At 56.7% G+C, this 57,457-nt stretch carries 54 protein-coding genes, 1 tRNA gene and 1 other RNA gene (2 of these 56 only partly in view); 13 read left to right on the forward strand and 43 right to left on the reverse strand.

The annotated features are described in order from the left end of the window. From CRO87_RS06050 to xerD, 10 genes are all read right to left on the reverse strand, one after another. Positions 1–2,908: the 5' portion of an efflux RND transporter permease subunit gene (locus CRO87_RS06050; RefSeq protein ID WP_097162040.1), read on the reverse strand. The gene continues 173 nt to the left of window position 1, outside the view; only the first 2,908 of its 3,081 coding nucleotides appear in the window; its start codon is at positions 2,906–2,908; the stop codon falls past the left edge of the window. Then, on the reverse strand, positions 2,908–4,038 hold the full coding sequence (locus tag CRO87_RS06055) for an efflux RND transporter periplasmic adaptor subunit (protein ID WP_097162041.1): 1,131 nt from the start codon (positions 4,036–4,038) through the stop codon (positions 2,908–2,910). Before CRO87_RS06055 ends, CRO87_RS06050 begins: the two co-directional genes overlap by 1 nt. A gap of 111 nt (positions 4,039–4,149) precedes the next feature. Next, a complete protein-coding gene (locus tag CRO87_RS06060; RefSeq protein ID WP_176504264.1) occupies positions 4,150–4,392 on the reverse strand; it encodes a polymyxin B resistance protein pmrD in 243 nt (80 codons plus the stop codon). A gap of 194 nt (positions 4,393–4,586) precedes the next feature. After that, a tRNA-Gly gene (locus tag CRO87_RS06065) sits at positions 4,587–4,660 on the reverse strand. A gap of 91 nt (positions 4,661–4,751) precedes the next feature. After that, positions 4,752–5,456 (reverse strand): amidase activator ActS, encoded by a 705-nt coding sequence (gene actS, locus CRO87_RS06070; RefSeq protein ID WP_097162277.1) that lies wholly within the window; start codon positions 5,454–5,456, stop codon positions 4,752–4,754. 175 nt (positions 5,457–5,631) lie between these two features. After that, positions 5,632–7,149, reverse strand: coding sequence for a lysine--tRNA ligase (gene lysS / locus CRO87_RS06075; protein ID WP_097162043.1), 1,518 nt, complete (start codon positions 7,147–7,149; stop codon positions 5,632–5,634). A gap of 9 nt (positions 7,150–7,158) precedes the next feature. After that, positions 7,159–8,257, reverse strand: a protein-coding gene (prfB, locus tag CRO87_RS06080; protein WP_097162044.1) for a peptide chain release factor 2 whose coding sequence is annotated in 2 segments (ribosomal slippage) — positions 7,159–8,181 and positions 8,183–8,257 — 1,098 coding nt in all. Because the reading frame shifts where the segments join, the coding sequence is not laid out codon by codon here. Positions 8,258–8,348: 91 nt separating this feature from the next. Beyond that, on the reverse strand, positions 8,349–10,082 hold the full coding sequence (recJ, locus tag CRO87_RS06085) for a single-stranded-DNA-specific exonuclease RecJ (RefSeq protein WP_097162045.1): 1,734 nt from the start codon (positions 10,080–10,082) through the stop codon (positions 8,349–8,351). A 5-nt stretch (positions 10,083–10,087) separates the two neighbouring features. Next, entirely contained in the window at positions 10,088–10,801 is a 714-nt protein-coding gene (dsbC, locus tag CRO87_RS06090; protein WP_097162046.1) for a bifunctional protein-disulfide isomerase/oxidoreductase DsbC, read from the reverse strand. A 28-nt stretch (positions 10,802–10,829) separates the two neighbouring features. After that, a complete protein-coding gene (gene xerD / locus CRO87_RS06095; RefSeq protein ID WP_097162047.1) occupies positions 10,830–11,726 on the reverse strand; it encodes a site-specific tyrosine recombinase XerD in 897 nt (298 codons plus the stop codon). A 100-nt stretch (positions 11,727–11,826) separates the two neighbouring features. Between xerD and fldB the strand changes: the two genes are divergently transcribed. Beyond that, complete coding sequence (gene fldB, locus CRO87_RS06100) at positions 11,827–12,348, forward strand: flavodoxin FldB (protein ID WP_097162048.1); 522 nt, start codon at positions 11,827–11,829, stop codon at positions 12,346–12,348. 8 nt (positions 12,349–12,356) lie between these two features. Here the strand turns inward: fldB and CRO87_RS06105 are convergent, their stop codons facing one another. Both CRO87_RS06105 and sdhE read right to left on the reverse strand, forming a co-directional pair. Next, a complete protein-coding gene (locus CRO87_RS06105; protein ID WP_097162049.1) occupies positions 12,357–12,767 on the reverse strand; it encodes a protein YgfX in 411 nt (136 codons plus the stop codon). Next, positions 12,748–13,014, reverse strand: a complete 267-nt coding sequence (sdhE, locus tag CRO87_RS06110) for an FAD assembly factor SdhE (protein ID WP_097162050.1) — start codon at positions 13,012–13,014, stop codon at positions 12,748–12,750. The genes CRO87_RS06105 and sdhE overlap by 20 nt, the downstream gene beginning before the upstream one ends. Before the next feature lie 247 nt (positions 13,015–13,261). Between sdhE and ygfZ the strand changes: the two genes are divergently transcribed. The 5 genes from ygfZ to CRO87_RS06135 all read left to right on the forward strand — a co-directional run bounded on the left by ygfZ (position 13,262) and on the right by CRO87_RS06135 (position 17,445). Further along, a complete protein-coding gene (gene ygfZ, locus CRO87_RS06115; RefSeq protein WP_097162051.1) occupies positions 13,262–14,245 on the forward strand; it encodes a tRNA-modifying protein YgfZ in 984 nt (327 codons plus the stop codon). Between the two features lie 70 nt (positions 14,246–14,315). Further along, positions 14,316–15,140 carry an AraC family transcriptional regulator gene (locus CRO87_RS06120; RefSeq protein WP_097162052.1) on the forward strand — a complete coding sequence of 275 codons (825 nt, stop codon included), beginning with the start codon at positions 14,316–14,318 and terminating at the stop codon, positions 15,138–15,140. A gap of 149 nt (positions 15,141–15,289) precedes the next feature. After that, positions 15,290–15,958 carry an AzlC family ABC transporter permease gene (locus CRO87_RS06125; RefSeq protein WP_097162053.1) on the forward strand — a complete coding sequence of 223 codons (669 nt, stop codon included), beginning with the start codon at positions 15,290–15,292 and terminating at the stop codon, positions 15,956–15,958. Beyond that, positions 15,955–16,269: an AzlD domain-containing protein gene (locus CRO87_RS06130; RefSeq protein WP_097162054.1), complete on the forward strand. Its 315-nt coding sequence runs from the start codon at positions 15,955–15,957 to the stop codon at positions 16,267–16,269. Before CRO87_RS06125 ends, CRO87_RS06130 begins: the two co-directional genes overlap by 4 nt. 18 nt (positions 16,270–16,287) lie before the next feature. Continuing rightward, a complete protein-coding gene (locus CRO87_RS06135) occupies positions 16,288–17,445 on the forward strand; it encodes a hypothetical protein (protein ID WP_217992663.1) in 1,158 nt (385 codons plus the stop codon). Positions 17,446–17,591: 146 nt separating this feature from the next. Here the strand turns inward: CRO87_RS06135 and CRO87_RS06140 are convergent, their stop codons facing one another. After that, positions 17,592–18,251: a hemolysin III family protein gene (locus tag CRO87_RS06140; protein WP_097162055.1), complete on the reverse strand. Its 660-nt coding sequence runs from the start codon at positions 18,249–18,251 to the stop codon at positions 17,592–17,594. 158 nt (positions 18,252–18,409) lie between these two features. Beyond that, complete coding sequence (yqfB, locus tag CRO87_RS06145; protein ID WP_097162056.1) at positions 18,410–18,721, reverse strand: N(4)-acetylcytidine aminohydrolase; 312 nt, start codon at positions 18,719–18,721, stop codon at positions 18,410–18,412. Between the two features lie 50 nt (positions 18,722–18,771). On the opposite strand from yqfB, the gene CRO87_RS06150 reads away from it, so the two are divergent. After that, positions 18,772–19,500, forward strand: coding sequence for a MurR/RpiR family transcriptional regulator (locus CRO87_RS06150; RefSeq protein ID WP_097162279.1), 729 nt, complete (start codon positions 18,772–18,774; stop codon positions 19,498–19,500). Positions 19,501–19,619: 119 nt separating this feature from the next. Continuing rightward, the gene (locus CRO87_RS06155) at positions 19,620–21,053 is read left to right on the forward strand and encodes a 6-phospho-beta-glucosidase (protein WP_097162057.1); all 1,434 of its coding nucleotides are present in this window, start codon (positions 19,620–19,622) and stop codon (positions 21,051–21,053) included. Positions 21,054–21,265: 212 nt separating this feature from the next. On the opposite strand, the gene CRO87_RS06160 is transcribed toward CRO87_RS06155, so the two are convergent. The 8 genes from CRO87_RS06160 to CRO87_RS06195 form a co-directional block, all read right to left on the reverse strand. After that, positions 21,266–22,009 carry an SDR family oxidoreductase gene (locus tag CRO87_RS06160; protein ID WP_097162058.1) on the reverse strand — a complete coding sequence of 248 codons (744 nt, stop codon included), beginning with the start codon at positions 22,007–22,009 and terminating at the stop codon, positions 21,266–21,268. Between the two features lie 59 nt (positions 22,010–22,068). Beyond that, entirely contained in the window at positions 22,069–24,942 is a 2,874-nt protein-coding gene (gcvP, locus tag CRO87_RS06165) for an aminomethyl-transferring glycine dehydrogenase (RefSeq protein WP_097162059.1), read from the reverse strand. A gap of 113 nt (positions 24,943–25,055) precedes the next feature. Then, positions 25,056–25,445 (reverse strand): glycine cleavage system protein GcvH, encoded by a 390-nt coding sequence (gene gcvH, locus CRO87_RS06170; RefSeq protein WP_097162060.1) that lies wholly within the window; start codon positions 25,443–25,445, stop codon positions 25,056–25,058. A gap of 27 nt (positions 25,446–25,472) precedes the next feature. Next, positions 25,473–26,567, reverse strand: a complete 1,095-nt coding sequence (gene gcvT / locus CRO87_RS06175; protein WP_097162280.1) for a glycine cleavage system aminomethyltransferase GcvT — start codon at positions 26,565–26,567, stop codon at positions 25,473–25,475. A gap of 419 nt (positions 26,568–26,986) precedes the next feature. After that, complete coding sequence (gene ubiI, locus CRO87_RS06180; protein WP_097162061.1) at positions 26,987–28,189, reverse strand: FAD-dependent 2-octaprenylphenol hydroxylase; 1,203 nt, start codon at positions 28,187–28,189, stop codon at positions 26,987–26,989. 10 nt (positions 28,190–28,199) lie between these two features. After that, positions 28,200–29,366: a 2-octaprenyl-6-methoxyphenyl hydroxylase gene (gene ubiH, locus CRO87_RS06185; RefSeq protein WP_097162062.1), complete on the reverse strand. Its 1,167-nt coding sequence runs from the start codon at positions 29,364–29,366 to the stop codon at positions 28,200–28,202. After that, on the reverse strand, positions 29,363–30,676 hold the full coding sequence (gene pepP, locus CRO87_RS06190) for a Xaa-Pro aminopeptidase (protein ID WP_097162063.1): 1,314 nt from the start codon (positions 30,674–30,676) through the stop codon (positions 29,363–29,365). Before pepP ends, ubiH begins: the two co-directional genes overlap by 4 nt. Before the next feature lie 26 nt (positions 30,677–30,702). Further along, entirely contained in the window at positions 30,703–31,281 is a 579-nt protein-coding gene (locus CRO87_RS06195; RefSeq protein ID WP_141398674.1) for a YecA family protein, read from the reverse strand. A gap of 166 nt (positions 31,282–31,447) precedes the next feature. Here CRO87_RS06195 and zapA point away from each other — a divergent pair, with 166 nt between their 5' ends. The 3 genes from zapA to CRO87_RS06215 all read left to right on the forward strand — a co-directional run bounded on the left by zapA (position 31,448) and on the right by CRO87_RS06215 (position 32,617). Beyond that, positions 31,448–31,777, forward strand: coding sequence for a cell division protein ZapA (gene zapA / locus CRO87_RS06205; RefSeq protein WP_097162066.1), 330 nt, complete (start codon positions 31,448–31,450; stop codon positions 31,775–31,777). Positions 31,778–31,818: 41 nt separating this feature from the next. Continuing rightward, positions 31,819–32,002, forward strand: a non-coding RNA gene (ssrS, locus tag CRO87_RS06210) — 6S RNA. Positions 32,003–32,020: 18 nt separating this feature from the next. Continuing rightward, positions 32,021–32,617 (forward strand): 5-formyltetrahydrofolate cyclo-ligase, encoded by a 597-nt coding sequence (locus tag CRO87_RS06215; RefSeq protein WP_097162067.1) that lies wholly within the window; start codon positions 32,021–32,023, stop codon positions 32,615–32,617. A 38-nt stretch (positions 32,618–32,655) separates the two neighbouring features. Here CRO87_RS06215 and serA read toward each other — a convergent pair whose 3' ends face one another. Next, a complete protein-coding gene (serA, locus tag CRO87_RS06220) occupies positions 32,656–33,888 on the reverse strand; it encodes a phosphoglycerate dehydrogenase (RefSeq protein ID WP_097162068.1) in 1,233 nt (410 codons plus the stop codon). A gap of 266 nt (positions 33,889–34,154) precedes the next feature. Then, entirely contained in the window at positions 34,155–34,814 is a 660-nt protein-coding gene (rpiA, locus tag CRO87_RS06225) for a ribose-5-phosphate isomerase RpiA (RefSeq protein ID WP_097162069.1), read from the reverse strand. 159 nt (positions 34,815–34,973) lie between these two features. Between rpiA and argP the strand changes: the two genes are divergently transcribed. Further along, positions 34,974–35,867, forward strand: coding sequence for a DNA-binding transcriptional regulator ArgP (gene argP / locus CRO87_RS06230; protein ID WP_097162070.1), 894 nt, complete (start codon positions 34,974–34,976; stop codon positions 35,865–35,867). Between the two features lie 55 nt (positions 35,868–35,922). On the opposite strand, the gene CRO87_RS06235 is transcribed toward argP, so the two are convergent. The 7 genes from CRO87_RS06235 to tkt form a co-directional block, all read right to left on the reverse strand. Continuing rightward, complete coding sequence (locus CRO87_RS06235; protein ID WP_097162071.1) at positions 35,923–36,678, reverse strand: oxidative stress defense protein; 756 nt, start codon at positions 36,676–36,678, stop codon at positions 35,923–35,925. Positions 36,679–36,767: 89 nt separating this feature from the next. Continuing rightward, complete coding sequence (gene argO, locus CRO87_RS06240; RefSeq protein ID WP_097162072.1) at positions 36,768–37,403, reverse strand: arginine exporter ArgO; 636 nt, start codon at positions 37,401–37,403, stop codon at positions 36,768–36,770. Positions 37,404–37,575: 172 nt separating this feature from the next. Continuing rightward, the gene (locus CRO87_RS06245) at positions 37,576–38,439 is read right to left on the reverse strand and encodes a small-conductance mechanosensitive channel MscS (RefSeq protein ID WP_097162073.1); all 864 of its coding nucleotides are present in this window, start codon (positions 38,437–38,439) and stop codon (positions 37,576–37,578) included. Between the two features lie 190 nt (positions 38,440–38,629). Then, a complete protein-coding gene (fbaA, locus tag CRO87_RS06250; RefSeq protein ID WP_097162074.1) occupies positions 38,630–39,709 on the reverse strand; it encodes a class II fructose-bisphosphate aldolase in 1,080 nt (359 codons plus the stop codon). Positions 39,710–39,796: 87 nt separating this feature from the next. Then, complete coding sequence (pgk, locus tag CRO87_RS06255) at positions 39,797–40,960, reverse strand: phosphoglycerate kinase (RefSeq protein ID WP_097162075.1); 1,164 nt, start codon at positions 40,958–40,960, stop codon at positions 39,797–39,799. Positions 40,961–41,007: 47 nt separating this feature from the next. Continuing rightward, entirely contained in the window at positions 41,008–42,027 is a 1,020-nt protein-coding gene (epd, locus tag CRO87_RS06260) for an erythrose-4-phosphate dehydrogenase (protein WP_097162076.1), read from the reverse strand. 385 nt (positions 42,028–42,412) lie between these two features. Then, a complete protein-coding gene (gene tkt, locus CRO87_RS06265; protein ID WP_097162077.1) occupies positions 42,413–44,404 on the reverse strand; it encodes a transketolase in 1,992 nt (663 codons plus the stop codon). Between the two features lie 279 nt (positions 44,405–44,683). On the opposite strand from tkt, the gene CRO87_RS06275 reads away from it, so the two are divergent. Next, positions 44,684–45,442 (forward strand): M48 family metallopeptidase, encoded by a 759-nt coding sequence (locus CRO87_RS06275; RefSeq protein WP_097162281.1) that lies wholly within the window; start codon positions 44,684–44,686, stop codon positions 45,440–45,442. A 55-nt stretch (positions 45,443–45,497) separates the two neighbouring features. Here the strand turns inward: CRO87_RS06275 and CRO87_RS06280 are convergent, their stop codons facing one another. The 12 genes from CRO87_RS06280 to CRO87_RS06335 form a co-directional block, all read right to left on the reverse strand. Then, positions 45,498–47,138: a thiamine pyrophosphate-binding protein gene (locus tag CRO87_RS06280; RefSeq protein ID WP_097162079.1), complete on the reverse strand. Its 1,641-nt coding sequence runs from the start codon at positions 47,136–47,138 to the stop codon at positions 45,498–45,500. Positions 47,139–47,151: 13 nt separating this feature from the next. Beyond that, the gene (locus CRO87_RS06285) at positions 47,152–48,621 is read right to left on the reverse strand and encodes an aldehyde dehydrogenase (RefSeq protein ID WP_097162080.1); all 1,470 of its coding nucleotides are present in this window, start codon (positions 48,619–48,621) and stop codon (positions 47,152–47,154) included. A gap of 9 nt (positions 48,622–48,630) precedes the next feature. After that, the gene (locus CRO87_RS06290) at positions 48,631–49,401 is read right to left on the reverse strand and encodes an aspartate dehydrogenase (protein ID WP_097162081.1); all 771 of its coding nucleotides are present in this window, start codon (positions 49,399–49,401) and stop codon (positions 48,631–48,633) included. A 9-nt stretch (positions 49,402–49,410) separates the two neighbouring features. Next, positions 49,411–50,205: an SDR family oxidoreductase gene (locus CRO87_RS06295; RefSeq protein WP_097162082.1), complete on the reverse strand. Its 795-nt coding sequence runs from the start codon at positions 50,203–50,205 to the stop codon at positions 49,411–49,413. After that, the gene (locus CRO87_RS06300; protein WP_097162083.1) at positions 50,189–50,959 is read right to left on the reverse strand and encodes an alpha/beta fold hydrolase; all 771 of its coding nucleotides are present in this window, start codon (positions 50,957–50,959) and stop codon (positions 50,189–50,191) included. The genes CRO87_RS06295 and CRO87_RS06300 overlap by 17 nt, the downstream gene beginning before the upstream one ends. A gap of 9 nt (positions 50,960–50,968) precedes the next feature. After that, positions 50,969–51,499 carry a cupin domain-containing protein gene (locus tag CRO87_RS06305; protein ID WP_097162084.1) on the reverse strand — a complete coding sequence of 177 codons (531 nt, stop codon included), beginning with the start codon at positions 51,497–51,499 and terminating at the stop codon, positions 50,969–50,971. 10 nt (positions 51,500–51,509) lie between these two features. Continuing rightward, positions 51,510–52,766, reverse strand: a complete 1,257-nt coding sequence (locus CRO87_RS06310) for an MFS transporter (RefSeq protein ID WP_097162085.1) — start codon at positions 52,764–52,766, stop codon at positions 51,510–51,512. 25 nt (positions 52,767–52,791) lie between these two features. Next, the gene (locus CRO87_RS06315) at positions 52,792–53,979 is read right to left on the reverse strand and encodes an NAD(P)/FAD-dependent oxidoreductase (protein ID WP_097162086.1); all 1,188 of its coding nucleotides are present in this window, start codon (positions 53,977–53,979) and stop codon (positions 52,792–52,794) included. Continuing rightward, positions 53,976–54,902 carry a VOC family protein gene (locus CRO87_RS06320; protein ID WP_097162087.1) on the reverse strand — a complete coding sequence of 309 codons (927 nt, stop codon included), beginning with the start codon at positions 54,900–54,902 and terminating at the stop codon, positions 53,976–53,978. The genes CRO87_RS06315 and CRO87_RS06320 overlap by 4 nt, the downstream gene beginning before the upstream one ends. A gap of 78 nt (positions 54,903–54,980) precedes the next feature. Then, positions 54,981–55,769, reverse strand: a complete 789-nt coding sequence (locus CRO87_RS06325; protein WP_097162088.1) for an IclR family transcriptional regulator — start codon at positions 55,767–55,769, stop codon at positions 54,981–54,983. A 14-nt stretch (positions 55,770–55,783) separates the two neighbouring features. Further along, entirely contained in the window at positions 55,784–56,533 is a 750-nt protein-coding gene (locus CRO87_RS06330) for an SDR family oxidoreductase (protein WP_097162089.1), read from the reverse strand. After that, positions 56,533–57,457 carry the 3' portion of an aromatic ring-hydroxylating dioxygenase subunit alpha gene (locus CRO87_RS06335; RefSeq protein ID WP_097162090.1) on the reverse strand. 98 nt of this gene lie beyond the right edge of the window, so the window shows 925 of its 1,023 coding nt (coding positions 99–1,023); the start codon falls outside the window, past its right edge; the stop codon is at positions 56,533–56,535. The genes CRO87_RS06330 and CRO87_RS06335 overlap by 1 nt, the downstream gene beginning before the upstream one ends.

A 57,457-nucleotide genomic window follows, 5' to 3' on the forward strand; every position in this document is an offset into this window, starting at 1 on the left:
CAATGGGTAACGCCCCCATCATGGCGCAAAACGTTGTCATCATGATCGGACGGAATCGCTGCTGGCAGGCCTGAACGATCGCATCATGGGCAGATAAATTAAGCTGCCGCTGCGCCACCAGTGCAAAATCTATCATCATGATGGCATTCTTTTTCACGATACCTATCAGCAGCAGAATGCCTATCATGGCGATAAAGGTGAGATCCAGACCGCAGAGCCGCAGCGCCAGCAGTGCCCCTACCGCCGCCGAAGGCAGGCCAAGCAGGATGGTCAGCGGATGGACCCAGCTTTCATACAGCACGCCGAGGATCACATAGACAACCGCCAGCGCCATGACGATAAGCCAAATTTGGCTGCTCTGAGACTGCTGATACAGCGCCGCCTGCCCGGCATAGCTGCCAAAAACCGACGCGGGCATCTGTAAGTCATTCTCAACTTTTGCTATTGCCGCGGTGGCATCCGACAGGGATTTACCGGGAGCCAGATCGAACGAGACGGTAATTGCCGGTAGCTGCCCCTGATGGTTAACCGCCGTAATCCCCTGCGCGCGCGAAATATGGGTGAAGGTCGTCACCGGCAGCAGCGCGTTGGAAGACGAACGCACGTAGATCTTCGATAGGGCGCTCTCGTTTTGGCGGAACGGCTGATTCACTTCCATGATCACTTGATAGCTATCTTCCGGGGCATAGATCGTCGAAACCTGCTGGGTGCCGTACGCCGCATACAGGTTGCTGCGGATCTGATCGATATCGACACCGAGGATCGACGCTTTATTACGATCGATCTGCAGGTCAGCCTCCAGCCCGTTAAGCTGCGAGTCACTGTTGACCCCCACAAAAACGCCGGTTTTTTTCATCCTGTCCATCAGCCTGTTAGCCCAGTCATTAAGCCCCAGGCCATCACCGCTGTTTACCGACTGCAGCGTGTACTGATAGCTACTTTTCGACGAACGACCGCCGATTTTCAGGTTCTGTACCGGACTAAAGAAGACGGTGATCCCTGGCAGATAGCGCGTTTCGGCGCGCATTTGCTGAACCACCTGCGCCATAGCCGGGCGCTGAGAGAGATCTTTTAGCGTCAGCACTACCTGTGTTGTGTCGTGGTCAACCTTAGTGATCATATCCGCCACTGTCGGGTCGGCCAGCAGAGTTTTACCAATCTGCTGTGCCACGGCGAGGCGTCCCTCATAGGACATGTCCTGCGGAGTATCGATATTTGCGGTAATTTGCCCGATATCCTCCTGCGGGAAGACGCTTTTCGGCGCGCTCCAGTAGAGGAAAATAGTGAATAGCACCGTGGCCAGCGCGGTGAGTACCATCCATATCTTGTGGGCGATAACCACATTCAGCACGTGCACGTAGCCCCTGAGCACAGCTTCAAACCCGCGTTCGAAATGACGGCTCCACGCTGGCTGCGGTTTCTCAACCTTATGCTCTTTAATCAGTAACGAGACCAGCAGCGGGACCAGCGTTAGCGAGGCCACCGCCGAAACGAGGATAGCCAGCGAGACCACCCAAGCAAATTCATGGAACAGCAGCCCCAGCGTTCCCGGCATCAGGAAAATCGGCAAAAACACCGCAATAAGCGAGAGGGATATGGAGATAACCGTAAACGCCACTTCGCGTACGCCCATCAGCGCAGCCTGCCAAATGGTCTCACCCTGCTCACGATAGCGCATGATATTTTCCAGCACGACAATCGCATCATCCACTACCAGCCCGACGGCGATGGTCAGCCCCATCAGTGAAATGCTATCGAGGCTCATACCCATCATGTACATCAGCGCAAAAGCGCCAAGCAGCGATACCGGCACGCTGAGCGCTGGAATAAGCGTGGCGCGAAGCTGGCGCAGGAACAGCAGGATAACGAGGATAACCAGCGCGATGGTCAACAGCAGCGTAATGTTAACATCATGAATCGCCTGACGAATCGACTGCGATCGGTCGTTAAGCAGCTGCATATGAACCGACGGCGGCATCTGCGACTGCAGTCGCGGCATCAGCGCCTTGATGGCATCGATAGTCGAGACAATATTCGCCCCAGGCTGGCGGCTGATGCTCAATACAATAGCCGTGTGGCCGTTCACCGAGCTGTAGCTGAGAGTATTTTCAATGCTGTCCTGCACGCTGGCGACGTCCGACAGGCGTACCGGTTGGCCGTTGCGGGTAGCAATAATCACCTGCGCAAAATCGGCTGCATTGCGCAGATCGCCTCGGGTTTGCAGCATCATCATCTGCCGCTTGCCGTCCAGTTCACCGATCGGCGAGTTCGTGTTCGCCGATTTCAGCGCCGCCTGTACATCGGTCAGCGTCAGATCCATCGCAGCCAGTCGGTCAGGGTCCACTTCCGCCCTCACGGCATACTTTTTCTGCCCGTTGACGGTGACTTCCGCCACGCCTTTGATCGTCGATAGCGCAGGAGAAATGAGATTATCGGTGAAGCGGTTGAGATCCGACAGCGTCATCGACGGCGAATCAATGGCAATGACGGCAATGGGTGCATCTGCCGGGTTAACCTTGCGAAACGAAGGCGGCGTGGTCATCTCCGACGGCAGTTTTTTCATCGTCTGATACAGCGCTGCCTGTACGTCGACCGCCGCTGAATCAATATTCACCGAAGGGTCGAACTCCATCACGATAGTGGTCGCGCCCTGCAGGCTGGTTGAAGTCAACGTTGATACGCCAGCAATGGTGGAGAGATTTTTTTCCAGGGGCGTCGCCACTGACGACGCCATGGTTTCAGGACTCGCACCGGAGAGCGAGGCGTTCACTTTGATCGTTGGCATATCAAACGTGGGCAACGCTGCGACCGGCAGCTTCGTCCAGCAGATGGCGCCGGTGACCATCACCACCAGCCACATCAGCATCACGGCAATCGGCCGCGAAAGGCACAATTCGGCAAATTTCATCAATTCTGCCCCGCCGTTGGCGCATGGCTTGCCAGAGCGACGGTCATCCCCGGACGCAACGCGTTACCGCCCTCAACCACCACATGGGTACCCTGGGCTAAGCCATCAACGATCGCCATCCCCTGCTGCATACGCAGTAGGGTGATCGCCTGCGTGAAGACCTGTCTGGTGCTACCTACGAGATACACGAAATGGCCGTCGGGGCCGTTCTGCACAGCCTGTGCTGGCAGTACCACCACATTCTGCGTTCCGGCATCAACGCTGATGTCTTCAAAGGCGCCTGGCCACAGCAGATATTCGGCGTTGGAAAAATGCGCCTTGAAAGTCATCGTGCCGCTATCTGTACTGACGGTGTTATTAATAAAATCGAGCTGGCCCTCAACCGCCTCACCTTTCGCATTTTTTACCCACACCTTGACCGGGCCTGAACTCTGCGCAGCCAGAACGGCATTGAGATTCGTTTCGGGTAAGGTAAAGGAGACACCAATGGGGTCGAACTGATTAATGCTCACCATCGGCGATGCGCTGCCGGGTTGCACCAGACTGCCAATATGAACGTTCACCGCCCCTGCTTTGCCGCTGATGGGAGCATAGATTTTGGTATAGCCCAGCTGTGCCTGCGCTGTTTCGATATCCTGCTGGGCGGCGCTGCTCTGTGCGGCATACTGCTGCTGGGCACTTTTTAAAGTATCCCAGTCGGAGGCTGAAATGTAGTTCTTCGCCCTCAGACTGCGACCGCGAGCCAAATCACTCTGTGCTTTACCGAGCAGCGAGTGCGATTCCGCCAGGGTCGCCACCGCGCGACGAAGGGAGGCCTGCTGCGTGCTGTCGTCCAACGTGAACAATAGCTGGCCCTGCTTGACGAAATCCCCTTCTTTGAACGCCACCGATTTTACCGTGCCGATCACCTGAGACTGGATATCCACCTGATTGAGTGACACCACGTGCCCCTGGGTAGACAACTGCAGCGGCACCGACTTTATCCGTGCCTGGCTCAGGCTTACAAGCGGAAGCTCCGCTTTATGCACTGGTGCGGCATCGCTACTTTGGTGGAAGATTAAGGAGGTGAAGAGACCAGCACCCAATATCAGACCGATGACAACTGCTGGCCTTGAGCGAAGTAATTTCATGGTAATTCACTGTCTAAGAGAAATGAAGACAGTCTACGCGCGGCAACGCTACAGGAAGCGATTATGCAGATGACAATCCTGTCATCTGCGGGTGGGATGGGGCCACTCGCCTCAGCGCTGTATGCTCTCCCAGTTATCCTTGCAGTATGCTTGGGCCGAAAGAATCTTTGCTTTCTGGCCAGGATGCTTATTCACCAGATACTCAGCGTTGCGCACGGGATAGAGCGTATCGCCTTTCTGTATTCGGTGCTCGCAGTATACTTCAGCCAGCATTTTAATTTTGCCCGACACCAGCACCAGCACATAACCGCGAGTGGCAGAAAAGTAAATAAAATCAACAATGGTCCATTCCACAACGTAACTCAACTCTTTCATGAGTGGTTAGGCTAGACTAGTCCAATTGTTACAATTTGTCACAACCGCTCATCGAAAATCTCGCATAAAGATCTCGATTAAGCACAGTGTTGGCTACAGTGAGTAAAACTATCGGAAGGCTTTACGCCATGCCCATTAGGATTCAGTAGGTTAGTAGAATTTAAGAATGGTCATGGAGCGGGTGAAGGGAATCGAACCCTCGTATAGAGCTTGGGAAGCTCTCGTTCTACCATTGAACTACACCCGCTTAGGATGGCCTTCGAGAAGGTGAAGGCATTATAAACCTAACGCCTTCACTGACAAGCCTTTGCCTGATTAAGTGGTGATATTCTGTGCACTTAACATTTCGGTTTGCTGCCCTGCGGTGGCAGGTAACGCAGCGGGTCGATAGCCGTAGCACGGTAGCGGATCTGGAAATGCAGCTTCACTGCATCGGTATCGCTGCTGCCCATTGTCGCGATCTGCTGGCCGATTTTCACCGACTGGCCGTTGTTGACCATCATTTTATCGTTGTGTGCATAAGCGGTAATGTAATCTTCGCTGTGCTTAATCATGATCAGGTTACCGTAGCCACGCAGCTGATTACCCACGTAGACCACTTTCCCTGCCCCTGATGCGTATACCGGCTGACCTCGCGAGCCTGCGATATCAATGCCCTTATTGCCACCATCTGCGGTGGAATAAGGTAAAACGACTTTTCCGCTCGTCGGCCAGCGCCAGCAGCGTTGCCCCACCGGTGGCCAGGAGGATTGCGGCACAGCAGAAGATGGCGTTACTTTTGCCGTTTTACCGCCAGAGGATTTTTTCGCACCGGAGCTGACGTTGACCTTTAATTGTTGGCCGATTTCGATAGTGTACGGCGGCGAAATACCGTTCATACGAGCCAGATCGCGCACGCTGGTACCGGTCATGCGAGAAATTTTTGACAGCGTGTCCCCACGTTTGACGGTATAGGTGCCATCAGAGCCTGATTTATTACCGGAACAGCCAGCCAGAACCAGCCCGATGAACAGGCACAGAATGAGGCGTAAAGGGTGTTTTATCAGGCGTCCTGCACTCACAGAAAATCCTCGGTGTCGGTAAAAACGGATGACATATGATACCAGCCCTGCCCGCTATGCCAATGTTTAGCATGCTTTAACTGTGCATTGGGGCTGTCACGCTCATAAAAAAAGCCCGGCAGCGAGTGCTAGCCGGGCTTTCGTTATGCGAGATGACTTACTTCGTCGGGCGCATTGCCGGGAACAGGATCACGTCGCGGATGGTGTGGCTGTTGGTGAACAGCATAACCATACGGTCGATACCGATGCCCAGACCCGCCGTTGGTGGCAGGCCGTGCTCCAGCGCGGTGACGTAGTCTTCGTCAAAGAACATCGCTTCGTCATCGCCAGCCGCTTTCGCGTCAACCTGATCCTGGAAGCGCTGCGCCTGGTCTTCTGCATCGTTCAGCTCGCTGAAGCCGTTGCCGATTTCACGGCCACCGATGAAGAATTCGAAGCGGTCAGTGATTTCCGGGTTCTCGTCATTACGACGCGCCAGCGGAGACACTTCTGCCGGGTATTCGGTGATGAAGGTTGGCTGAATCAGGTGCGCTTCCGCCACTTCTTCGAAGATCTCGGTCACGGTACGGCCCAGACCCCAGCTCTTCTCAACCTTGATACCAATCTCAGCGGCAATAGCTTTCGCTGCGTCGAAGTTGTCCAGATCCGCCATGTTGGTTTCAGGACGATACTTTTTGATCGCCTCGCGCATGGTGAGCTTCTCAAACGGCTTACCGAAGTCAAACGTCTGTTCGCCGTAAGGCACTTCGGTTTTGCCGAGAATGTTCTGCGCCAGGGTACGGAACAGGGATTCGGTCAGTTCGATCAGATCTTTGTAATCCGCATACGCCATATAGAGTTCCATCATGGTGAACTCAGGGTTATGGCGAACGGAGATACCTTCGTTACGGAAGTTACGGTTGATTTCGAACACACGTTCGAAGCCACCGACCACCAGACGCTTCAGGTACAGTTCCGGCGCGATACGCAGGTACATGTCGAGATCCAGCGCGTTATGATGAGTGATGAACGGACGCGCTGATGCGCCACCCGGGATCACCTGCATCATTGGGGTTTCCACTTCCATAAAGTCGCGGCCAACCATGAACTGGCGGATACCGGCGAGGATCTGGGAACGCACCAGGAAGGTTTTGCGGGACTCATCGTTAGAGATGAGATCGAGGTAACGCTGACGGTAGCGCGCTTCCTGATCCTGCAGGCCGTGATATTTGTCCGGCAGCGGGCGCAGGGCTTTGGTCAGCAGACGCAGTTCGGTGCAGTGGATAGAGAGTTCGCCGGTCTTGGTTTTGAACAGCTTCCCTTTTGCGCCGAGGATATCGCCGAGGTCCCATTTCTTGAACTGCTCGTTATAAACGCCTTCCGGCAGATCGTCACGGGCAACGTACAGCTGAATGCGGCCGCCAACGTCCTGCAGCGTCACGAAAGAGGCTTTACCCATGATACGACGGGTCATCATACGGCCAGCCACGGTGACTTCAACGTTCAGCGCTTCGAGCTCTTCATTTTCTTTCGCGCCAAATTCGGCATGCAGCTGGTCGGAGGTATGATCGCGACGGAAATCGTTCGGGAAAGCGATGCCCTGCTCACGCAGCGCGACAAGCTTCTCACGACGAGATTTCAGTTCGTTATTAAGATCGACGACTTCGTCAGCACCCGGTGCTTGTTGTTCAGACATTTTGGTTCCTCATAACCCTGCTTTCAAACTTGCTTCGATAAACTGGTCCAGGCTGCCGTCCAGTACTGCCTGCGTGTTGCGGGTTTCAACCCCGGTGCGCAGATCCTTGATACGGGAATCGTCCAGGACGTATGAACGAATCTGGCTGCCCCAGCCGATATCCGATTTGTTTTCTTCCGCCGCCTGCTTCTCAGCATTTTTCTTCTGCATTTCCAGCTCGTACAGCTTAGCTTTCATCTGCTTCATCGCCTGATCTTTGTTCTTATGCTGCGAACGGTCGTTCTGGCACTGAGTAACGGTGTTGGTCGGAATGTGAGTAATACGTACCGCAGATTCTGTACGGTTAACGTGCTGACCACCGGCACCGGAGGCGCGGTACACGTCGATACGCAGATCTGCCGGGTTAATTTCGATGTCGATATCGTCATCCACTTCTGGGTAAACAAAAGCGGAGCTGAAGGACGTATGACGGCGACCGCCGGAGTCGAACGGACTCTTACGCACCAGACGGTGAACGCCAGTTTCGGTACGTAACCAGCCAAAGGCATATTCGCCCTGAATGCGGATCGTCACGGATTTAATCCCTGCGACTTCGCCTTCGGACTCTTCGATAATTTCAGTTTTGAAACCGCGAGCTTCTGCCCAGCGCAGATACATACGCATCAGCATGCTGGCCCAGTCCTGCGCTTCAGTACCGCCGGAGCCTGCCTGGATATCCAGGTAGCAATCGGCGTTGTCGTACTCGCCGGAGAACATGCGACGGAACTCCAGCTGAGCCAGTTTCTCGTCAAGCACGTCCAGTTCGGCAACGGCTTCGTTGAAGGTTTCTTCGTCGTCGGCTTCAACGGCCAGTTCCAGCAGGCCGGAAACATCTTCCAGACCCTGGGCCATCTGGTCGAGCGTATCGACGATGGCTTCGAGCGCAGAACGCTCTTTGCCCAGCGCCTGTGCGCGCTCGGGTTCGTTCCAGACGTCCGGCTGTTCCAGCTCGGCGTTTACTTCTTCCAGACGCTCTTTCTTGGCATCATAGTCAAAGATACCCCCTAAGAACGTCGGAGCGCTCCGTGAGGTCCTGAATGCGATTTTTTACCGGATTAATTTCAAACATGGTCGATTATCTTTTTCTGGGCTTGTCAAAATGCGGTGATAAGAGCGGGATTTTAACGGATCTCCGCCCTTTTTTATAGGGAATACTGACGCTAAATTGGCCAGATATTGTCGATGATTAGCTGCAGGCTGCGGTTTCCGCGAAACTCGTTGATGTCCAGTTTGTAGGCCAGTTCCACTTCGCGTACGCCGTTGTCCGGCCAGCAGGTGGTATCAACGTTAAACGCTATACCGTCCAGCAGCGGACCGCCACCAACCGGTTCCACCATCACCTTCAAATGCCGCTCGCCCACCAGGCGCTGTTGCAGCAGCTTAAAACGACCGTCAAACAGCGGCTCAGGGAACATTTGCCCCCATGGCCCGGCGTCCCGCAGCATTTGCGCGGTTTCCATTGTCATCTCTGACGGTGAAAGCAGGCCATCGGATACGACCTCACCCTGCAATAATGCAGGATCCAGCCATTCGGTCACCAGCTCGCCGAAACGCTGCTGGAATGCTTCAAACTGCGCCTCTTCCAGCGACAAACCTGCCGCCATCGCGTGGCCGCCGAACTTGATCATCATGCCGGGGTACAGCGTGTCGAGCCTTTCCAGCGCATCACGCATATGCAGGCCCTGAATCGAACGACCGGAGCCTTTCAGCGTGCCGTCGCCCGCAGGGGCAAACGCAATCACCGGGCGATGGAAACGCTCTTTAATACGCGAGGCCAGAATACCCACCACGCCCTGATGCCACTCGGGATGATACATCGCCAGGCCACCTGGCAGCGCTTCGCTGCTGCGCTCGAGCTTCTCGCAGAGCGTCAACGCTTCCGCCTGCATGCCCTGTTCAATCTCTTTGCGGGTCTGGTTCAGCGCATCCAGTTCGTTAGCTAACTGCCGCGCTTCGCCGAGGTTGTCGCTCAGCAGCAGCGCCACGCCAACGGACATATCGTCCAGGCGACCGGCAGCGTTCAGGCGCGGGCCAAGCGCAAAGCCCAGATCGCTTGCCGCCAGCTTCTGCGCATCGCGGTTAGAGACTTCCAGCAGCGCCTTAATACCTGGCCGACACTTCCCGGCACGGATACGGCTCAGGCCTTGCCACGTCAGGATGCGGTTGTTGGCATCCAGCGGCACCACGTCCGCCACGGTCCCCAGCGCTACCAGATCCAGCAGCTCAGCGAGGTTCGGAACAGCAATACCCTGCGCATCAAACCAGCCCTTGTCGCGCAGATGAGTGCGCAGCGCCAGCATCAGATAAAAAGCAACGCCGACGCCCGCCAGCGATTTTGACGGGAAGTCGCAGTCGCGCAGGTTCGGGTTGATGATGGCTTCTGCTGCGGGCAGCGTATCGCCAGGCAGGTGATGATCGGTGACCAGCACGGGAATGCCAAGCGCATGGGCTCGTTCGACGCCAGCATGAGAAGAAATACCGTTGTCGACGGTCATGATGAGCTGTGCCCCGCGAGCGTGGGCCTGATCGACCACTTCCGGACTGAGCCCATAGCCGTCTTCAAAGCGGTTCGGCACCAGATAGGTGACGTTGCTGCAGCCCAGCTGACGCAAACCCAGCACGCTGAGCGCGGTGCTGGTTGCGCCATCGGCGTCAAAGTCGCCCACCACCACGATGCGCAATCCTTCACGAAATGCGTTGTGAAGGATTTCCACGGCCTGTTCCACGCCGCTAAGCTGCTGCCACGGCAGCATCCCTTTGACGCTGCGCTCCAGGTCGGCCGCGCTCAGCACGCCACGGCTGGCGTAGAGCCGCTGAAGTAGCGGCGGAAGATCCGCGGGCAGCTGCGCCGAGAGATCAGGCTCCCGGCGACGAAGTTGTATCTGCTGTTTCACGCCGATTATTTACCGCTGGTCTGTTTCTGGTGCTCATCGAGGAAGGCCTTCATCTCTTTCGGCCCCTGATAGCCCGGAACCACGTAGCCGTCGTTCAGGACGATAGCCGGGGTGCCGTTCACGCCAAACTGCACGCCCAGCGCATAGTGATTCGCGATGTTGATATCGCAGCTGGCAGGCTGAACGCCTTTGCCGTTCATCGCGTCGTCAAAGGCTTTGTTGCGATCTTTCGCACACCAGATGGCTTTCATATCCTGCTCAGGTTGGCTCTGAACGCCCGCACGCGGGAAGGCCAGGTAACGCACGGTGATGCCCAGCGCGTTGTAATCTTTCATTTCTTCATGCAGCTTGTGGCAGTAGCCGCAGGTGATGTCGGTGAACACGGTGATGACGTGTTTTTCCTGCGGTGCCTTGTAGATAATCATCTCTTTTTCCAGCGCGTTCAGCTTGCCCATCAGCAGCTTGTTGGTCACGTTGACCGGGCTTGCGCCGCTAACGTCGTACATTGGCCCCTGGATGATGTGCTTCCCGTCTTCGGTCACGTAGAGCACGCCGCTGTTGGTCAGCACCGTTTTCATGCCCGCAACCGGGGACGTCTGAATGTCCGTGCTCTGCACGCCCAGTTTTGCCAGCGACTGTTGGATCGCTGCATCGTCAGCATGAGCGCTACCGCAAAGTGCAGCCGCCAGCAGAGAGAACATTGCTAAACCTTTTTTCATAACCTTTCCTGTCCGTTTCGTTTTCAGCTCACGCGCGAGGGTGATGCTGTTGATGAAGTTGCCGCAGCCGCTCCGTAGCAACGTGCGTATAAATCTGGGTTGTAGAAAGATCGCTGTGCCCCAGCAGCATCTGCACCACGCGCAAATCCGCGCCGTGGTTCAATAAATGCGTGGCGAAAGCGTGTCGCAGCACGTGCGGCGAGAGCTTCTCGCTGTCTATTCCGGCGAGCACCGCATAATGCTTGATGCGATGCCAGAACGTCTGCCGCGTCATCTGCTGCGCGCGCTGGCTCGGAAAGAGCACGTCTATCGACACGCCGTTAAGCAGCCAGGGCCGACCATGTTCCAGGTAATTCTCCAGCCAGTACACCGCTTCTTCACCGAGCGGCACCAGCCGTTCTTTGTTGCCTTTGCCGATGACGCGCACCACGCCCTGACGCAGGCTGATGTCGCTCATCGTCAGCCCCACCAGCTCCGTCACACGAAGCCCGGTGGCGTAAAGCACTTCGAGCATCGCTTTATCACGCAGCTCCAGCGGCTGCTCAACCAACGGTGCCTGTAATAATCGCTCCACCTGCGCTTCGCTCAGATCTTTGGGCAAGCGCTGCGGCAGCTTCGGCGAGGCCAGCTGCGCACTGGGGTCGTCCGGGCGCACTTTTTCACGGTACAGATGCTGAAAGAAGCGGCGCATGGCGCTCAACAGGCGGGCCGAACTGGTTGCCTTGTAGCCCCCTTCGACACGCTCCGCCAGCAGAAGTTGCAGATCGGTATACTGTACCGTTTCGCTGTTCAGCCCCTGTTTATTGAGCCACTCAGCAACCATTGTCAAATCACGGCGGTAGGCGCTCAGCGTGTTTTCGGCGAGATTTTTCTCCAGCCATAGCGCATCGAGAAACTGTTCAATTTGGACGAGATCCTTTTCCATATGTGCCTCCCGGGGCCAGCCAACGGGCTCATTATGCCTTAAGGCAACGCCTTTCTGATACACTAGCGCAAAGTCATAGCAAGCACTGAGAGTTTTCGCGATGAAAATTGGCCTGTTTTACGGTTCCAGTACCTGTTACACCGAAATGGCGGCGGAGAAAATCCGTGACATTATCGGCGCAGAGCTGGTGACGTTGCACAACCTGAAAGACGATTCGCCGCAGTTGATGGCGCAGTACGATGTCCTCATCCTTGGCATTCCAACCTGGGATTTTGGTGAGATCCAGGAAGACTGGGAAGCCATCTGGCCAGAGCTGGATAACCTGAATCTCGACGGTAAAATCGTGGCGCTGTACGGCATGGGCGACCAGTTAGGCTACGGCGAATGGTTCCTGGACGCACTCGGCATGCTGCATGACAAACTCGCCAGCAAGGCCGTGAAGTTTATCGGCTACTGGCCGACGGAAGGGTATGAGTTCACCAGCCCGAAACCGGTGATTGCAGAGGGCCAGCTGTTCGTCGGCCTTGCCCTGGATGAAACCAACCAATATGACCTGAGCGATGAACGCCTGCAGGCCTGGTGCGAGCAGATCCTCGGCGAAATGGCCGAACAGTTTTCCTGATACCGACGTTATTGCTGCGCGGGCTGTTGCAGAATGGTCCGCCGTAAATCCCGCCACTCTCCGGCATCCATGCTGTCTGCCGCCAGCCACAGGTGGATTCTCTTGCGTCCGTCGACCCGACGTAAACGCAGCATCATGCCGCTATTAAGCACCCAGGGCGTACCAGAGAGATCCCATTCCTGATTCTGCCAGCGCACGCGGGCGTCCATCAGCAGTTTGAACTCACCCTGGCTTGCGTTAATTCTCCGCTGACTACGGACGCAGTCAAAAACGACTAACGAAAGCAGCAGAAGCCACAAAGGGGTATAACTCAACGGCCAGGGCATCAGCAAAATAAAAGCCGCCACCAGACCGTGGAGTAATAAAGAGACCCACTGCGCGCGCCATGAGACGCGTAAATCAGATTGCCACAGGACCACGTTCCCGATTCCGTGTCTGAATAAGTTGCACCATCCGTTGGAGTTCGGCATCCGCTGGCTTACCGTGATTCATCAGCCAGTTGAACAGATCCGGGTCATCATTCTCGAGAAGGCGAATAAACAGCGCTTTGTCGCTGTCGCTCAGCGCATCGTACTCATACTCAAAAAACGGCATGATGGAGATATCGAGTTCACGCATTCCCCGACGGCACGCCCAATGAATACGGGCTTTATTGTTAATGTCCATGTTGTCCTTCCTGACTGTCGATATTGAGTAGTTTAACGCGTTTTTTTCACTTACTTTACAGGAATATTGTTTATTGCGGCGCGAGCCCAGAGAAAATCCATATTAAATGCAGGGCATTGCATTATTTTACGCGCCGCCTCGTAAAACAGAATAATGGCACAAATGGGCTTCGGAAAGCGCTTGCATTGCGCTATAGCTCTTTTACCATTAGTCATTAACACTGCGTTAAGCTATTCAGGACATGACCATGGCTTTTACTCCTTTTCCTCCACGTCAGCCCTCTTCTTCTGCCCGTCTGCCGCTAACGCTGATGACCCTCGATGACTGGGCGCTGGCGACCATTACCGGTAAAGACAGCGAAACCTATCTGCAAGGCCAGGTAACGGCGGACGTCGCACAAATGACAGACCACCAGCATTTACTGGCGGCGCACTGCGATGCCAAAGGCAAGATGTGGAGCAATCTGCGTCTGTTCTGTGAACCGGAAGGCTTTGCGTGGATTGAGCGCCGAAACGTCCGTGACGCGCAACTGACTGAATTAAAAAAGTATGCGATCTTTGCCAAAGTGACCATTGCGCCGGATGACAACCGCGTATTACTTGGCGTGGCGGGGTTCCAGGCACGCGCTGCGCTCGCAAATATCTTCACCACGCTGCCGGATGGCGAAAATCAGGCCGTGCGTGACGGTGACAGCGCCCTGCTGTGGTTCGAACATCCTGCCGAGCGCTTTCTGCTGGTTGTCAGCGAAGAAACTGCTCAACGCGTGACGGAAAAGCTTCACGGTGAAGCCGCGCTGAATAACAGCCAGCAGTGGCTGGCCCTCAATATTGAAGCTGGCCTGCCGGTGATCGACACGGTGAATAGTGCTCAGTTTATTCCTCAGGCCACCAATATTCAGGCGCTCGGCGGTATCAGCTTCAAAAAAGGCTGCTACACCGGCCAGGAGATGGTGGCTCGTGCCAAATTCCGCGGCGCGAACAAGCGTGCCCTTTGGTCGTTGGCAGGCAGCGCCAGCCGCGTGCCGGAAGCGGGCGAAGATCTTGAACTGCAAATGGGTGAAAACTGGCGCCGGACCGGCACCGTGCTCGCCGCCGTGCAGCTGGATGACGGCAGCGTGCGCGTTCAGGCCGTAATGAACAACGATATGGAACCCGACAGCGTGTTCCGCGTACGGGAAGATACCGGCACACTGCATATCGAGCCGCTGCCATATTCACTCGAAGAAGCGTAATGGGCCCGTCGCCCGGAAAATTTCGACCGGGCGACAGCAATTTTATACAAAGCAAAAGTGGAGGGAGGGAATGAAACCAGAGATCAAAGAACAGACCCACTTCCACCGCGTGGATGCCCTTGGTGGCCTCGATATGCTTCAGGCCCGCTATTACAAGCAGCGTTTCGCCCGCCACGTGCATGACACCTTCTGCATCGGCGTCATCGACCAGGGCGCGCAGCGTTTTTACCGCTCTGGCGCAGAGCACGTAGCCCCGCGTGGGGATATCATCATCGTCAACGCCGACGATGTTCACACCGGCAGCTCCGAGCTGGAGCATGGCTGGGCCTACCGCGCGATTTACCCCCACCCGGATATGCTGAACAACATTCTGCGTCAGGTGCCGGACGGCAGAGACTTTGTGCCCTGGTTCCCGGATGCCGTTATCCACGATCCCGGGCTTTCGGAGCAGCTATTACTGACCTTCAGCATGCTCGATAAAGAGGGCAATAATCTGCTTAAAGAGACGCTGCTACTCTCTTCCCTCACTCTTCTCAGCGTCCGTTATAGCCGCACCCGTAAGCCCCCTGCCGAACTGCCTGCCGCAACCCAGCGTATTCTGCGGGCAAAAGATTTTATCGACAGCTGCCCTGAAGAAGATCATACCCTCACCCGGCTTGCAGAACTGGCCGGGCTCAGCCACTGGCATTTTCTGCGCCAGTTCAAACTCTTCACGGGAATGACGCCCCACGCCTATCTGGTACAGGCCAGGCTGCGGAAAGCTCGCACGCTGCTGCGCCAGGGCCTGACCATTCTTGAAACGTCTATCCTGTGTGGATTTACCGATCAAAGCCATTTCCACCGCCATTTCAAAAACTCTATCGGGCTGACGCCAGGCGAATTTATCAAGGCCTGAGCCCAAGCAATAACATTCAATACAGCATCCTGATGTACCTGTAGCGTTAACGGCATGTTCGTCACAGCCCGTTAGCGTAATTCATGAGAAAAGCCATCATTGAGTCCAGCTCGTACAATGAGCTGCAAAGTCCCCCTCGCTCGTCTTTCATGCGGGGCGCAATAGAAATGCTACCACTGTGCGTTTCCGTCATTCCGTGGGGGATCCTCGCAGGCTCAATGGCTATCCAGGCAGGCCTGAGCTTCTGGCAGAGTGTGGGTATGTCGGCGATTATCTTCGCCGGTGCCGCGCAGCTGGTCACGCTGGGGCTGACCATGACCGGAGCCAGCCTGTTAACCATTATCGTGTCAGTTTTTTTTATTACCTCGCAGCATTTTATTTATGGCCTGACGCTGCGGGAGTTTGTCTCCTGCCTGAAAACAAAACTGCGTCTGCCGATTGGTTTTTTGCTGACCGATGAATTATTCGCGCTGAGTGAAACCAAAGACAAACGCACGGAATTAACGCCGGGATATATGATTGGCGCCGGGCTGACCTTCTATTTATCGTGGAATATCTTCAGCCTGATCGGCATCGTTATGGCATCGTCAGTGCCTGACCTCGATAAATATCATCTCGATTATTCCATTGTCGCCACCTTTATTACCATCGTGGTGCCGATGATCAAAAAAATCAGCACGCTGGCAGGCGTCGCCCTTTCGCTCGTGCTCTCGATGGCTCTGAGCTATTACCAGGTTGAAGGTGCAATCGTGCTGGCGGGCCTCACGGGGATGTTCTCTTCCGTGGCTATCTCTGCGCTTTTTAAGGAGAAACAATGAGCTGGATCCTGATACTGACCCTGGCAGCCATCGTCTTTTTCAATCGTTATGTGTTTCTCGAACCAAACGTGCCGCTAAAAATACCGGGCGTCATTAATAAAGCACTTAAATATTCCGCCCCCTGTTTACTGACCGCAATTTGCGGGCCGATTATTTTGATGGACCACGGTGTCGTGCGCGAGTTTCCGCTGAACCCTTATTTCCTCGGCGCAATTTTCAGCGTCATTATTGCGTTATTGATCCGCAATATCGTCAGCGCAGTAATACTGAGCCTGGCCGTGTTTTATCTCATTAACCATTTTTTACAATAAGTCACAACAGGAGCGATCATGCGCCGTCCAGTAAATGGATATCACCAGTCAACGGAAATCAGGCGTTCATATGAAATTCTGCCTTTTCAGGGCGTGTGGACGTGGTTGACGGGGAAAGAGTTGCCGGAGCGAAAACCTCTCTGGAAAAACAGCTCAACGGAAATGGTAATGTGGTCGCTGAGCTGGGTGGCACTTGGCGTGGCGCTGACCACACTTTCGGTGATGCATGTTCAGAATACCGTCGGGCAAATTTTCTGCTGGCTGGCTGGTGCACTTTTTTCCGTCTCCGGAGCCCGCTACATCGTGGCGACCATTATTCATCACGGCGTGCACGGCCACCTGTATAAATCGCAGAAGGTCAATAAAGCGCTGTGTGAGGTGTTATCCACTCTGTTTATCGTTCAGCCTTACGAGTCCTATCGTCAGTTCCACGTGTATGAGCATCACGGTCGCGAGTTTTCTACCTTCGAGGATAAAGATCTGGCGGCTATCTATCAGCTGGGATTCACGCCAGGGAAGAGCAAATCAGCGCTGTATGCCCGCCTGCTCCTGACGCTGATAAGCCCGAAATTCCATCTGGTGTTTTTGTATGGTCGGGTGAAATCCAACCTTATTGGCGTACCGTTTTACCGTCTGATGATGACCCTTGTGTGGTTCGCCACGCTTGGCGTGCTGGGCTATTTTGCGGGCCCGCTGGGCACGCTGCTTATTCTGCTGATGCCCTTTATCGTGCTCTACCAGATGGCGTCCCTGATGCATCTGCTGACGGAACACGTCTGGCTGGTACGCAAGGAAGGCGAATCGGTACGTGACAGCCACATTAATAACTGCCTGGCGCGCTTCTGCGGTTCGATGTGTCCGCCTGATTTCAGTGTTAAGCACTGGGGACACTGGAGCCAATGGGCGGCAATGCACCTGTTTGTGCACCTGCCCTGCCGGATGCTGTTTGTTCAGGGTTCGCTGGTCTGCCACGACTGGCACCATCGCCACGGCAGCGTGCGTCAGTGGTATGACTATGCCCGTCTGCGTGAACTGCACGCGCAGAAATTAGCCACGCAGGAGCGTTATGACTACATCGATATCTGGGGTGTGCATAACGCGCTGGATTACGTGCTCAGCACGCTGAGTGAGGCGCCTGCAATCAGGCTGGAGCAGCTGACGTATCGACTGAATTAACCCGTCATTGAGAGAGTTGTGTCCGAATTAATGCCTTCTGCCAATGGCGGCTGGCATTAACCCCTGGTGTTGTTAATGGTCTTTGACCGCCCGATCGTCAGGACGTATACGGCTGACGATCGGGATTTTTTTCGCCTGAATTTGGCTCAGACCTTCCCGACATAGAGATAAATCGCCAGAAAGTGGCACACGCTGCCGCCGAGCACAAAGCCGTGCCAGATGGCATGGTTGTAGGGAATACGCTTACAGACGTAGAAAATGACCCCCAGCGAATAGACCACGCCGCCCGCCGCCAGCAGCGTCACGCCCCCCGCCGACAGCTTCACCGCCAGCTGATAGACCACAATCAGCGACAGCCAGCCCATAGTCAGATAGGTTACCAGCGACAGAATTTTGAAGCGGTGTGCAATGGTCAGCTTGAACAGGATGCCGAGCAGCGCCAGGCTCCAGATAACAATCATTAATCCGCGCGCCAGCGCTGAATCCAGACCAACCAGCAGGAACGGCGTGTAGGTTCCCGCAATCAGCAGATAGATGGCACAGTGATCGAACTTTTTCAGCCAAAGCTTTGCCCGCTGATGGGGCACCGCATGGTACAGCGTCGAGGCCAGAAACAGCAGGATCATGCTGCCGCCGTACAGGCTGTAGCTGGCGATGGCCGTGGCGCTGGCATTGGCATCCACCGCCTGTACCAGCAGCAGCACAAGGCCGACGATTCCGAACACCAGCCCGATGCCGTGGCTGATGCTGTTGGCGATTTCCTCCGCCAGTGAATAACCCTGCGCAATGAGCGGTTTGCTAGCCATGCTGTACTCCGAAAGGGAAAAGACGTTAACGCCTCACTAGCCTAACTGAGAATGATTCCAGTGAACACATGTTCGCTAAAATAAAAACGCACACATTTACAACCCGTTTAAAATCAATTTATTAGCCACTATTTTCGCCTCACAGATGTTTCTTAAAATCAAATGCGCTCGAATTCAATCACATAGAACTGCTGCTGATCGGGGTAGATGTCTGCAATGACCGACTTCAGCTCGGGCAAAGTCATATTCTCCTGCTGTGCATGCTGCTGCGTGAGCGTATCCAGCGTGACCTGCGAAGTGGCCGTTACCCGAATCGAGCAAAAATAGTCGTCGTCTTCGAAGCGCCCGACGCGCAGCACGTCCCCGATTTTAAAGTGTGATTCGCTGGCATCGCGGATGGTGATGGTTTTACGCCCGGCCAGTATGTCTTCCTGAAAGCGCTGAAAAAAAGTGATGTCGTTCGGGGTCATGGTATGATTCCTGTATCGAATTTGCCGGATGAGTGCCTGCCAACGTGAGCCTGTTCTCCCACGCCGCTATCGCCAGTCTCAACAATCTTGAGATGATGGTCTACCAGTATGTCATTAAAAACCGTGACAAAGTCACGTATATGACAATTCGCGAACTGGCTGACGCAGCGGACGTCTCCACGACCACGGTGCTGCGCTTCTGCCGCAAACTGGGCTGTGAAGGCTATTCCGAATTTCGGGTTCGTTTTAAACTCTATTTGGAACAGAATGACACGCAGCAGAGCAACGTTGCCGCCAGCGAAATGATCAGCTTTTTCAAAAGCATTAATAATGATGAATTTGATAAGCTGATTGATGACACCGTCGATATTATTCTGGCATCGGAGCGCATTATTTTTGTCGGGGCTGGAACCTCCGGGGCATTAGCAAAGTATGGCGCACGGTTTTTCTCAAATGTTGGAAAATTCAGTAATCATATTGATGACCCTTATTTCCCCGTCACCAATGACATGGCCAAAAATGCGCTTGCGATTGTGCTTTCCGTTTCCGGGGAAACGGAAGAGATCCTGCGCTTCGCCGGTCAGTTCAGCCTTCATCGCTGTAAGGTGCTCTCCATCACCAGCCATGAGCATTCACGACTGGCAAAACTTGCCGACTATAATATCTCCTGGCATATATCACCGATTCGCATTGGTGGCGTTTACGATATTACAACCCAAATTCCGGTGATATATATTCTTGAAACGCTGGGGCGCAAACTGGCGAAGAAACTGGCATAAAAAAACAGCCTGTTTTTTGAATGTAACAAGTTACCCACGGATGAATTTGTTATATCGTGACATTTATTTCCCCTTTGTTAGACTCGATCCCAATACGTAATATCACGGGAACGATAAAGATGAAGAAACTAACCTTACCAAAAGACTTTTTGTGGGGCGGCGCAGTGGCGGCGCACCAGGTTGAAGGCGGCTGGAACAAAGGCGGCAAAGGCCCAAGCATCTGCGACGTGCTGACCGGCGGTGCGCACGGCGTTCCACGCGAAATCACTCAGGAAGTGGTACCGGGAAAATACTATCCGAACCACGAAGCAGTGGAGTTTTACAGCCACTATAAAGAAGACATTAAGCTGTTTGCGGAAATGGGCTTCAAATGTTTCCGTACCTCGATTGCCTGGACACGAATCTTCCCGAAAGGGGACGAAACCCAGCCCAACGAAGAGGGCCTGAAGTTCTACGACGACATGTTCGATGAGCTGCTGAAATACAACATTGAACCTGTTATCACGCTTTCCCACTTTGAGATGCCGCTGCACCTGGTGCAGGAGTACGGCGGATGGACCAACCGTAAAGTGGTCGATTTCTTTGTGCGCTTCGCCGAAGTGGTCTTCGAGCGCTACAAGCACAAAGTGAAATACTGGATGACCTTCAACGAGATCAACAACCAGCGTAACTGGCGCGCGCCACTGTTCGGCTACTGCTGCTCTGGCGTGGTCTACACCGAACACGACAACCCTGAAGAAGTGATGTACCAGGTGCTGCACCATCAATTCGTTGCCAGCGCACTGGCGGTGAAAGCAGCACGCCGAATCAATGCCGAAATGCAGGTTGGCTGCATGCTGGCAATGGTGCCGCTCTATCCGTTCTCCTGCAAACCGGAAGACATGATGTTTGCCCAGGAATCCATGCGCGAGCGCTATGTCTTCACCGATGTGCAGCTGCGTGGCTACTACCCAACCTACGTGCTCAACGAATGGGAACGTCGTGGCTTTAACATCGTGATGGAAGAAGGCGATGCACAGATCCTGCGTGAAGGTGCCTGCGATTACCTCGGCTTCAGCTACTACATGACCAACGCAGTGAAGGCCGAAGGCGGCAGCGGTGATGCCATTTCAGGCTTTGAAGGCAGCGTACCAAACCCGCACGTGAAGGCGTCCGACTGGGGCTGGCAGATTGACCCGGTAGGCCTGCGCTATGCGCTGTGCGAGCTGTACGAACGCTATCAGAAACCGCTGTTTATCGTGGAAAACGGCTTCGGCGCGTATGACAAAGTGGAAGCTGACGGCAGCATCAACGACGACTACCGCATCGACTACCTGCGCGCCCATGTTGAAGAGATGATGAAAGCGGTCACCCACGATGGCGTGGAGCTGATGGGTTACACGCCGTGGGGCTGCATCGACTGTGTCTCCTTCACCACCGGCCAGTACAGCAAGCGCTACGGCTTTATCTACGTCAACAAGCACGACGACGGCACCGGCGACATGTCGCGCTCCCGCAAGAAGAGCTTCAACTGGTACAAGGAAGTGATTGCCAGCAACGGCGAGACTCTTTGACGCCTACCCCTCACCCCGGCCCTCTCCCCAAAGGGGCGAGGGGGAAAATCAAAAACAACTTAGTACTGCCCCTCTCCCAATAGGGGCGAGGAAGAAAGTCAAAACAACTTAGTACTGCCTCTCTCCCAAAAGGGGCGAGTGAGAGAATCAAAAACGGCTCAGGTCAGTCCCCTCTCCCCTTTGGGGAGAGGGTTAGGGTGAGGGGCAAAGCGCTAACGTCCGCCCGCTAACTCCAAAAAACTCCCGGTCACATAAGACGCCTTCTCGCTCAGCAGCCAGACTATCGCCTGGGCCACTTCCTCCGGCTGCCCACCGCGCTGCATCGGCAGCATCGACTTCACGCGATCGACCCGCCCTGGCTCCCCGCCTGACGCATGCATTTCGGTATAAATCAGCCCAGGACGCACGCAGTTGACGCGAATGCCCTGCGCCGCCACTTCCAGCGCCAGCCCCGTTGTCAGCGTATCGACCGCGCCTTTGGAGGCCGCGTAATCGACATACTCGAATGGCGCACCCAGGCGTGACGCTGCCGAAGAGACATTCACAATCGCACCGCCCTTCCCACCGTGTTTACGGGACATCCGCTTCACCGCCTCGCGGCAGCAAAGAAAATAACCGGTAACGTTGGTCGCCAGCACATGGTTGATGCGCTCGGCGGTAAGATTTTCGATCGTACTCTGCTGAAACAGGATCCCGGCATTATTCACCAACGCGGTCAGCGGCTCGTTCTCTCTGTCCAACGTTTCAAAGAGCGTGACGACCTGAGCTTCATCGCTGATGTCCGCCCGCACGGCGAATGCCTTTCCTCCACGTTCGACGATCTCATTCACCACCTGCGTGGCGGCTTTAATGTTGTGGTGATAGTTCACCGCAACGGTGTAGCCTTCCTGCGCCAGCAGCAGGGCCGTCGCCCTGCCAATTCCGCGGCTTGCGCCAGTGACCAGTGCAATTCCCATTAGTTTCTCCCATAAAAAAGAGCGCCGAAGCGCTCTTTAAAGATAGTTGAATCAACCGATTACTGATATTCGCTCATCGGCACGCAGGAGCAGAACAGGTTACGGTCGCCGTAAACGTCATCCAGACGCTTAACCGTCGGCCAGTATTTGTTCGCCATGCCTGCCGGGAATACTGCCAGCTCGCGGCTGTAGCCATGATGCCATTCAGCTACCAGCTCATTCTGCGTGTGCGGCGCGTTAACCAGCGGGTTATCTTCCAACGTCCACTCACCGCCTTTCACGCGATCGATTTCACTGCGGATCGCCAGCATTGCATCAATGAAACGGTCCAGTTCCACTTTGCTCTCGGACTCCGTCGGTTCAACCATCAGCGTACCCGCAACCGGGAAGGACATGGTCGGCGCGTGGAAACCGTAGTCAATCAGGCGCTTGGCAATGTCCAGCTCGCTGATGCCAGTCTCTTCCTTCAGAGGACGAATATCGAGAATGCATTCGTGCGCCACGCGGCCATCGCGTCCGGTGTACAGCACCGGATAGGCATCCTTCAGGCGGGTCGCAATGTAGTTAGCATTCAGGATAGCCACCTGGCTTGCCTGCTTGAGACCTTCCGAGCCCATCATGCGGATATACATCCAGCTGATCGGCAGAATGGAGGCACTGCCGAACGGCGCGGCGGACACTGCGCCCTGACGGGTCAGCATGCCTTCAATCTGCACAACGCTGTGGCCTGGAACGAACGGCGCCAGGTGCGCTTTCACGCCAATCGGGCCCATGCCCGGGCCGCCGCCGCCGTGTGGGATACAGAAGGTTTTATGCAGGTTGAGGTGCGACACGTCTGCGCCGATAAAGCCCGGAGAGGTGATACCGACCTGCGCATTCATGTTTGCACCGTCCAGATATACCTGGCCGCCATACTGATGCACGATGTCGCACACTTCACGGATCGTCTCTTCGTACACACCGTGGGTGGACGGGTAAGTCACCATGATGCAGGACAGGTTCGCGCCAGTTTGCTCGGCTTTCGCACGCAGATCCGCCAGATCGATATTGCCCTGTTTGTCACACGCCACGACCACAACCTGCATTCCTGCCATCTGTGCAGATGCCGGGTTGGTGCCGTGCGCGGAGCTTGGGATCAGGCAGATATCGCGGTGCCCTTCGTTGCGGCTTTCGTGGTAGTGACGAATCGCCAGCAGGCCCGCGTATTCGCCCTGCGCGCCTGAGTTTGGCTGCATGCAAAGCGCATCGTAACCGGTCAGCTTCACCAGCCAGTCGGAAAGCTGGTTGATCATCTGATGGTAGCCTTCCGCCTGATCGGCCGGGCAGAACGGGTGCAGCTCGGCAAATTCAGGCCAGGTGATTGGGATCATCTCTGCGGCGGCGTTCAGCTTCATGGTGCAGGAGCCCAGTGGGATCATCGCCTGATTCAGCGCCAGATCTTTGCGCTCCAGCGAGTGCATGTAGCGCATCATCTCGGTTTCGCTGTGATAGCGGTTGAACACCGGATGGGTGAGGATCTCATCTTCGCGCAGCATCGCCTGCGGGATCGAACGGCTGTCGTGGGCAACGTCTTTATCGAGCGTGTCCACGTTCAGGCCGTGATTATCCCCCACCAGCACAGCCAGCAGCGCCAGCACGTCTTCGCGGGTGGTGGTTTCATCCAGCGTAATGCCAACGGCGTTGTGAATGTCGCTGCGCAGGTTGATCTCTGCCGCTTCGGCACGCGCCAGTACGGCTGCTTTGTCCGCCACTTCCACGCACAGGGTGTCGAAGTAGTGCGCATGACGCAGCTTCAGGCCTTTCTGTTGCAGGCCCGCAGCCAGAATATCGGCCAGACGGTGAATGCGGCTGGCAATACGCTTCAGGCCACCCGGGCCGTGGAAGACGGCATAGAGGCTGGCGATATTCGCCAGAAGCACCTGAGAGGTACAAATGTTGGAGTTCGCTTTCTCGCGGCGGATGTGCTGCTCGCGGGTCTGCATCGCCATGCGCAGCGCGGTGTTACCGGCGGCATCTTTGGAAACGCCGATGATACGGCCTGGCATGGAGCGTTTGAATTCATCTTTTGCGGCGAAGAAGGCTGCATGCGGGCCGCCGTAGCCCATCGGTACGCCGAAGCGCTGGGCGGAGCCGAACACGATATCCGCGCCTTGTTTGCCCGGCGCCGTCAGCAGCACCAGCGCCATAAAATCAGCGGCGACGCTGACAATGACCTTGCGCGCTTTCAGTTCGTCGATCAGTTTGCTGTAGTCATGCACTTCGCCGGTGGTGCCCACCTGCTGCAGCAGCACGCCGAACACGTCCTGATGATCGAGCGCTTTTTCCGCGTCGTCGACAATCACTTCGAAACCGAAGGTTTCCGCACGGGTACGCACCACGTCCAGCGTCTGCGGGTGAACGTCGGCGGCAACGAAGAAGCGGTTTGCATTTTTCAGCTTGCTCACACGTTTTGCCATCGCCATTGCTTCGGCAGCGGCTGTCGCTTCGTCCAGCAAAGAAGCGGATGCAATATCCAGCCCGGTGAGATCGAGGGTGACGGTCTGATAGTTCAGCAGCGCTTCCAGTCGCCCCTGCGACACTTCCGGCTGATACGGCGTATAAGCGGTGTACCAGCCCGGATTTTCCAGCATGTTGCGCAGAATAACCGGCGGCAGCTGCACGGCGGTGTAACCCATGCCGATGTAAGACTTAAAGCGCTTGTTACGGCTGGCGATGGCTTTCAGCTCGGCGAGGGCCGCGAATTCTGTGGTGGCGTCACCGATCTGCGGTGGCGTTGCCAGCTGAATGTCCTGTGGCACAATCTGGCCGGTCAGCGCGTTTAACGATTCTGCGCCAACGGTGTTCAGCATCTCCTGCTGTTGTGCCGCATCCGGGCCGATATGGCGTTCGATAAAAGCGCCGCGATGTTCAAGCTGACTTAGCGTCTGGGTCATGAGCGATGGTTCCTGAAACGTGCAGTGAATCGATTGTCCTGAAATGAACTGCCCGGCGGCGCGAGTGCTTACCGGGCCTACAAAAGCTCCCTCAGAGAGAGGGAGGAAAACAATTACTCGTCTTCTAACAGCGCTTCGTACGCGGTGGCATCCAGCAGGGCTGCCACTTCAGCTTCGTCGCTGGCTTTGATTTTGAAGATCCAGCCCGCGGCATAGGGCTCGCTGTTCACCAGCTCTGGGGAATCGCTCAGCTCGTCGTTGACGGCCACGATTTCACCGCTGATTGGCGCATAAATGTCGGAGGCCGCTTTTACGGATTCCGCTACGGCGCAGTCATCGCCTGCGGCAACGGTTTTACCCACTTCCGGCAGATCGACAAACACCATGTCGCCGAGCAGCTCCTGTGCGTGCTCGGTGATGCCCACGGTGTAAGAGCCATCGGCTTCTTTACGCAGCCATTCGTGTTCTTTGCTGTATTTCAGTTCGGCAGGTACATTGCTCATTCACATTTCTCCAGAAAAAATAATCGCTTACACAACGGCTTTGCCATTGCGTACAAAAACAGGTTTCGTCACTTTGACCGGCATTTCACGGTTGCGGATTTGCACCACTGCCGTTTCGCCAATGCCCGCAGGCACGCGGGCCAGCGCAATGCTGTAGCCAAGCGTCGGGGAGAAGGTGCCGCTGGTGATAATGCCTTCGTGCTGGTTGCCCTGGGAATCGCTGAAGCGCACTGGCAGCTCGCCGCGCAGCACGCCTTTCTCGGTCATCACCAGACCGACAAGCTGTTCGGTGCCGTGCTGACGCTGGGATTCCAGCGCTTCGCGGCCGATGAAGTCACGGTCGGCCGGTTCCCAGGCAATGGTCCAGCCCATGTTGGCCGCCAGGGGCGAAACGCTTTCGTCCATCTCCTGACCGTACAGATTCATGCCCGCTTCCAGACGCAGCGTGTCGCGTGCGCCAAGGCCGCAAGGCTTAACGCCTGTTTCCACCAGCGCATGCCAGAAGTCCGCCGCTTTTTCGTTCGGCAGCGCGATTTCATAGCCCGCTTCGCCGGTATAACCGGTTGTCGCCACAAACAGATCGCCCGCCTGTACGCCAAAGAACGGCTTCATACCTTCCACCGCTTTGCGCTGTTCATCGCTGAACAGGCTGGCGGCTTTGGCCTGAGCGTCTGGCCCCTGCACAGCGATCAGCGCCAGATCGTCACGCACGGTAATTTCAATGCTGTACGGCTCGGCGTGCTGAGTGATCCAGGCAAGGTCTTTTTCGCGGGTCGCGGAGTTCACCACGAGGCGGAAATAGTCTTCAGTGAGGAAGTAAACAATCAGGTCATCGATGACCCCGGCGGAGGCGTTGAGCATGCCGGTGTAGAGCGCTTTGCCGGGTTTGGTGAGTTTGGCCACGTCATTGGCAAGCAGGTAGCGCAGGAACTCGCGGGTGCGGCTGCCGTGCAGGTCGACGATGGTCATGTGCGAAACGTCGAACATGCCGGCACCGGTACGCACCGCATGGTGCTCATCAATCTGCGAACCGTAGTGCAGCGGCATCATCCAGCCATGAAAATCCACCATGCGCGCGCCGCACAGTGTGTGTTGTTCATATAAAGGCGTCTGTTGAGCCATCTTGTCCTCGTTTAATAAGCGGGGCAGTTGCTGCTTAGTGGACACAAACGCGGCCACAAAGCCCAGCGTCGACACCGCTCCGGGCATCGACGCAAACGTTCTCTTTTGCCTGACGTTACCACTGAAAACCTGCGTAAACCATAAGGCAAAGCGAACCATCAGATTAGCTTATGACCAAAATGAGGGAAAAACTCTACAGAACGATCGACTGCTTTTCTGCGACTAATGCCACATAAAATTAACATCCAGAATGGCCATTTGGCACAAGATGGCATTTCCTGCGGAAAATCGGGCTGATTTTTCGTAATGAGAATTGCGTGGCATTAATAAAACTAATGCGAAATAGCAGGTGAAATTAGATTATTTCAAATGAGGGAAGGAAACCCGGCGCGGTGGCCGGGTTGAGAAGTGTGATCGACTTAACGCAACCAGTTCGGAAGGTCGTTGAGGCCCATCGCCTGACGAATAAGCTGCGGCTTCACACCGGGCAGCGTGTCGGCGAGCTTCAGACCAATATCGCGGAGCAGTTTTTTCGCAGGATTGACGCCCGCAAACAGTTCGCGGAAGCCCTGCATACCGGCGAGCATCAGCGCGGCGCTGTGCTTGCGGCTGCGCTCATAGCGGCGCAGGTAGAAGTGCTGACCAAAATCTTTACCCTGCGCGTGCAGACGGCGGATTTCATCAATTAACTCTGCGGCATCCATAAAGCCCAGGTTCACGCCCTGCCCGGCCAGCGGGTGTATGGTGTGGGCCGCGTCGCCAACCAGCGCCAGACGGTGAGCGGCAAACTGACGCGCGTAACGTCCGGTGAGAGGAAACACCTGGCGTTCGCTTTCCACTTCGCAAAGCCCGAGGCGATTATCAAACGCCACGTTCAAGGCCTGGTTAAACGTGGCCTCGTCGGTCTGCTGCATTTTTGCAGCGTCTTCCGGCGACAGCGACCAGACGATAGAGCACAGATGCGGATCGCTGAGTGGCAGGAAGGCGAGAATACCTTCCCCGTGAAACGCCTGGCGGGCCACGGCCTGATGCGGCTCAGCGGTGCGAATGGTCGCGACCAGCGCATGATGGCGATAGTCCCAGGACGTTAGCGGAATATCCGCTTTGCCACGCAGCCAGGAATTTGCGCCGTCGGCACCGACCACCAGTCGTGCCGTCAGCATGTTGCCATCTTTCAGCGTGAGGAACGCTTCGTTTTCACCCCAGGCCACCTGCGCCAGTTCGGCAGGTGCCATCAGCGTGATGTCTTTGCTCTGCGCGGCTTTACGCCACAGCGCATGGTGAATGACGCCGTTTTCGATGATGTGCCCCAGATGGCTGTAGCCGAGGCTTTCGTCATCAAAGGCAATCCGCCCGAAGCTGTCCCGATCCCAGACTTCCATCCCGTGGTAGCAGCTGGTGCGATCGGCCAGAATATCGTTCCACACTCCAAGGCGCGTCAGCAGCTTTTCGCTCGCCGCGTTAATGGCGGAAACGCGAAGCTGTGGCGCTGAATCAGCGGCAACAGCCTGAGGCTGGTGCTGTTCTATGACCGCCACGCGCAGCCCGCTGCCCTGTAAACCACAGGCTACGGCCAGGCCGACCATGCCCCCACCAACGATAGCGATATCAACACTTTGCACTGAAAACTCCTTATCTCGCTACCTGACCCAGGGTACGCTGCGCCAGCGCATCGCGCGCCGGGGTGAATAATTCCATCGCCATTAAGCCAATATTTCGCCCGGCCACCAGCGGCGCCCAGCGATTAGCAAAGAGATGAACCAGACCGTCGGTGACGCCGATGGTCGCGTTTTTGTCATTTGAACGGCGTTGCTGATACTGGCTAAGCAGCGCATAGTCGCCCGCATCATCAGCGTGCGCCAGCATCTCCGCCAGCGATATCACATCGCGCAGACCAAGGTTAAAGCCCTGCCCGGCAATAGGATGCAGCGTTTGCGCCGCGTTGCCCACCAGCGCGACACGGTGCGATACCGCGCGCTGAGCCGTGGACAAAGTGAGTGGGTACGCGTTACGGCTGCCGGTATGCGTGATACGCCCCAGCCGCCAGCCGAACGCCTGCTGAAGTTCATCGCAGAAGCGGGCATCGGACCAGCTCAGCACTTCGTCGCGATTCTCCAGCGGATGGCACCACACCAGCGAGCAGCGCCCGTCCGACATTGGCAGCATCGCCAGCGGGCCATGCGCAGTGAAGCGCTCAAACGCACGGCCTTCGTGCGGCACGGCGGTCGTGACGTTGGCAATGACCGCCAGCTGTTCATAAGGCTGCTGCTGCCAGCGGATGCCGCACTGCTCGCCAAGGGCCGAACGTGAGCCGTCCGCAGCGACCAGCAGTTGTGCCGTCAGCTTTTGACCATTATCGAGGGTGACTTCAACGTTATCCTGAGTGCGGGAGAAGCTGCTGACGCGAGCCGGACAGTGCAGCGTCACGCCAGGCGCTTTGCGCAACAGCGTAAACAAGCGCTGGCCCACGTCGTGCAGTTCCACAACCTGCCCAAGCGCGGGCAGATGATAATCTTCTGCTTCCAGCGTAACAAACCCGGCATGGCCGCGATCGCTTACGTGGACGGTACGGATTGCCGTGGCGCAGTCACGAATCGCCTGCCAGATGCCGACTCTGGCCAGCTGCTGACAGGTGCCCGCCGCCAGCGCAATGGCCCGGGCATCAAAGCCCGGATGCTGCTGAGAATCGGGCGCGACGGCCTCAACAAGATGAACGGGGATCTTCCCCGCGCTGAGATGCGAAATGGCCAGCGCCAGCGTCGCGCCAGTCATGCCGCCACCTACGATAATCACGCTCATGCTTTCTGTGCCGCCATCAACGCCTCGATATCGTCGGCGCGTTTTACGACGCTGGCAGTCAGGTTTTCGTTACCGTTGTCAGTGATGACAATGTCATCTTCGATGCGGATCCCAATACCACGGTACCGCTCTGGCACGTCGGTATCCGGGGCAATGTACAGGCCAGGCTCAACGGTCAGCACCATACCTGGCTCCAGCACCCGGGATCGATCCGGACCGTATTCACCGACGTCGTGCACGTCCATCCCCAGCCAGTGGCTGAGACCATGCATAAAGAATTTGCGGTGCGCGTTGTCGGTAATTAGCTGATCGATATCGCCTTTAAGGACGCCGAGTCTGACCAGGCCGGAAACCATAATTCGCACCACTTCGCCTGTGACTTCCTGCATGGTTGTTCCAGGGCGATAAAGGCTCAGCGCCGCTTCCAGTGATTCGAGGACGATGTCATAGATTTCACGCTGGGCCGGGGAGAATTTCCCACCGACCGGGAAGGTGCGGGTGATGTCCCCGGCATAGCCCTGATACTCGCAACCCGCGTCGATAAGGACTAAATCGCCATCACGCAGTTCGGATTCATTTTCGGTGTAGTGCAGAATGCAGCCGTTTTCGCCGCCGCCGACGATGGTGTTATAGGAAGGATAGCGCGCGCCGTGGCGGGTAAACTCGTGGTGAATTTCCCCCTCAAGCTGAAACTCGAACATGCCCGGGCGACACTTCTCCATGGCACGGGTATGCGCCAGCGCGGAAATTTCGCCTGCGCGACGCATCACCTCAACTTCTTCCGGCGATTTGAACAAACGCATTTCATGCACCAGCGGCCGCCAGTCAACCAGCGTGCCCGGCGCTTTCAGATTCTGGCGCGAGCCTTTGCGCAATTTTTCCAGCGCGCGGAACAAGATCGTATCGGCGTATTCGTATTCGCCCTGGGCGTGGTAAATCGCATCCAGCCCGTTCAGCAACTGATAGAGTTGTTCGTCGATTTCACTGAATGCCAGCGCCCGATCGACGCCAAGCTTTGCCGGGGCGGCTTCCTGCCCAAGACGGCGACCAAACCAGATTTCAGCGGTCAAATCGCGCACGCGGTTAAACAACACGCTGTGGTTGTGGGTGTCATCACTTTTAATCAGCACCAGCAGCGCTTCCGGCTCGTTAAAGCCTGTGAAGTAGCTGAAATCGCTGCTTTGACGATACGGGTATTCCGTGTCTGCGCTGCGAATGGCTTCCGGAGCCGCAAAAATCAGCGCCGCGCTGCCCGCTGGCATCTGCGCCAGCAGCTTTTGTCGGCGCTGAAGGTATTCCTGCTGAGTCATGACACCCCTCCTGAACATGCTTGTGATTAGTGTAAAGTTGGCTTCTGCTCTTCCGGGGCGGTTGGCTGCTGGTGCGTGAAGGTGTCGTGGCACAGCAGCGCCGCAACGCGTACGTACTCGACTATCTCTTCAAGCGACATTTCCAGCTCTTCCTGATCTTCGTCTTCGTCATAGCCGAGCTGCGCGATGTTGCGCAGATCGTCAATGGCTTCGCCGGTTTCACCTTTCACTTTATCCAGCTTCGGCTGCGTGACGCCGAGGCCCAGCAGGAAGTGGTTTACCCAACCTGATAGTGCATCGGCGCGCTCAAACACGCTGACTTCATCACCGTCGGGCATATAGAGCTGGAACTGGAAACCTTCATCTTCCAGTGCATCACTGGTGGACGCATGGATTTTACGCAGCACTTCAGCCAGCTGATGACCGAAAGCCATGCCTTCGTTGGTCAGGTCGTGCACCAGCGGTAGCCAGCTGCTGTCTTTATTGCCGCCACACAACATGCCGCTAATCAGACCATGCATTTCGGCAGGCGTTAAACCCACACCCTGTTGGTTAAGTAACTGGTTCACATCGTTGTAACCAGGCATTTCGTTCTGTATAGACATGCGCATTCGTCGTCGTTGGAGAGAAGTTCATGTTATGCTACCACTTTGGACCCTGGCTAACCAGAAAAGGGCTTGTATGCTCACGTCAGGGTAGCTATAGTGTCGCCCCTTCGCGAGCCCCGGTGCGGGCAGTGAAGGTTGCGCAGTCAAACAGCAGGAAGGTGGCATGTCTGCAGAACCCGTCGATATCCAAATTTTTGGCCGTTCACTGCGAGTGAATTGCCCGCCTGAACAAAGGGATGCCCTGAATCAGGCCGCGGACGATCTGAATCAGCGGTTGCAAGATCTGAAAGAACGCACTAGAGTCACAAATACTGAGCAGCTGGTGTTTATCGCCGCCCTGAATATCAGCTACGAGCTGACCCAGGAAAGAGCCAAAACACGCGATTACGCAGCCAGTATGGAAACCCGAATTCGGATGCTCCAACAGACCATTGAACAGGCACTTCTTGATCAGGGTCGCACAACCGAAAAGACGACTTCCAACTTTGAATAACACTTCATGGTTAACTATGGTAGAGTGACCCTGAAGACAAAATTTCTCTGAGATGTTCGCAAGCGGGCCAGTCCCCTGAGCCGATATTTCATACCACAAGAATGTGGCGCTCCACGGTTGGTGAGCATGCTCGGTTCGTCCGAGAAGCCTTAAAACTGTGACGACACATTCACCTTGAACCAAGGGTTCAAGGGTTACAGCCTGCGGCGGCATCTCGGAGATTCCCTACCTTCTGTTTCAATCATGACACTCGTTTCTGATACCTCCTCAGCCAGAAAAAACATCCGCCAGATTATCAGGCAGCGTCGTCGTGCGCTCACGTCAGACCAACAGTCCCTTTTCGCCGAACAGGCCGCCCGTCGCATGCTGGCGTATCCGCCCGTGGTGATGGCGAAAACCGTGGCGCTGTTTCTCTCTTTCGATGGCGAGCTGGACACGCAGCCGCTGATTGAGCAACTCTGGCAGAGCGGCAAAAAAGTTTATCTCCCGGTGCTGCATCCCTTCTCACCCGGCAATCTGCTGTTCCTGCATTACCACCCGCAGTCTGAGCTGATTATCAATCGGCTGAAAATCCAGGAGCCAAGACTGGACGTGCGCGAAGTGTTACCGCTGAGTGAACTGGACGTGCTGATTACGCCATTGGTCGCGTTTGACCAGCAAGGGCAGCGTCTGGGAATGGGGGGCGGATTCTACGATCGCACTCTGCAAAACTGGCAACTGCATGGCCTGCAGCCGGTCGGCTATGCACACGATTGTCAGCAGGTCGATGCCCTGCCCGTTGAGAAGTGGGATATTCCACTGCCTGGGGTGGTGACGCCTTCGAGGCTTTGGGTGTGGTGAAACATCACTCCCCCAAAGGGAGAGTGATGTGAGGATAATCAGTACAGCAAACGAGCGCGAATCGTACCCGGGATCGCCTTCATGCTCAGCAGCGCTTTCTCGGCAACATCTTCTTCCGCTTCAATATCAATAACCACATAGCCCATCTGCGGCGTGGTTTGCAGATACTGCGCGGCGATGTTGACGCCCTGCTCGGCAAAGATCTGGTTGATGGCAGTCAGCACGCCAGGACGGTTTTCGTGGATGTGCAGCAGACGACGACCGCCGTGCAGCGGCAGAGACACTTCCGGGAAGTTCACCGCAGAAAGCGTCGAACCATTGTCGGAGTATTTCGACAGCTTACCGGCCACTTCCAGGCCGATATTTTCCTGCGCTTCCTGAGTGGAGCCGCCAATGTGCGGCGTCAGGATCACGTTATCAAATTCGCAAAGCGGCGAGGTGAACGGATCGGTGTTGGTTGCTGGCTCCGTCGGGAATACGTCGATTGCGGCCCCCGCCAGGTGCTTGCGCGCCAGCGCATCGCACAGAGCAGGAATGTCCACCACCGTACCGCGCGCGGCGTTGATCAGCAGTGAACCCGGCTTCATCAGCGCCAGCTCTTCCGCGCCCATCATATTTTTAGTCGACGCGTTTTCCGGCACGTGGAGGCTGACCACGTCGCTCATGTTCAGCAGGTCAGAAAGATGCTGGACCTGCGTGGCGTTGCCCAGCGGCAGCTTGTTTTCGATATCGTAGAAGAAGACGTGCATCCCCAGCGATTCTGCCAGAATGCCCAGCTGCGTACCGATATGGCCGTAGCCGATGATTCCGAGCTTTTTGCCACGCGCTTCGTAGCTACCCGCAGCCAGCTTGTTCCAGATCCCACGGTGCGCTTTGGCATTCGCTTCAGGAATACCGCGCAGCAGCAGCAATAGCTCGCCAATGACCAGTTCGGCAACGGAACGGGTGTTAGAGAACGGAGCGTTAAAGACCGGCACGCCGCGTCTTGCCGCTGCAGCCAGATCGACCTGGTTGGTGCCGATGCAGAAGCAGCCAATCGCTACCAGCTTTTCCGCCGCCTGAATAATGTCTTCGGTGAGATGAGTTCGGGAGCGCAGGCCGATGAAATGGGCATCACGGATCGACTCTTTCAGCTGCTCAGCGTCGAGCGCGCCTTTGTGAAATTCAATGTTGGTGTAGCCTGCTGCACGAAGGTTATCGAGTGCTTTTTGATGCACGCCTTCCACCAGCAGAAACTTAATTTTGTCTTTTTCCAGTGATACCTTAGCCATTTCCCCGCCCTGTCTGTCTTGTATCGATATAGTGGTGAACGAACGATGCTCACCAAGCCAACATATCAAAAAAAACTATTGCGGCAATATGAACGTTTGCGTCGGCGTCCTGAGGAGATGTCATTCAGGGCAAAATGGCAGCATAAAATGCTGGAAGGAAATGAGAGCGCAGCTTGTTAATCAGAAGTAGCCAGATTATGTGACACAAGTCACCAAATTTAACCTGGCGAAAATTTTTTACGGGGGCATGGGCTGCCCCCGTCAGATCATTTTACGATGGTTTTCACGCCATCGGCGGTGCCAATCAGCGCCACATCCGCGCCACGGTTGGCAAACAGACCAACGGTCACCACGCCCGGGATACCATTAATGGTATTTTCCAGCGCTACTGCGTCGAGGATTTCAAGGCCGTGAACGTCCAGGATAACGTTACCGTTATCAGTGACAACGTTCTGGCGATATTCAGGACGTCCGCCCAGCTTCACCAGTTCACGCGCAACCGCGCTGCGCGCCATTGGAATCACTTCTACCGGCAGCGGGAAGTTGCCGAGGATTGCCACCTGCTTGGAGGCATCCGCGATGCAGATGAACTTGTCGGCCACAGACGCAATAATCTTCTCGCGCGTCAGCGCCGCGCCGCCGCCTTTGATCATCTGCATGTGGTCGTTGATCTCATCCGCACCGTCAACGTAGATCCCCAGACGGTCCACTTCATTCAGATCAAAAACGTGGATCCCAAGACTTTTCAGCTTTTCGGTCGAAGCGTCCGAGCTGGAAACGGCACCCTCAATCTGACCTTTCATCGTGCCGAGCGCGTCGATAAAGTGCGCGGCGGTCGACCCCGTGCCCACACCAACGATGGTCCCCGGCTGTACGTATTGAAGTGCTGCCCAGCCAACTGCTTTTTTCAGTTCATCCTGCGTCATGATTTTTGCCTGTGATGTGATGGGATGGGGCGCATTATAGACTATTCGCTGCCTAAATGTCCCTGCACGGCCCGCCGAGCGCGGCCCAATTTCACTCTGTATCAAAGGTAAATTTATGTCATAGTGCGGATAACAGAATATGAGGAGTCAGTCACAGCAATGAAACGTCCGGACTACAGAACACTACAGGCGCTGGATGCGGTTATTCGGGAACGCGGGTTCGAGCGCGCCGCACAAAAGCTGTGTATCACCCAGTCCGCCGTCTCACAGCGTATTAAACAGCTGGAAAACATGTTCGGACAGCCGTTGCTGGTGCGCACCGTGCCTCCTCGCCCAACCGAGCAAGGGCAAAAGCTGCTCGCGCTGTTACGCCAGGTTGAACTGCTTGAAGAAGAGTGGCTTGGCGACGAGCAGACCGGTTCCACGCCACTGCTGCTGTCGCTGGCGGTCAACGCCGACAGCCTGGCAACCTGGCTGCTGCCCGCCCTTTCCGCTGTCCTTTCCGACTCACCGATTCGCCTTAACATTCAGGTGGAAGATGAAACCCGTACCCAGGAACGCCTGCGCCGTGGTGAGGTGGTTGGTGCGGTGAGTATTCAGCCCCAGGCACTGCCCAGCTGTCTGGTCGATCAGCTGGGGGCGCTCGACTACCTGTTCGTCGCCTCAAAGTCGTTTGCGCAACGCTACTTCCCGAATGGCGTCACGCGCTCTGCCCTGCTTAAAGCGCCCGTGGTGGCGTTTGACCATCTCGACGATATGCATCAGGCCTTCCTTCAGCAGCACTTCGATTTACCGCCGGGCAGCGTGCCGTGCCACATCGTCAACTCTTCGGAAGCCTTTGTGCAGCTGGCCCGTCAGGGCACCACCTGCTGTATGATCCCGCATCTGCAAATCGAACGGGAGCTGGACAGCGGCGAACTTATCGATTTGACGCCTGGCCTGTTCCAGCGCCGGATGCTGTACTGGCACCGCTTCGCGCCGGAAAGCCGTATGATGCGCCGCGTTACCGATGCGCTACTGGAATACGGGCACAAGGTTTTGCGCCAGGATTAAAACAGAAAAGCCGGGAGACATTCCCGGCTTTTTGCATTTATTGTCGCGAAAGCAGTTATTCTGCTTTCTTCTCAGGCTCCGCCGATTTCTGCGGGGCTGCCTGAGTCGGCTCCAGCTGGAAGACCACGTCAACCTGATCGTCGAACTGAATCGTCGGCTGTTCGTAGGTTTCCTGTGCGGAAGGCGCGGCAGCCGCATCCGCCTTCATCATCCGCACCATAGGGCTTGGCTGATAGTTGGAGACGTGATAGCGCACGCTGTAAACCGGCCCCAGCTTCGCATTGAAGCCATTCGCCAGCGCTTTAGCCTGATGCACGGCATCATCAATCGCTGCCTTGCGGGCTTTGTCTTTGTACTCTTCCGGTTGCGCAACGCCCAGAGAGACGGAACGAATTTCGTTCAGCCCCGCTTTCAGTGCGCCGTCCAGCAGCGAGTTCAGCTTGTCCAGCTGACGCAACGTCACTTCCACAGTTCGCACTGCACGATAACCTTTCAGGACGCTTTTGCCATTCTGATAGTCGTAATCGGGCTGAGTACGCAGGTTTGCAGAACTGATGTCTTTCTTGGCGACACCGTTTTGCTCAAGGAAAGAGAGATACTGAGCTACGCGATCGTCGGCCTGTTTCTTGGCCGATGCAGCATCTTTCGCCGCCACGTTCACTTCAATCGCAAGGGTTGCGAGGTCCGGCACTGCGTCAACGCTTGCCGTTCCGGAGGTGACAATGTGCGGTCCATCCGGCAACTCATTTGCCTGTACCGACATTGCACTGAATCCCACTAATGCCGCCAGGGCCATCACTTTAAACTTCACTGTCGTTCCTCCTTGTTGCCTGTTCACCCGAAACGGGGCGCATGCCAGCAAGCTTAGTCTTTGAGAGCTAAATGTCCATAAGACAAGGCTTAGTTGAACAGAGCGTGCACGTGTGAAATCCCCTCCTTCGCCAGTTGGAAGGCGATGAACCACATCACCAGACCCACCAGCAGATTGATGATCCGCTGTGCCCGGGCGGTGCGCAATCGCGGTGCCAGCCACGCGGCAAGCAACGCCAGGCCGAAGAACCAGAGGAACGATGCGCTGACGGTGCCCAATGCAAACCAGCGTTTTGGCTCCGCGCCCAACTGGCCCCCAAGGCTGCCCAGGACGACAAAAGTATCCAGATAGACGTGCGGGTTAAGCCATGTGACCGCCAGCATGGTGACAATCAGCTTCCACCTTCCCTGCTTCATAACTTCGGCAGTGGCAAGTTCCAGATTGCTGCCCATAGCGGTTTTCAGGGCACCAAAGCCATACCATAAAAGGAAAGCCACGCCGCCCCAGGTGACCGCCGCCATCAGCCACGGCGACTGCATCAACAACGCGCTACCGCCGAAAATACCCGCACAGATCAGCAGCAGATCGCTGAGCGCACAAAGAAACGCGATCATGATGTGATACTGACGGCGAATCCCCTGATTCATTACGAAAGCATTTTGCGGACCGAGGGGCAAAATCATGGCCGCGCCAAGAGCAAGCCCTTGAAAGTAATAAGATAACACGATGATATTCTCGCTAATTGTCTGTCAATGGCGAGACTATAGCGCGTACAAATCATTAGATAAAATGGATAATTTTAATCATCCATTAGACGGATTAATGCCCTCACCTATTCGATTGCCGTAGAAAAGAAAAAACCCGCCGGAGCGGGTTATGAAAAGCACGATTCAACCCTTATGCGGCTTCATCCTGCTCTTTCACGCGTTTGAAGTTCACGTCCATCTGCGGGTACGGGAAGCTGATGCCGTTGGCATCGAAATCACGTTTCACGCGCTCCAGCACATCCCAGTAAACGTTTTGCAGGTCGCTGCTTTTACTCCACACGCGCACTACAAAGTTGATTGAGGACGCGCCGAGTTCGTGCAGACGCACGGTCAATTCGCGATCTTTGATGATGCGCTCGTCGGACTCAATGATGTTGGTCAGCAGCTTTTTGACCTTATCGATATCGGAGTCGTACGCTACACCAATAATAAACTCGTTGCGACGAACCGGTTCGCGGGAGAAGTTAATGATGTTACCGGCAATAATTTTGCCGTTCGGCACGACAACAATTTTGCCATCTGCCGTACGCATCGTGGTAGAGAAGATCTGCACGTTCAGCACGGTACCGGCAATACCACCCAAATCGACGTATTCACCTGCACGGAAAGGGCGGAACATCACCAGCAGCACACCCGCCGCCAGGTTGGAGAGCGAGCCCTGCAACGCCAGACCTACAGCCAGACCGGCGGCACCAAGAACGGCAATAACTGAAGCGGTCTGCACTCCAACGCGTCCCAGCGCTGCGATCAGCGTGAAGGCAATAATGGCGTAACGCAGCATGGCAGAAAGGAAATCTGCCACAGTGGCGTCAATCTGACGCGCGCGCATCACGCGGTTGGCAGCGTTGGAGACCAGTCGGGCGACAATCATCCCGACGATAATAATGGCGATGGCGGCAACGATATTTACCGCATAGCTCAGCAGCAGGGCCTGATTGCGCACCAGCCACGATCCAGCATGATTGATACTGTCGACAACGTTCAAATCTTCCATTTGTTCATCCTTATAGCACCCCTGACGGGAAATAAAACTCGCCTAAATGGCAAGAAGACAGTGGCTTAAGGGTAAACAAGAATCGTCCGCAATGCCAAGCAGATCACAGAATGAAACAAATCAGGCTGTTGAAAAGGCAATAAAAAAGCCCGCTGTTTAGCGGGCTTAGGGCAGAAATGGCTGTCAAAAATTACAGAACGTCAACCGCGTTCAGTTCTTTGAAAGCCTGCTCCAGACGCACGATCATGGAGGACTGAGCCGCACGCAGCCATACGCGTGGGTCATAGTATTTCTTGTTCGGCTGGTCTTCGCCTTTCGGGTTGCCCAGCTGGCCCTGCAGGTAAGCTTCGTTGGTTTTGTAGTAGTTCAGGATGCCGTCCCAGGTTGCCCACTGAGTATCGGTATCGATGTTCATTTTCACTACGCCGTAGCTTACGGAGTCTTTGATTTCCTGAGCAGAAGAACCGGAACCGCCGTGGAAGACGAAGTTCAGGCTGTTGTGCGGCAGGTTGTGTTTCTTGGACACGTATTCCTGAGAATCACGCAGGATGGTCGGGGTCAGAACCACGTTACCTGGCTTGTACACGCCGTGTACGTTACCGAAGGAAGCAGCGATGGTGAAACGTGGGCTGATCGCGTTCAGTTTGGTGTACGCGTAGTCAACGTCTTCTGGCTGGGTGTACAGTGCGGACGCATCCATATGGCTGTTGTCCACGCCATCTTCTTCACCGCCGGTGCAGCCCAGTTCGATTTCCAGAGTCATGCCCATTTTGGCCATGCGCGCCAGATATTTGGAGCAGATCTCGATGTTCTCTTCCAGAGACTCTTCGGACAGGTCAATCATGTGAGAAGAGAACAGTGGTTTACCGGTAGCGGCGAAGTGTTTTTCACCGGCGTCCAGCAGACCGTCGATCCACGGCAGCAGTTTCTTCGCGCAGTGGTCAGTGTGCAGGATAACCGGAACACCGTAGTGTTCAGCCATCTGGTGAACGTGGTGCGCACCGGAGATAGCGCCCAGGATAGCCGCGCCCTGAGGAACGTCAGTTTTCACGCCTTTACCTGCGATGAACGCTGCGCCACCGTTAGAGAACTGAACGATTACCGGAGCTTTAACTTTGGCTGCTGTTTCCAGAACGGCGTTGATGGAGTCAGTACCCACACAGTTAACCGCTGGCAGAGCAAAGTTGTTTTCTTTAGCTACCTGGAAAACTTTCTGAACGTCGTCACCGGTGATGACGCCTGGTTTTACGAAATCAAAAATTTTAGACATGTTACGTAGTCCTGTATCTTCGGCCGAAAAAAAGTGCGTGCCTGTTAGCCCGCTGAAAATTGGGCAGGTTTCCCTGCCCCGAATGGCTTACTTCTTCGCGCGCTCTTCGAGCATTGCGACTGCCGGCAGTACTTTGCCTTCCACGAATTCGAGGAATGCACCGCCGCCAGTGGAGATGTAGGAGATCTTGTCAGCGATACCGAACAGGTCGATAGCGGCCAGAGTATCGCCGCCGCCTGCGATGGAGAACGCTTCGCTGTCTGCGATAGCGTTAGCCACGATTTCGGTACCTTTACGGAAGTTCGGGAACTCGAACACGCCAACCGGACCGTTCCACAGAATAGTTTTGGCGTTTTTCAGAATTTCAGCCAGTTTCTGTGCAGAAACATCGCCCAGATCCAGAATCTGCTCTTCATCTTTGATGTCGTTAACAGATTTCAGGGTTGCGGCTGCAGTTTCGGAGAACTCAGTTGCCACGCGAACGTCGGTCGGAACCGGGATATCACAGGTGGTCAGCAGACGTTTTGCTTCTTCAACCAGGTCCGCTTCGTACAGGGATTTGCCCACGTTGTGACCCTGAGCGGCCACGAAGGTGTTAGCGATACCGCCACCCACGATCAGCTGGTCAGCGATTTTAGACAGGGAGTCCAGAACGGTCAGCTTAGTGGACACTTTAGAACCACCAACGATAGCGACCATTGGGCGAGCCGGGTTGCCCAGAGCTTTGCCCAGAGCGTCCAGTTCAGCTGCCAGCAGAGGACCTGCACAAGCGACGTCAGCAAATTTGCCGATACCGTGAGTGGAAGCCTGAGCACGGTGTGCAGTACCGAATGCATCCATCACGAACACGTCGCACAGCGCCGCGTATTTTTTAGACAGCGCTTCGTCGTCTTTCTTTTCGCCTTTGTTGAAGCGAACGTTTTCCAGAACCACCAGCTCACCGGCAGCCACTTCAACGCCGTCCAGGTAATCTTTAACCAGGCGTACTGGCGCAGACAGTTTGTCTTTCAGATAGTTAACAACAGGCAGCAGAGAGAATTCTTCGTTGTATTCGCCTTCGGTCGGACGACCCAGGTGAGAAGTTACCATCACTTTCGCACCCTGTTTCAGCGCCAGTTCGATGGTTGGCAGGGAAGCACGGATACGCGCGTCGCTGGTGACTTTACCGTCTTTTACCGGAACGTTCAGATCGGCACGGATGAAAACGCGTTTACCTGCCAGATCCAGATCGGTCATCTTAATTACAGACATGGTGAATCCTCTCATTGATTCTAAAGTTTTGCAGACGCTCTCGCGCCTTACCTGAAACCTGTAGTGGCCATCGCTAACGTGGTGTCGAGCATTCTGTTAGCGAAACCCCATTCATTATCACACCAGACCAGCGTTTTGATCAGATGCGCACCGCTGACCCGCGTCTGCGTGCCGTCAACGATGGCACTGTGCGGGTCGTGGTTAAAATCTATTGAGACTAACGGTAATTCCGTATAGTCAACTATACCATGAAATGCCCCCTGTGCCGCTTTTTGCAGCAACTGGTTGACTTCGCTGGCTTTTACCGGATTTCTCACGGTCACGCTGAGGTCGATTGCCGTGACGTTAATCGTCGGCACTCGCACCGCAATCGCTTCAAAACGGTCATTAAACTGCGGAAAAATTCGGGTGATGCCCGCCGCCAGTTTGGTGTCCACTGGAATGATCGACTGGCTTGCCGCGCGGGTACGACGTAAATCAGAGTGATAAGCGTCGATAACCTGCTGGTCGTGCATTGCCGAATGGATGGTCGTTACGGTACCGGACTCAATGCCCCAGGCATCGTCTAACAGCTTAATGACAGGAATAATGCAGTTCGTGGTGCAGGAGGCGTTGGAGACGATACGGTGGTCACTTTGCAGTTCATGGTGATTGACGCCATAGACGACCGTTGCGTCGAGATCGTTGCTGCCAGGATGTGAAAAGAGCACTTTCTTTGCGCCAGCGGCCAGATGGGCTTCCCCGTCGGCCCGCGTGCCGTAAACGCCGGTGCAGTCGAGGACCACGTCGACGCCCAGTTCCCGCCACGGTAATGCCTCAATCGAAGGCTCATGCAGCAGACGGATAGCATCATCGCCAACAAATAGCTGCTCCCGCTCCTCGCGAACATCCCATGCAAAGCGTCCATGACTGGTGTCATATTTCAACAAGTGCGCGATGCCCGCAGCATCCGCCAGTTCGTTGATTGCCACCACGGTCATTTCCGCCCGACGCCCGGATTCATACAAAGCACGAACCACGTTACGTCCGATGCGACCGAAGCCATTAATCGCTACGCGTACGGTCATAAGTCTCCTGCAAGCCTCTCCCAAAAGAATGTGGCTGAAGCGTAGTCCAGCCCCAACGGGAAGGGAATGCCTGCTGTCGCAAACCGCGACTGATTGATTATTTGTCGAACACTAATTCAACTGAAACGCTTCAGCTAGAGTAATCGAAACGGGGAATAAAAGGAATGATTGTCCAGACAACGAAGCTGGTTATCTGACGTGCGTCACATTTTTAATGGAATAATTTATGTGAATTTCAGGGCGTGTTGGAATAGCAGGCACAAAAAGCCAGGCGACGATATAAACGCAAAACGGCCACCCGCAGGTGACCGTTTTTAATTATTGCTCCCTCTCCCAGTGGGAGAGGGTTGGAGTGAGGGCGCCAGCCCGCATACTCCAAAAACAATTACAGCAGTGCTTTCGCCTTCGCCACCACGTTCTCTACGGTGAAGCCGAACTCTTCGAACAGCTGCTCCGCTGGTGCAGACTCACCGAAGGTGGTCATGCCAACGATAGCGCCGTTCAGGCCCACGTATTTGAACCAGTAGTCAGCAATCGCCGCTTCAACAGCAACGCGTGCAGATACGGCTTTTGGCAGCACGGATTCACGGTATGCCGCGTCCTGCTTATCAAACGCGTCAGTAGACGGCATGGAAACCACGCGCGCCTTCACGCCTTCCGCAGAAAGCTGATCCCACGCGGCAACCGCCAGTTCAACTTCAGAGCCGGTCGCAATGAAGATAACCTGTGGCTGACCGTCGCAGTCTTTCAGCACGTAGCCACCGCGAGCGATGTCTGCCAGCTGCTTCTCGGTACGATCCTGCTGCGCCAGATTCTGACGGGAGAGGATCAGCGCAGTCGGGCCGTCGTGACGCTCAACGCCATATTTCCACGCTACCGCAGACTCGACCTGGTCACATGGACGCCATGTGCTCATGTTCGGGGTCACGCGCAGGGAAGCAATCTGCTCTACCGGCTGGTGAGTCGGGCCATCTTCGCCCAGACCGATGGAGTCGTGGGTGTAAACCATCACCTGACGCTGCTTCATCAGCGCCGCCATACGCACGGCGTTACGCGCATATTCAACGAACATCAGGAAGGTGGAGGTGTACGGCAGGAAGCCACCGTGCAGGGAGATCCCGTTGGCGATAGCGGTCATACCGAATTCACGCACGCCGTAATGGATGTAGTTACCTGCGGTGTCTTCGTTGATCGCTTTAGAACCAGACCACAGGGTCAGGTTAGAAGGTGCGAGGTCAGCGGAGCCGCCGAGGAATTCAGGCAGCAGCGGGCCGAACGCTTCGATAGCATTCTGGGACGCTTTACGGCTGGCAATCTTAGAAGGATTAGCCTGCAATTTAGCGATGAACTCGTTCGCTTTCGCCTCGAAGTCCGCTGGCATGTCACCCTTCATACGACGGGTAAATTCAGCCGCTTCCTGAGGGAAGGCTTTCGCGTAGGCAGCGAACTTCTCGTTCCATGCGGATTCTTTCGCCTGGCCTGCTTCTTTCGCATCCCACTGAGCGTAGATTTCAGAAGGAATTTCGAACGGAGCGTATTTCCAGCCCAGCTGTTCGCGGGTCAGAGCGATCTCTGCATCACCCAGCGGTGCGCCGTGAGAATCGTGAGTGCCTGCTTTGTTTGGCGAACCGAAGCCGATGATGGTTTTGCACATCAGCAGGGACGGTTTGTCGGTCACTTTACGTGCTTCTTCTACTGCACGTTTGATAGCGTCCGCGTCGTGGCCGTCAATGCCACGCACAACGTGCCAGCCGTAGGCTTCAAAGCGTTTCGCGGTGTCGTCGGTGAACCAGCCTTCAACGTGGCCATCGATGGAGATGCCGTTGTCATCATAGAACGCAACCAGCTTGCCCAGCTTCAGGGTACCCGCCAGGGAGCACACCTCGTGGGAGATGCCTTCCATCATGCAGCCGTCGCCCATAAAGGCATAGGTGAAGTGGTCGACAATGTCGTGGCCCGGACGGTTGAACTGCGCAGCCATGGTTTTTTCCGCGATCGCCATGCCCACGGCATTGGCAATACCCTGACCCAGCGGGCCAGTCGTGGTTTCAACACCGGCGGTATAACCGACTTCCGGGTGACCTGGCGTTTTGGAGTGCAGCTGGCGGAAGTTCTGCAGCTCAGAGATCGGCAGATCGTAACCGGTGAGGTGCAGCAGGCTATAAATCAGCATGGAGCCGTGGCCGTTGGACAGCACGAAGCGGTCACGATCGGCCCAGGATGGGTTCTGCGGGTTGTGGTTCAGGAAATCACGCCACAGGACTTCGGCAATGTCAGCCATACCCATTGGGGCACCCGGGTGGCCGGATTTGGCTTTCTGTACTGCATCCATGCTCAGCGCACGAATAGCATTAGCAAGCTCTTTACGTGAGGACATTTTGACTCCAGATCGGACTGTTGAAGGCAACGCCAAAACGGCTTGACGACCGCGCGTTTTAGGCTACGCCGGAAAAAAGTGACAACAATGTAACCCAAGCGGCAAGCCATGTACATGGAGCATCCGCGCGGTGCCTGGGAAATCTCTGGAATGTCGCGAGCCGTTGCGCAATCTTCTCGCGGCCTTGTCATTATTTTCTTTATACTTTGGTAACATTCCGTGGCTTCGAATAACGGAATATTTAAGACTTTTGCGACTCATAATGACGGAAAATTAATGATGAAACTGCACTCGGTGGTACTGGCTCTTGGGCTGGCGACCGTTCTGACGGGATGTCAGAACATGGATTCAAACGGCCTGATGAGCTCAGGCGCAGAGGCATTCCAGGCATACTCTCTGAGCGATGAGCAGGTGAAAACCCTCTCCGACCAGGCCTGTAAAGAGATGGACAGCAAAGCAACCATCGCGCCCTCCAGCAGCGAATACGCAAAACGCCTCACTAAAATTGCCGCCGCGCTTGGCGACAATATCAACGGCCAGCCGGTGAACTACAAGGTCTACGTCACCAAAGACGTCAATGCCTTCGCCATGGCCAACGGCTGTATCCGCGTTTACAGCGGGCTGATGGATCTGATGAACGACAATGAAGTGGAAGCCGTGATCGGCCACGAAATGGGCCACGTCGCGCTCGGCCACGTGAAGAAAGGAATGCAGGTTCAGCTTGGCGCGAACGCAGTACGCGTGGCGGCAGCATCCGCAGGCGGGATCGTGGGAAGTCTTTCACAGTCACAGCTGGGTGATTTAGGCGAAAAACTGGTGAACGCGCAGTTCTCCCAGCGCCAGGAATCCGAAGCGGATGACTACTCTTACGATCTGTTGCGCAAGCGCGGAATCAACCCGGCAGGACTTGCCACCAGTTTTGAAAAACTGGCGAAGCTGGAAGCCGGTCGCCAGAGCTCAATGCTTGACGATCACCCAGCGTCAGAAGAGCGCGCCCAGCATATCCGCGACCGCATGAAGGCGGACGGCATTAAGTAAGACACACCAAAATGACGTAGGCCCGGCAAGCGCAGCGCCGCCGGGCAATTAACTGCTAATAAAGCGTTTTCTGCGGCGGCCCGGCAAACTTCAGAGCCCCAATCTGCCCCATCCGCACCTCCACCACCGAAGGTCCCGGCATCGCCAGCGCTTCCGTCATCACCGCATCAAAATCCTCTGCCCGTTCGACGCTCCACGCCTGTAAGCCAATGGCCTGTGCCAGCTGGGTAAAGTCCGGTGTATGCAGCTCGTTATAATACTGACGCCCGCCGAAATACTTGTCCTGAATGCCGCGCATCACGCCGTAACCGCCGTCGTTCATCACCAGCAGCGTCACGTTGGCTTTCTCCTGGGCAAGCGTCGCCAGTTCGCCCAGGTTCAGGCTCAGACCACCATCTCCGACCAGCCCGACCACCTTCCGCTGAGGATTCGCAATAGCGGTGCCAATCGCCATCGGCAGGCCCATGCCAATCGCCCCGGCCAGGGAATGGATGTTCATCAGCGGACCGTTGGCTCGGAACAGACGGCTGCCCCACAGGCTGCCGGACACGGTGATGTCGCGCACCAGCAAACCATCCTTCGGCAGCGCTTTCTCAATGGCATCATTAAGCTTCGCATAAGCACCGCACTGCTCGCGCAGCCCCTGCTCGGCCTTCGTCACAGCGACTTGTACCTGCGTATCCCAGTGGGCATTGCCCCATTCCCGCCCCTGCGCTTTTTCCGCCAGTGCGCTCAGCAGTGTGGAGCAGTCAGCGACCAGCGTGTTATCCATCAGATAATTACGGCTCGCCGCCGCCGGGTCGATATCAATCTGCACGCGCGGATGCGGCAGCTCCAGCGTCCAGGAGCGGGTTTCGTTACTGCGAAGCCGCGAGCCCGCCACCAGCGTAAAGTCGCACTGCGCGATGAGTGCTTCAACGGACGGTGAGTTATGGAATGCCCTCAGGCTGGCACGATGGCTGTCCGGCAGCACGCCGCGCGCGTGGGTGCTGGAAATCACTGTGATCCCCGCATCCGCCAGTTTTTTCACTGCATCTGCGCTACCCAGCGCACCCCCGCCCAGCCACAACAGCGGCTGTTTCGCCTGCTTTAGCTGTGCCCACAGCGTTTCGACAACCGTAGCATCAAGGGTTGAAACCGAAGCCACTTTTACCGGCGCCGTGACCAGCGACAGCGGGATTTTCGCCCCCTGAATATCAATCGGAATTTCCACCGAGACTGGCCCGCACGGCGGCGTCTGCGCTTCCTGAATAGCTTTATGCAGGATAGCCATCGCCTGGTTTGCGTTGCTGACGCGGTACGCCCGTTTTGAGCTCGCCTTCAGGAAAGTCAGCTGGTCGCGGGTTTCGTGGATAAAGCCAGTGTCGGCATCGAGCCAGGCTTTTTCGACCTGCCCGGTTAAGTGCAGCAGCGGCGTGCAGGCATTCATCGCTTCAACCAGTGCGCCCACGGCATTGCCCGCCCCTGCGCCAGTGCTGGTCAGCGCCACGCCGAGGCCGGAAAAACGCCCGTGGGCATCGGCCATGGTGACAGATCCTGCTTCGCCGCGAGCAGGCACAAAGCGGATGTTTCCGCGCTGTCCAACCGCATCGGCTATCGGCAAATTGTGAATGGAGATGACGCCGTAGATGGCCTCAACCTGATACTGCTCCAGCGTTCTGGCGATGGCGTCGCCGACGGTTATCATTTCGCTCATTGCTCACCCTTTCTCAGTCGCACCAGTGGTTGACGCTGTTACCCGTCGCCAGATAAATGCTCTTTTGCTGCATCCAGGCTTTCAGCCCCTGAATGCCCTTTTCGCGGCCCAGACCGCTCTCTTTAAAGCCCCCGAACGGGGTCGAAATAGCAAACACCTTGTAGGTGTTGATCCACACCGTGCCCGCTTCCAGCTGCTCGCTCAAACGCAGGGCACGCCCGGTATCGCGTGTCCAGATCCCTGCCGCCAAACCGTATACCGAGTCGTTTGCTTCGCGGATAAGCGCGGCCTCATCGCTAAACGGCATCGCCACCAGCACCGGGCCGAAGATCTCCTCCTGGCAGGCGCGTGCGGTGTTGGTGAGTCCTTCAATAATTGTGGGCAAGAAGAAGCTGCCGTTTGCCAGTTGCGGATCGGCCGGGATCTCTCCGCCGCACAGCACGCGGCCCCCTTCACGCTTCGCCAGCTCTACATAGTCCTGCACGCTCTGGCGATGCCTGTCGTTAATCAAAGGCCCCACGTGGGTGCCATCGGTAAACGGATGACCGACGCGCAAGCCACGGGCTAACTCCAGCAGCCGCGCCATGAGTGGAGCGTAGAGGCTCTGGTGGATAAACAGCCGCGAACCGGCAATGCACGCCTGCCCTGCCGAGCTGAAAATGCCGTAGCAAATGCCACGTGCAGCCTGCTCGATGTCGGCATCTTCCAGCACGATCGTCGGGGATTTGCCGCCCAGCTCCAGCGAGGCCGGGATCAGCTTCTCCGCCGCCACGTGCGCCAGATGACGTCCGGTGGTGGTACCCCCGGTAAAGGAGATTTTGCGCACCTTCGGGTGACGCGCCAGCGCATCACCGATCACCGAGCCTTTGCCCGGCAGCACGCTCAGCAGCCCGGCAGGCAGCCCGGCCTGTTCAAAAATGCGCGCCAGCTCCAGCGCCATCAGCGGCGTGGCTTCTGCGGGCTTGAGGATCACCGCGTTACCGGCGGCAATGGCCGGGGCGACTTTTTGCATTTCGCTGGCGATCGGAGAGTTCCACGGCGTGATGGCCGCCACCACGCCGAGGGGTTCATAGCGGCTCAGCGTCAGCAAATCAGGCTGGCGCGGCGTCGGGAGTTCACCTTCCAGCAGCTCGCAGGCGGCGGCAAAGTAGCGTGCGGTTCCCGCTGCGCTCATTACCAGCCCGCGCGCTTCCGCCAGCGGCTTCCCGTTATCGCGGCTCTGCATCCGCGCCAGTTCATCCACGCGGGATTCAATCAGATCCGCCACCTTATGCAGGATCTTCGCGCGAACGTGCGGCAGGCTGTTGCGCCAGGAGGGCTCGCGCCAGGCGCGCTCTCCGGCCTCAATCGCGACCTGGAGATCGTCAAGGCTTGCTGCGTGCAGGGTGGCGTTAAGCGAACCGTCAGCCGGGAAGTGGCTCTGCATCGGGTTGCCACCGCCCTGTTGCCAGCGGCCGCCAATAAATATCTTCAGCTCTTCCATGGTGGCTCCTTAGCGCTGCGACAGTTCACGGCAGGCGCGTACCGCGCTGAGCGCTGCCAGGGTGGAGGTTTTCGGGTTGCTGGCAAGCGGCAGGCCGCTTAGCTCCAGGTGGAATTCACCGAACACGCCTTCAACGTGCAGCGTGTGGGTATTACGTTTTGTCGCCGGGTCGACCATCAGTTGCACGCGAGTCTCATCCATTCCTATACCGCCGAGCGCCACGGTCGCCGCTACGTTAGCGTTGGCCGGGAACAGACGTGCCGCCTCGCGGGCGCTGCCTTCAAAGAAGATCTGCGCTTCGGATACCGCGTTAAGATCGATAAGCTGCTCGGCATAGCTGCCGCGCCAGCTGGCGGGGCTTTTGCGTGACCGATAGGTAACGCACTCCAGGCCGCCCTCTTTCGCCGCCGCCAGACCGTCGATACCCGCCACCGCGCCGGAGAGCAGCGTCAGTTTCCCGCCAGCGCTGAACAGACGCTGCTCCAGCGCGCTGTCCGCCAGCGCACCGGTGGAGATCGCGGCCAGATGCCAGCCACGGCGTAAAATAGCTTCGCCATACTGCGCCACCGCCTGCTGGCTGGCGCATTCGAGCACCAAATCGGGCGTTTCCTTGCACTCCAACGGCGAGTTCAGGGCCATTACCGTACCGCCAAACTGCTGGCGAATTGCAGCATGGTGGGGCTCGCGCGCCACAATCCAGCCGATAGTGACACCGGAGGGCAAACGCTCAATCACCGCCTGCGCCATCGCACCAAAACCAATTAACATGATCTTTTTCATGATGCGTCCTTACAGATGGCGGCAGAAGCCACCGGAAACGTCCAGCGCCGCACCGGTGGTAAATGAGGCCAGCGGCGAGGCCAGGAACAGCAGCGCCTGCGCAGGCTCCTGCGGCTTGCCGAGGCGTGCCATCGGGATGCCGCGCTTACGGGCGATATCTGCCGTCCATTCCGGCCAGCTCTGATTTTTGTCCGCCCGACTCTCAAAGCGGCGCTGCCACTGCCCGGATTCCACCATGCCAAGCAGAATGGAGTTCACGCGGATGCCCTTGCCCACCAGCTCTTTCGAGAGGGTCAGCGTCATATTCAGCAATGCCGCGCGGGCAGCAGAAGTGGCAATCATGTGCTCCTCCGGCTGCAGTGCCAGCAGCGAGTTCACGCAGGTGATGGAAGCAATGTCGGACTGTTCCAGCTGCGCCTGAAAGGCCTGAACCGGGTTGATCACGCCAAAAAGTTTCAGTTCAGCTTCATGCAGCCACGCTTCGCGAGGGGTGTCATTGAAGTGCGCTACGTAGCCCTGCCCGGCGTTGTTGATCAGCATATCCGTCGCGCCAAAGCGGGCTTTCACCGCATCCGCAAACGCCTGCACCTCATCGGCTTTCAGCACGTCACAGCGGTATGAAAAAATCTCCCCGTCAGGGTGTTCGTTTTGCAGCGCCGCATGGGCGCTGGCCAGGCGGTCCGGATCGCGACCACAGAAAGCGACCTTTGCCCCTTCGCCCAGCAACAGGCGCAGCGTTTCAAAGCCAATGCCTGAAGAACCGCCGGTGACTACCGCTACGCGCCCATCAATTTGTGCATTCATCGCGCACCTCTTCGTTAATGCGTAAAAGCTGTTGGTTAAAAAACGTCTCGTTATCCAGATAGCTGGCGTGCCCGGCCAGAGGAATGGCGGTGAACGGCATGCCGTAACGCAGCGCCAGCCCCTGAACCAGCTCTGGCTGTGTGATAGCATCCTGGTCGCCGCACCAGACCTCAAACCGGCCAGAAAAGCGCTTCAGCCAGCCGTGAATGTCGTCGTGCGCCAGCATCCACGCCGCGGCGAGGTATCCTTCAGCGCGCAGTTTGCACATCCCCGTCGCGACGGTAGCGATATCCTCCGCACGCGCACCGGGGCGCAGTAGCTTCGCGGCGCGGGTTCGGGCGAGCATTTCACCGCCCTGCGCCATCTGCTGTTCGCGGCTACGCCAGACCTGCTCACGCTGTTCCGGTGCGGCCTGCCCGTAGCCCTGCGCGGCATCCGCCAGAACCAGGTGCAGGACGCGTTCCGGGAACTTCGCCGCAAAGGCGCTGGCAACCAGCGCTCCCAGCGAATGACCCACCAGCACCACCTGCCAGACGCCCGCGCGGTCAAGCATTGCCGCCAGCACATCGGCATAATCACCGGCGTTGGCACGATCCACCGCCAGCATCGGGCTTTCGCCATAACCGGGCATGTCCCACGCCAGCACGCGAAAACCCTTCAGCGCCATCTGCTTATGCCAGGAGGCCGCGCCGGAGCTGATACCGTGCAGCAGCATCAGCGGAAGGCCGCTGCCCTGTTCGCGAAAACCCGTCATCATGCCCCCTTAGTTCCGCTTCACTTTCGACAGCGGATGGTCGGATGGATAGGTTGGGATCTCTGGCTTGTTGGTCCCCAGCATGACGCACATCAGCGCCTCTTCTTCACCGTGGTTAAACAGCCCGCGATAGATCCCCGCAGGAACGGAAATCAGATCACGCTCGCGCAGCACGGTTTCGGTGTAGCTGTCGCCGTCCTGAATCATCAGCGTGATCTGCCCTTTGAGCATGAAGAACACCTCTTCCACGTCGTCGTGCAGGTGCAGCGGCCCTTCACACTTCGACGGCAGCACCATGGTGGAGAAGGTAAAGTGATCCGCCTGCACGGTGTTGGTGTCGTTCGCCACGCCCGTTGCGCCAGTGCCGATGTAGCGCATCTGCGCCCGGCGATATTTCGGGTCAAAATCGGCCTGGAACTTCAGCGCGTTCCAGTCATATTTGCGGCCTTCAAAGCGCGCGATGCGCGACTCGACCCACTCTTCCATGGTCAGATGGTCAGGTTTAATGCCAGGTTTGGTGGTTACGGTTGAATCAGTCATGACACTCTCCTCAGTAACGTCTCAGCAGCGGCAGTAACAGGGCGCAGCCCACCGCCGCCATCACCGCCAGAAAAATCAGCCCGGAATCCATGCTGTGGGTGAAGGCGATTAAAGCGCCCATTACCGCTGGCGACAGCGCGCCCGCAAAGTTTCCCAGCCCGTTGAAAATGCCGCCCGCCGTGGCGCTCACTCGCGGATGAGTGGCCTTCGCCAGCAGGGCGAAAATGTTGGGTGCCCCGGTGCCCCACATGAAGGTGCTGAAGCTCATCGCCGCGATGATGGTCAGCGGAGTATTAAGGTGCATCACCGCAGCCAGCCCCACCGCCGCCCCTGCCATTGAGATAAAGCAGGCCGCCGCACGTTTATCGACTTTGTCCGAAAGCCAGGCGCCAATTACCTCACCCGCCAGCATGGCGATAAACGGCATCGACGACAGCCAGCCCGCGTGCTCCAGGTGAATGCCTTTGCCTTTAATCAGGTAGCCCGGCAGCCAGCCGTTGATGCCCCACAGGTAAGTGAGAAAAGCGATGTTAAAGATGCAAATGATCCAGAAGTGCGGGCTGACAAACAGCTCGCGCCGCGCAGCACGCCGTTCATCCTGAGAAGCCTGTGAAGCACTGGGTTTCGCATCCAGACGGATCCCACGCAGGCCGATGCGAACAAACAGCAGCACCGGCACGGTAAGCATCGCCATCACAAAGAAGGTGCTCTGCCAGCCGAAGGTATTCAGCAGCCAGATGGACAACGGAAAACCAATCGCGGCACCGACAGGCGTTCCCAGCAGCCAGAGCATGGTGGCGCGGGCCTGCAGATGCTGCGGGAAGTTATGGCGCACGATAGCGAACGCCAGCGGGAACAGCGGCCCTTCCGCCACGCCAAGCAGAATGCGCAGCACGATCATCACCGTGTAGTTATGGGTAAAGCCCATCGCCACCATCAGCACGCACCACACCGCCATCATTCCGGTGAGCAAGCGCAGCGGCGCAATTTTGTCGCCCAGGCCGCTTAAAAAGACCGACGAAAAACCGTAGCTCAGCAGGAACGCGCTCATCAGAATGCCGAGGCGCGTGGTGTCGAAATCAATGCCCATCGCCTGCTGGAAATGGCCGTCAGAAAACAGCGCCGCAATGCTGATTTTGTCGAAAAACGCCAGCAGGACGCAGGCCAGCAGCGACAGCGGGATGGCCCAGCGCACCGCCTTTTCGGGCGTGCGGGTGCCCTCACCGCTTGCCTCAACGGGCGCGGTGTTGGTCTCGAATGTGGTCATGTCTCCCCCTACGGGTGCGGTTTCGCTATCGCAATGACATCAGTGAAAAGGTCGGGTCGACGAGCGGCACGTCTGATAAATCTCTCCCGGCGGCCATCCAGCGTTTCGCCAACTTAACGGTGCGCGCATCGTTGAACGCGACCAGCTGCGTCAATCGTCCTTGTGCATCCAGCGAGAAGAACAGCGAATCCTCACGCGCTATCGTTGCGCTCCCCGGCTGCGGAATGCCGAGGATCTGAATGTTGTGCTGATATTGATCCGACCACAGCCACGGCGCGTCGTCGTAGCCTGCCGCATCGGGATTGAGCATCGCTTTAGATGTGGCCACCGCCTGGTTCTGGGCGAAGGCCCACGACTGGATGCACAGACCGTAGTGGTGGTGCTGAGCGACATCGCCTGCGGCGAAGATATACGGATCTGACGTACGTCCCTGCGCATCGACCACGATCCCACGTTCGGTTTTCAGCCCCGCATCGCGTGCCAGCTCCAGGTTGAGATCGACGCCTATCCCCACCACCACCGCATCGAAAGTTTCACGCTTACCGTCGCAATGAATCACCGGCAGGCCGTCGTCATCCTCCAGCTCCAGTGCGCCACAGCCGGTGCGAATATCCACGCCCTGCTCCCGATGGAGAGCCTCTAAGCGTTGAGAAACCTCAGCGCTCACCGAGCGCATGCACAACGCAGGCTGCTGTTCGAACAGCGTGACCGCCACGCCGCTTTTTCGTGCAGAGGCGGCAATCTCCAGGCCAATCCAGCCGCCGCCGATAATGGCTAGCTTTTTACTTTCAGCCAGTCGGCTTTTCAGACGCTGCGCATCCTGCCAATGGCGTAAGGTATAGACCTGCGGGTGGCGGGCCCACCCCTCACCCGGCAGGCGTGCCCGCCCTCCGGTGGCCAGAAGCAGGATGTTGTAACTAAGAGATTCTCCGTTGCTCAAAACGACCTTTTTCGCTTCGCGATCGATGGATTCAGCCCGCAGCGGACGATACCAGGTCAGGCTCAGCGCCTGCTGTGCCTCTTCAGAAAACAGTCGCGGCAGCTGTGCCTCTGGCTCCAGCAGCGTGGCTTTGGAGAGCGGCGGGCGCTCGTAAAAATCCCATTCCTCTTCTGCCACCACGCAAATTTCACCGTCGAATCCTTCGTCGCGCAGGGTTTTCGCCGCCCAGCCGCCCGCCTGACCACCGCCGATGATGACAATGCGCGACGTCATACCGCCTCCGTTTTTTTCTGCTGACGGCGGGTGTCGTGATCGATTCCGCCTTCGACTGCCCATTCGGTAAAGGAGACCAGGGAGTGTTCCAGCTCGCGCGGCTGCCAGTTTTCGGTCAGGTAGTCGTCGTTGGTGTAGTACTCGAATGCGCCGCCGGTCGGGCTGTTGACGTACCAGAAGTACGCCGATGACACCGGATGGCGGCCAGGCCCGATAAAGGTGCTCCAGTCATTTTTATTCATCGCGATACCGCCGCCGATCACCTCGTGAATGTCGCGCACGGTAAAGGCCACGTGGTTCAGGCCACGTTTACGGGTAGGGAGTTGCAGCAGGAAAAGATTGTGATGACCGCCACGCACGCCGCAGCGCAGGAACACTGCACGGTTGATGTAGCGGTCGGAAACCTGAAAGCCGAGCACCTCGCGGTAGAATTTTTCCACCGCCGCCAGCTCTTCAACGAAGAACACCACGTGCCCGACGTTAATCGGCTGGGCACGATCGTAAACGGGGCTTGGGGTATCAATGCGGCGGACATCGCCCCATTGGTTAATGGGTTCGACGTTCAGCTCCACGTCGCTCTGCTGGCTCACCTGCACGCGCAGAGTCATGCCGTTGGGGTCGAGGCACTCGAGCGCATCGCCTACTTCACGAAAGCCGGGCTGCTGTGCCAGCTTCGGGCGCAGCGCATCCAGATCGGCCTGCGTGGCAACCGCCCAGGTCATGCGGCGCAGCGTGTTGCCTGCTTCAAACGCAGGAGGAAGATCGGGGCTGTCGATGGCGTTCAGCTCGACACGCGCGCCGCTTAAGGTGGTGAAACGCTGGCCGCTGGCATCGCCCGTCAGGCCAAAATCACGCATAAATTTGGCGCAGTGCGTCAGGTCTTCCACGCCAAATTCCAGCTTTTCAATTCCGGTTACACTCATCGTTCGTTGCCTCTTCTGGCCCAGATTGGGCGTAAAACATGCCCGACGCAGTGAAGCGCCTGACGTTAACTCACTGATTTAACTGGCCTGTGACAGATACCCTAAGAAGCCAGAGATTTTATCCGCCGCGAGGCGGACCTCGTTTTGCAGGAACTCGCGATCGGTTTGTGGGATCTCCTCCGACGGCACCAGGATGCTCACAACGGCGGCCACACGATGGCTTCGGTCATACACCGGATAGACAATGGAGGAGATGCCGTGGCGGAAGAAGGATTCACCGATCACAGACCCGCGGGCTTTATCCTGCTGCACCATCTCCCACAGGGCTTCGCGTTCGTGAAGCTGCCCTGGCGTGTTGCCTGGCAAGCGTTCGTGTGGGAACAGCTGCTCAAAGTCGGCGCGGGAGATATCGGTCAACAGCATGCGGCCCAGCGAAGTGCAGTGCACCGGCAAACGGGTGCCAATACTGACCTGATTGATGCGCGAGCCGGCAGCGCTGACGCGGGCGATGTAGATGATGTCGCGCCCGTCGCGGATCGCCAGATGACTGCTGCACTGGCTGATGTCGCGCAGCTGTTCGATGACCGGCTGCCCAACCTGTGCCACGTCCAGCGAAGCGATGTACTCAAAGCCCAGACGCAGCACGTTCATGCCGAGCGAGAAGGTGTTGGTGCGGGTGTTACGCTCCAGAAAGCCCATGTATTCCAGGGTCTGCACCACGCGATAGGCGGTGGCCTTCGGCATATCCACCAGCCGGTGCAGCTCGGCAAAGGTCAGTTCGCGATGCTGCTCTCCGAAGGCCAAAAGCAGCTGTAAACCGCGCTCCAGCCCCGGCACCAGGTACTTCACTTCCTGATCGTTTGCCATAATCGCTTCACCCGTTAGTTAAAGACAAAACCGCCGTTGACCGGTATCAGCTGCCCGGTAATAAACCGCGACAGATCGCTCAACAGCCAGACCACGCTGCCGGTAACATCTTCCGGCTGCTGGGCACCCGTTAACGCGCGCCCGTTTTCGTAAAGCTGATGGCGCTCAGCCGGAACATATTCGGTCGCCTCGACGCGGGTTAACCCCGGCGCGATGGCGTTGATGCGAATGCGTTTTTCGCCCAGTTCACGCGCCATTGAACGCGTCATCGCAATCACGGCACCTTTGCTGGCGACGTAGGCCATCAGACGCGGCGCGCCCCACAGCGCGGTATCCGAGGCTACGTTCACGATCCCTGTCCCTTCGCGCAGCAGCGGCACCGCGGCGCGGGTCACAAGCCAGGTGCCTTTGACGTTCACGCTCATTACGCGGTCCCACAAATCCGGGTCGTAATCGAGCATGTTTTTGCCGCCCACGCCGGTTGCCATCGCCGCGTTATTGACCAGGCCGTCAATCTGCCCCTGCTCGCCAATGGCGTGGAAAACCTGCTCGATGGACTGAGGATCGGCCAGATCGATAACGTGAGATTCGATCGTAAAACCTCGTGCACGCAGGCCGTGCGCACTCTCAGCCAACTCGCCTTCCAGAATGTCGCACATCACGACCGCGGCGCCTTGCTCCGCGCAGGCTCTCGCAAAGTGATAGCCCAGCCCGCGTGCGGCACCGGTGACGACGATACGTTTCCCGCTCAGCAGCCCATTCATCAGGCGGCTCCCTGCTGCTCTTCACGCTTTGCCAGCTGCTCTTTCGCCGCTTTTTGCATCATGCGGCGCAGGCGTGAAAGGCCGACGTCGTGCTGGTAGAGGTATTCATGTTCGCGGGCGTCTGGTGCCAGGCTTTCCAGCACCACGCGATCCTGCTCCAGCACTTCCCAGTGCAGCTTTTCCAGACGGTTGCGGTACATAAAGCGCCACATATCACGCTGCCAGCCCTGCACGCGGCGAATACGCCAGAAGAAGACGCGGCAGTTGTCGTTATCTTCCGGCACCACCATGCCGACAATAAAGAAGTGGCCGCCAGGCCCGAAACGCTTCTTATAAGGAATGGAGAGGCGCATCCAGTAGGTGCCGCTGTTGCCCAATTCCACCCAGTCAAAGTTGACGCCGCTCTGCCCTTTTTTCTCAAAGATGAAGCCGGTTTTGGTCGGCTGTAGCACCATGTCGGCCTTACGATCCCCTTCTGCCATCGAGTGCGACGAGGAGTGCAGATAGGTGCCGTGCATCGGGTCCATTACGTTTTCAAGCGCGTACTGGTAGTTACATTTCCACGCGGCGGTACAGAGGAAGTTGCTGTAAGTTTCAGTGTCAGCAAGTTCGTCCGGGAAGCTCAGCTCGTCCGGCTGCTGTTCGGCGGTCACGCCAAACCAGAGGAAGATGGCGCCGTGTGCTTCCTGCACGTTATAGCTGCGCACGCACTGCTGGCCGACCAGCGGACATTTGTCCACCGCGGGTACATCTTTTACTTCACCGTTACCCGCCACTTCTACACCGTGATACCAGCAGGCTATGCGGTCACCGAGGTTCCAGCCCATCGACAGGCGCGCGCCACGGTGCGGGCAGCGGTCTTCCAGCGCCTGTACCTGGCCATCTTTATTACGCCAGACCACAATCTGCTCGCCGAGGCGAGTA

The organism is Enterobacter sp. CC120223-11, from assembly GCF_900215375.1.
Lineage (GTDB): Bacteria > Pseudomonadota > Gammaproteobacteria > Enterobacterales > Enterobacteriaceae > Scandinavium.

Excerpts from the sequence above, each read along its gene's own strand:
- yqfB (WP_097162056.1), bottom strand. The coding sequence starts at position 18,721 with ATGACCCCGAACGACATCACTTTTTTTCAGCGCTTTCAGGAAGACATA.
- argP (WP_097162070.1), top strand. The coding sequence starts at position 34,974 with ATGAAACGTCCGGACTACAGAACACTACAGGCGCTGGATGCGGTTATT.
- CRO87_RS06245 (WP_097162073.1), bottom strand. The coding sequence starts at position 38,439 with ATGGAAGATTTGAACGTTGTCGACAGTATCAATCATGCTGGATCGTGG.
- CRO87_RS06300 (WP_097162083.1), bottom strand. The coding sequence starts at position 50,959 with ATGACGGGTTTTCGCGAACAGGGCAGCGGCCTTCCGCTGATGCTGCTG.
- CRO87_RS06325 (WP_097162088.1), bottom strand. The coding sequence starts at position 55,769 with ATGGCAAACGATCAGGAAGTGAAGTACCTGGTGCCGGGGCTGGAGCGC.
- CRO87_RS06120 (WP_097162052.1), top strand. The coding sequence starts at position 14,316 with ATGAAACCAGAGATCAAAGAACAGACCCACTTCCACCGCGTGGATGCC.
- CRO87_RS06195 (WP_141398674.1), bottom strand. The coding sequence starts at position 31,281 with ATGTCTATACAGAACGAAATGCCTGGTTACAACGATGTGAACCAGTTA.
- serA (WP_097162068.1), bottom strand. The coding sequence starts at position 33,888 with ATGGCTAAGGTATCACTGGAAAAAGACAAAATTAAGTTTCTGCTGGTG.
- pgk (WP_097162075.1), bottom strand. The coding sequence starts at position 40,960 with ATGTCTGTAATTAAGATGACCGATCTGGATCTGGCAGGTAAACGCGTT.
- rpiA (WP_097162069.1), bottom strand. The coding sequence starts at position 34,814 with ATGACGCAGGATGAACTGAAAAAAGCAGTTGGCTGGGCAGCACTTCAA.
- gcvT (WP_097162280.1), bottom strand. The coding sequence starts at position 26,567 with ATGGCTCAACAGACGCCTTTATATGAACAACACACACTGTGCGGCGCG.
- CRO87_RS06215 (WP_097162067.1), top strand. The coding sequence starts at position 32,021 with ATGACACTCGTTTCTGATACCTCCTCAGCCAGAAAAAACATCCGCCAG.
- dsbC (WP_097162046.1), bottom strand. The coding sequence starts at position 10,801 with ATGAAAAAAGGTTTAGCAATGTTCTCTCTGCTGGCGGCTGCACTTTGC.
- CRO87_RS06330 (WP_097162089.1), bottom strand. The coding sequence starts at position 56,533 with ATGAATGGGCTGCTGAGCGGGAAACGTATCGTCGTCACCGGTGCCGCA.
- CRO87_RS06280 (WP_097162079.1), bottom strand. The coding sequence starts at position 47,138 with ATGAGCGAAATGATAACCGTCGGCGACGCCATCGCCAGAACGCTGGAG.
- sdhE (WP_097162050.1), bottom strand. The coding sequence starts at position 13,014 with ATGGACATTAACAATAAAGCCCGTATTCATTGGGCGTGCCGTCGGGGA.
- zapA (WP_097162066.1), top strand. The coding sequence starts at position 31,448 with ATGTCTGCAGAACCCGTCGATATCCAAATTTTTGGCCGTTCACTGCGA.
- lysS (WP_097162043.1), bottom strand. The coding sequence starts at position 7,149 with ATGTCTGAACAACAAGCACCGGGTGCTGACGAAGTCGTCGATCTTAAT.
- CRO87_RS06155 (WP_097162057.1), top strand. The coding sequence starts at position 19,620 with ATGAAGAAACTAACCTTACCAAAAGACTTTTTGTGGGGCGGCGCAGTG.
- xerD (WP_097162047.1), bottom strand. The coding sequence starts at position 11,726 with ATGGAAAAGGATCTCGTCCAAATTGAACAGTTTCTCGATGCGCTATGG.
- fldB (WP_097162048.1), top strand. The coding sequence starts at position 11,827 with ATGAAAATTGGCCTGTTTTACGGTTCCAGTACCTGTTACACCGAAATG.
- CRO87_RS06285 (WP_097162080.1), bottom strand. The coding sequence starts at position 48,621 with ATGGAAGAGCTGAAGATATTTATTGGCGGCCGCTGGCAACAGGGCGGT.
- CRO87_RS06295 (WP_097162082.1), bottom strand. The coding sequence starts at position 50,205 with ATGAATGCACAAATTGATGGGCGCGTAGCGGTAGTCACCGGCGGTTCT.
- pepP (WP_097162063.1), bottom strand. The coding sequence starts at position 30,676 with ATGACTCAGCAGGAATACCTTCAGCGCCGACAAAAGCTGCTGGCGCAG.
- CRO87_RS06125 (WP_097162053.1), top strand. The coding sequence starts at position 15,290 with ATGCGGGGCGCAATAGAAATGCTACCACTGTGCGTTTCCGTCATTCCG.
- CRO87_RS06310 (WP_097162085.1), bottom strand. The coding sequence starts at position 52,766 with ATGACCACATTCGAGACCAACACCGCGCCCGTTGAGGCAAGCGGTGAG.
- CRO87_RS06320 (WP_097162087.1), bottom strand. The coding sequence starts at position 54,902 with ATGAGTGTAACCGGAATTGAAAAGCTGGAATTTGGCGTGGAAGACCTG.
- tkt (WP_097162077.1), bottom strand. The coding sequence starts at position 44,404 with ATGTCCTCACGTAAAGAGCTTGCTAATGCTATTCGTGCGCTGAGCATG.
- CRO87_RS06130 (WP_097162054.1), top strand. The coding sequence starts at position 15,955 with ATGAGCTGGATCCTGATACTGACCCTGGCAGCCATCGTCTTTTTCAAT.
- CRO87_RS06290 (WP_097162081.1), bottom strand. The coding sequence starts at position 49,401 with ATGAAAAAGATCATGTTAATTGGTTTTGGTGCGATGGCGCAGGCGGTG.
- epd (WP_097162076.1), bottom strand. The coding sequence starts at position 42,027 with ATGACCGTACGCGTAGCGATTAATGGCTTCGGTCGCATCGGACGTAAC.
- CRO87_RS06135 (WP_217992663.1), top strand. The coding sequence starts at position 16,288 with ATGCGCCGTCCAGTAAATGGATATCACCAGTCAACGGAAATCAGGCGT.
- ubiH (WP_097162062.1), bottom strand. The coding sequence starts at position 29,366 with ATGAGCGTGATTATCGTAGGTGGCGGCATGACTGGCGCGACGCTGGCG.
- ygfZ (WP_097162051.1), top strand. The coding sequence starts at position 13,262 with ATGGCTTTTACTCCTTTTCCTCCACGTCAGCCCTCTTCTTCTGCCCGT.
- gcvH (WP_097162060.1), bottom strand. The coding sequence starts at position 25,445 with ATGAGCAATGTACCTGCCGAACTGAAATACAGCAAAGAACACGAATGG.
- CRO87_RS06315 (WP_097162086.1), bottom strand. The coding sequence starts at position 53,979 with ATGACGTCGCGCATTGTCATCATCGGCGGTGGTCAGGCGGGCGGCTGG.
- CRO87_RS06055 (WP_097162041.1), bottom strand. The coding sequence starts at position 4,038 with ATGAAATTACTTCGCTCAAGGCCAGCAGTTGTCATCGGTCTGATATTG.
- CRO87_RS06305 (WP_097162084.1), bottom strand. The coding sequence starts at position 51,499 with ATGACTGATTCAACCGTAACCACCAAACCTGGCATTAAACCTGACCAT.
- CRO87_RS06140 (WP_097162055.1), bottom strand. The coding sequence starts at position 18,251 with ATGGCTAGCAAACCGCTCATTGCGCAGGGTTATTCACTGGCGGAGGAA.
- gcvP (WP_097162059.1), bottom strand. The coding sequence starts at position 24,942 with ATGACCCAGACGCTAAGTCAGCTTGAACATCGCGGCGCTTTTATCGAA.
- fbaA (WP_097162074.1), bottom strand. The coding sequence starts at position 39,709 with ATGTCTAAAATTTTTGATTTCGTAAAACCAGGCGTCATCACCGGTGAC.
- CRO87_RS06275 (WP_097162281.1), top strand. The coding sequence starts at position 44,684 with ATGAAACTGCACTCGGTGGTACTGGCTCTTGGGCTGGCGACCGTTCTG.
- CRO87_RS06160 (WP_097162058.1), bottom strand. The coding sequence starts at position 22,009 with ATGGGAATTGCACTGGTCACTGGCGCAAGCCGCGGAATTGGCAGGGCG.